52 protein-coding genes and 1 other RNA gene (1 of these 53 only partly in view) are annotated in these 57,671 nt (G+C 46.9%); 23 read left to right on the top strand and 30 right to left on the bottom strand.

Annotated elements, in window-relative coordinates:
* The 4 genes from zds to QUB25_RS10300 all read right to left on the bottom strand — a co-directional run.
* Positions 1 to 292 carry the 5' end (the start) of a 9,9'-di-cis-zeta-carotene desaturase gene (gene zds, locus QUB25_RS10315; RefSeq protein WP_333183232.1) on the bottom strand. The gene continues 1,145 nt to the left of window position 1, outside the view, so only the first 292 of its 1,437 coding nucleotides appear in the window; its start codon is at positions 290 to 292; its stop codon lies beyond the left edge, outside the window.
* A gap of 60 nt (positions 293 to 352) precedes the next feature.
* On the bottom strand, positions 353 to 724 hold the full coding sequence (locus QUB25_RS10310) for a type II toxin-antitoxin system PemK/MazF family toxin (RefSeq protein WP_333183153.1): 372 nt from the start codon (positions 722 to 724) through the stop codon (positions 353 to 355).
* Positions 714 to 968 carry a hypothetical protein gene (locus tag QUB25_RS10305; RefSeq protein ID WP_333183151.1) on the bottom strand — a complete coding sequence of 85 codons (255 nt, stop codon included), beginning with the start codon at positions 966 to 968 and terminating at the stop codon, positions 714 to 716. Before QUB25_RS10305 ends, QUB25_RS10310 begins: the two co-directional genes overlap by 11 nt.
* Positions 969 to 1,083: 115 nt before the next feature.
* Complete coding sequence (locus QUB25_RS10300) at positions 1,084 to 2,733, bottom strand: DUF6930 domain-containing protein (RefSeq protein WP_333183150.1); 1,650 nt, start codon at positions 2,731 to 2,733, stop codon at positions 1,084 to 1,086.
* 244 nt (positions 2,734 to 2,977) lie between these two features.
* Here QUB25_RS10300 and QUB25_RS10295 point away from each other — a divergent pair, with 244 nt between their 5' ends.
* From QUB25_RS10295 to QUB25_RS10285, 3 genes are all read left to right on the top strand, one after another.
* Positions 2,978 to 3,331: an iron-sulfur cluster assembly accessory protein gene (locus QUB25_RS10295; RefSeq protein WP_333075296.1), complete on the top strand. Its 354-nt coding sequence runs from the start codon at positions 2,978 to 2,980 to the stop codon at positions 3,329 to 3,331.
* Positions 3,332 to 3,418: 87 nt separating this feature from the next.
* The gene (locus tag QUB25_RS10290; protein WP_006632681.1) at positions 3,419 to 3,835 is read left to right on the top strand and encodes a tetratricopeptide repeat protein; all 417 of its coding nucleotides are present in this window, start codon (positions 3,419 to 3,421) and stop codon (positions 3,833 to 3,835) included.
* A 196-nt stretch (positions 3,836 to 4,031) separates the two neighbouring features.
* Positions 4,032 to 4,229, top strand: coding sequence for a hypothetical protein (locus tag QUB25_RS10285; protein ID WP_172187588.1), 198 nt, complete (start codon positions 4,032 to 4,034; stop codon positions 4,227 to 4,229).
* 172 nt (positions 4,230 to 4,401) lie between these two features.
* Here the strand turns inward: QUB25_RS10285 and QUB25_RS10280 are convergent, their stop codons facing one another.
* The gene (locus QUB25_RS10280; protein WP_333183149.1) at positions 4,402 to 6,033 is read right to left on the bottom strand and encodes a DUF3352 domain-containing protein; all 1,632 of its coding nucleotides are present in this window, start codon (positions 6,031 to 6,033) and stop codon (positions 4,402 to 4,404) included.
* Between the two features lie 147 nt (positions 6,034 to 6,180).
* Between QUB25_RS10280 and thyD the strand changes: the two genes are divergently transcribed.
* Both thyD and QUB25_RS10270 read left to right on the top strand, forming a co-directional pair.
* On the top strand, positions 6,181 to 7,107 hold the full coding sequence (thyD, locus tag QUB25_RS10275) for a thylakoid membrane protein ThyD (RefSeq protein ID WP_333183147.1): 927 nt from the start codon (positions 6,181 to 6,183) through the stop codon (positions 7,105 to 7,107).
* Positions 7,108 to 7,232: 125 nt separating this feature from the next.
* Positions 7,233 to 8,288 (top strand): nucleotidyl transferase AbiEii/AbiGii toxin family protein, encoded by a 1,056-nt coding sequence (locus tag QUB25_RS10270; protein WP_333183145.1) that lies wholly within the window; start codon positions 7,233 to 7,235, stop codon positions 8,286 to 8,288.
* A 111-nt stretch (positions 8,289 to 8,399) separates the two neighbouring features.
* Here the strand turns inward: QUB25_RS10270 and QUB25_RS10265 are convergent, their stop codons facing one another.
* The 3 genes from QUB25_RS10265 to QUB25_RS10255 form a co-directional block, all read right to left on the bottom strand.
* The gene (locus tag QUB25_RS10265; RefSeq protein WP_333183144.1) at positions 8,400 to 11,417 is read right to left on the bottom strand and encodes a leucine-rich repeat domain-containing protein; all 3,018 of its coding nucleotides are present in this window, start codon (positions 11,415 to 11,417) and stop codon (positions 8,400 to 8,402) included.
* 323 nt (positions 11,418 to 11,740) lie between these two features.
* Positions 11,741 to 12,682 (bottom strand): glutathione S-transferase C-terminal domain-containing protein, encoded by a 942-nt coding sequence (locus QUB25_RS10260; protein ID WP_333183231.1) that lies wholly within the window; start codon positions 12,680 to 12,682, stop codon positions 11,741 to 11,743.
* Positions 12,683 to 12,882: 200 nt separating this feature from the next.
* Entirely contained in the window at positions 12,883 to 13,785 is a 903-nt protein-coding gene (locus QUB25_RS10255; RefSeq protein ID WP_333183143.1) for a hypothetical protein, read from the bottom strand.
* Positions 13,786 to 14,118: 333 nt separating this feature from the next.
* Between QUB25_RS10255 and QUB25_RS10250 the strand changes: the two genes are divergently transcribed.
* The 5 genes from QUB25_RS10250 (at position 14,119) to QUB25_RS10230 (ending at position 18,136) form a co-directional block, all read left to right on the top strand.
* Complete coding sequence (locus tag QUB25_RS10250; RefSeq protein WP_333183141.1) at positions 14,119 to 15,066, top strand: class I SAM-dependent methyltransferase; 948 nt, start codon at positions 14,119 to 14,121, stop codon at positions 15,064 to 15,066.
* Positions 15,067 to 15,157: 91 nt separating this feature from the next.
* On the top strand, positions 15,158 to 16,174 hold the full coding sequence (locus QUB25_RS10245) for a DNA cytosine methyltransferase (protein ID WP_333183140.1): 1,017 nt from the start codon (positions 15,158 to 15,160) through the stop codon (positions 16,172 to 16,174).
* Positions 16,175 to 16,182: 8 nt separating this feature from the next.
* Positions 16,183 to 17,181 carry a hypothetical protein gene (locus QUB25_RS10240; protein ID WP_333183138.1) on the top strand — a complete coding sequence of 333 codons (999 nt, stop codon included), beginning with the start codon at positions 16,183 to 16,185 and terminating at the stop codon, positions 17,179 to 17,181.
* A gap of 233 nt (positions 17,182 to 17,414) precedes the next feature.
* Complete coding sequence (locus QUB25_RS10235) at positions 17,415 to 17,630, top strand: hypothetical protein (RefSeq protein ID WP_333183136.1); 216 nt, start codon at positions 17,415 to 17,417, stop codon at positions 17,628 to 17,630.
* Positions 17,631 to 17,812: 182 nt separating this feature from the next.
* Entirely contained in the window at positions 17,813 to 18,136 is a 324-nt protein-coding gene (locus QUB25_RS10230; RefSeq protein WP_333183135.1) for a hypothetical protein, read from the top strand.
* Between the two features lie 32 nt (positions 18,137 to 18,168).
* Here the strand turns inward: QUB25_RS10230 and QUB25_RS10225 are convergent, their stop codons facing one another.
* From QUB25_RS10225 to QUB25_RS10195, 7 genes are all read right to left on the bottom strand, one after another.
* Positions 18,169 to 19,521, bottom strand: a complete 1,353-nt coding sequence (locus QUB25_RS10225; RefSeq protein ID WP_333183133.1) for a cytochrome P450 — start codon at positions 19,519 to 19,521, stop codon at positions 18,169 to 18,171.
* Positions 19,522 to 19,629: 108 nt separating this feature from the next.
* Positions 19,630 to 20,499 carry a methylated-DNA--[protein]-cysteine S-methyltransferase gene (locus QUB25_RS10220; protein ID WP_333183131.1) on the bottom strand — a complete coding sequence of 290 codons (870 nt, stop codon included), beginning with the start codon at positions 20,497 to 20,499 and terminating at the stop codon, positions 19,630 to 19,632.
* Positions 20,500 to 20,758: 259 nt separating this feature from the next.
* The gene (locus QUB25_RS10215) at positions 20,759 to 21,265 is read right to left on the bottom strand and encodes a MogA/MoaB family molybdenum cofactor biosynthesis protein (protein WP_006632696.1); all 507 of its coding nucleotides are present in this window, start codon (positions 21,263 to 21,265) and stop codon (positions 20,759 to 20,761) included.
* 83 nt (positions 21,266 to 21,348) lie between these two features.
* Positions 21,349 to 21,684 carry a photosystem II reaction center protein Psb28 gene (gene psb28 / locus QUB25_RS10210; protein ID WP_333183130.1) on the bottom strand — a complete coding sequence of 112 codons (336 nt, stop codon included), beginning with the start codon at positions 21,682 to 21,684 and terminating at the stop codon, positions 21,349 to 21,351.
* A 209-nt stretch (positions 21,685 to 21,893) separates the two neighbouring features.
* Entirely contained in the window at positions 21,894 to 23,357 is a 1,464-nt protein-coding gene (locus tag QUB25_RS10205) for a DUF1565 domain-containing protein (protein ID WP_333061894.1), read from the bottom strand.
* Positions 23,358 to 23,683: 326 nt separating this feature from the next.
* The gene (locus tag QUB25_RS10200) at positions 23,684 to 25,411 is read right to left on the bottom strand and encodes a hypothetical protein (protein ID WP_333183128.1); all 1,728 of its coding nucleotides are present in this window, start codon (positions 25,409 to 25,411) and stop codon (positions 23,684 to 23,686) included.
* Positions 25,412 to 25,535: 124 nt separating this feature from the next.
* Positions 25,536 to 26,384 (bottom strand): SMP-30/gluconolactonase/LRE family protein, encoded by an 849-nt coding sequence (locus tag QUB25_RS10195; RefSeq protein WP_333183127.1) that lies wholly within the window; start codon positions 26,382 to 26,384, stop codon positions 25,536 to 25,538.
* 401 nt (positions 26,385 to 26,785) lie between these two features.
* Between QUB25_RS10195 and QUB25_RS10190 the strand changes: the two genes are divergently transcribed.
* From QUB25_RS10190 to QUB25_RS10165, 6 genes are all read left to right on the top strand, one after another.
* Positions 26,786 to 29,920, top strand: coding sequence for a BTAD domain-containing putative transcriptional regulator (locus QUB25_RS10190; RefSeq protein WP_333183125.1), 3,135 nt, complete (start codon positions 26,786 to 26,788; stop codon positions 29,918 to 29,920).
* A 187-nt stretch (positions 29,921 to 30,107) separates the two neighbouring features.
* Positions 30,108 to 31,316, top strand: a complete 1,209-nt coding sequence (locus QUB25_RS10185; RefSeq protein WP_333183123.1) for a flavin monoamine oxidase family protein — start codon at positions 30,108 to 30,110, stop codon at positions 31,314 to 31,316.
* Between the two features lie 243 nt (positions 31,317 to 31,559).
* Complete coding sequence (locus tag QUB25_RS10180) at positions 31,560 to 32,081, top strand: DUF4242 domain-containing protein (protein WP_333183121.1); 522 nt, start codon at positions 31,560 to 31,562, stop codon at positions 32,079 to 32,081.
* A gap of 149 nt (positions 32,082 to 32,230) precedes the next feature.
* Positions 32,231 to 32,965, top strand: a complete 735-nt coding sequence (locus QUB25_RS10175; protein WP_333183120.1) for a hypothetical protein — start codon at positions 32,231 to 32,233, stop codon at positions 32,963 to 32,965.
* 192 nt (positions 32,966 to 33,157) lie between these two features.
* Positions 33,158 to 33,877: a peptidylprolyl isomerase gene (locus tag QUB25_RS10170; RefSeq protein WP_333183118.1), complete on the top strand. Its 720-nt coding sequence runs from the start codon at positions 33,158 to 33,160 to the stop codon at positions 33,875 to 33,877.
* Positions 33,878 to 33,958: 81 nt separating this feature from the next.
* Positions 33,959 to 35,032 (top strand): class I SAM-dependent methyltransferase, encoded by a 1,074-nt coding sequence (locus tag QUB25_RS10165; RefSeq protein WP_333183117.1) that lies wholly within the window; start codon positions 33,959 to 33,961, stop codon positions 35,030 to 35,032.
* 339 nt (positions 35,033 to 35,371) lie between these two features.
* On the opposite strand, the gene QUB25_RS10160 is transcribed toward QUB25_RS10165, so the two are convergent.
* Positions 35,372 to 37,084, bottom strand: a complete 1,713-nt coding sequence (locus QUB25_RS10160) for a zinc metalloprotease HtpX (protein ID WP_333183115.1) — start codon at positions 37,082 to 37,084, stop codon at positions 35,372 to 35,374.
* A gap of 226 nt (positions 37,085 to 37,310) precedes the next feature.
* On the opposite strand from QUB25_RS10160, the gene QUB25_RS10155 reads away from it, so the two are divergent.
* The 3 genes from QUB25_RS10155 (at position 37,311) to folB (ending at position 40,654) form a co-directional block, all read left to right on the top strand.
* Positions 37,311 to 38,594: a glutamate-5-semialdehyde dehydrogenase gene (locus tag QUB25_RS10155; protein ID WP_333183113.1), complete on the top strand. Its 1,284-nt coding sequence runs from the start codon at positions 37,311 to 37,313 to the stop codon at positions 38,592 to 38,594.
* Between the two features lie 182 nt (positions 38,595 to 38,776).
* A complete protein-coding gene (locus tag QUB25_RS10150) occupies positions 38,777 to 40,144 on the top strand; it encodes a serine/threonine-protein kinase (protein WP_333183112.1) in 1,368 nt (455 codons plus the stop codon).
* Positions 40,145 to 40,297: 153 nt separating this feature from the next.
* Entirely contained in the window at positions 40,298 to 40,654 is a 357-nt protein-coding gene (folB, locus tag QUB25_RS10145; protein ID WP_006632705.1) for a dihydroneopterin aldolase, read from the top strand.
* Positions 40,655 to 40,759: 105 nt separating this feature from the next.
* Here the strand turns inward: folB and nuoK are convergent, their stop codons facing one another.
* From nuoK to QUB25_RS10085, 12 genes are all read right to left on the bottom strand, one after another.
* Positions 40,760 to 41,065, bottom strand: coding sequence for an NADH-quinone oxidoreductase subunit NuoK (nuoK, locus tag QUB25_RS10140; protein ID WP_228042566.1), 306 nt, complete (start codon positions 41,063 to 41,065; stop codon positions 40,760 to 40,762).
* Positions 41,066 to 41,144: 79 nt separating this feature from the next.
* Positions 41,145 to 41,768 (bottom strand): NADH-quinone oxidoreductase subunit J, encoded by a 624-nt coding sequence (locus QUB25_RS10135; RefSeq protein WP_333042048.1) that lies wholly within the window; start codon positions 41,766 to 41,768, stop codon positions 41,145 to 41,147.
* A 116-nt stretch (positions 41,769 to 41,884) separates the two neighbouring features.
* Positions 41,885 to 42,460 carry an NAD(P)H-quinone oxidoreductase subunit I gene (gene ndhI, locus QUB25_RS10130; RefSeq protein ID WP_333042046.1) on the bottom strand — a complete coding sequence of 192 codons (576 nt, stop codon included), beginning with the start codon at positions 42,458 to 42,460 and terminating at the stop codon, positions 41,885 to 41,887.
* A gap of 103 nt (positions 42,461 to 42,563) precedes the next feature.
* A complete protein-coding gene (gene nuoH / locus QUB25_RS10125; protein WP_333183110.1) occupies positions 42,564 to 43,682 on the bottom strand; it encodes an NADH-quinone oxidoreductase subunit NuoH in 1,119 nt (372 codons plus the stop codon).
* A gap of 365 nt (positions 43,683 to 44,047) precedes the next feature.
* Positions 44,048 to 44,438: a transfer-messenger RNA gene (ssrA, locus tag QUB25_RS10120) on the bottom strand.
* A gap of 231 nt (positions 44,439 to 44,669) precedes the next feature.
* Complete coding sequence (locus tag QUB25_RS10115) at positions 44,670 to 46,448, bottom strand: protein kinase domain-containing protein (RefSeq protein WP_333183109.1); 1,779 nt, start codon at positions 46,446 to 46,448, stop codon at positions 44,670 to 44,672.
* A gap of 61 nt (positions 46,449 to 46,509) precedes the next feature.
* Positions 46,510 to 46,746, bottom strand: a complete 237-nt coding sequence (locus tag QUB25_RS10110) for a type II toxin-antitoxin system Phd/YefM family antitoxin (protein WP_333183108.1) — start codon at positions 46,744 to 46,746, stop codon at positions 46,510 to 46,512.
* A gap of 94 nt (positions 46,747 to 46,840) precedes the next feature.
* Positions 46,841 to 47,284 (bottom strand): hypothetical protein, encoded by a 444-nt coding sequence (locus QUB25_RS10105; RefSeq protein WP_333183106.1) that lies wholly within the window; start codon positions 47,282 to 47,284, stop codon positions 46,841 to 46,843.
* Positions 47,285 to 47,421: 137 nt separating this feature from the next.
* Positions 47,422 to 47,949 carry a GNAT family N-acetyltransferase gene (locus QUB25_RS10100; RefSeq protein ID WP_333183104.1) on the bottom strand — a complete coding sequence of 176 codons (528 nt, stop codon included), beginning with the start codon at positions 47,947 to 47,949 and terminating at the stop codon, positions 47,422 to 47,424.
* Between the two features lie 42 nt (positions 47,950 to 47,991).
* Positions 47,992 to 49,914 (bottom strand): glycosyltransferase family 39 protein, encoded by a 1,923-nt coding sequence (locus QUB25_RS10095; RefSeq protein ID WP_333183102.1) that lies wholly within the window; start codon positions 49,912 to 49,914, stop codon positions 47,992 to 47,994.
* Between the two features lie 271 nt (positions 49,915 to 50,185).
* A complete protein-coding gene (locus QUB25_RS10090; RefSeq protein WP_333183101.1) occupies positions 50,186 to 50,764 on the bottom strand; it encodes a hypothetical protein in 579 nt (192 codons plus the stop codon).
* An 11-nt stretch (positions 50,765 to 50,775) separates the two neighbouring features.
* Complete coding sequence (locus QUB25_RS10085; RefSeq protein ID WP_333183099.1) at positions 50,776 to 51,078, bottom strand: hypothetical protein; 303 nt, start codon at positions 51,076 to 51,078, stop codon at positions 50,776 to 50,778.
* Positions 51,079 to 51,125: 47 nt separating this feature from the next.
* Here QUB25_RS10085 and QUB25_RS10080 point away from each other — a divergent pair, with 47 nt between their 5' ends.
* Both QUB25_RS10080 and QUB25_RS10075 read left to right on the top strand, forming a co-directional pair.
* Positions 51,126 to 51,458 (top strand): DUF565 domain-containing protein, encoded by a 333-nt coding sequence (locus tag QUB25_RS10080; RefSeq protein ID WP_333042031.1) that lies wholly within the window; start codon positions 51,126 to 51,128, stop codon positions 51,456 to 51,458.
* A gap of 311 nt (positions 51,459 to 51,769) precedes the next feature.
* Positions 51,770 to 52,930, top strand: a complete 1,161-nt coding sequence (locus tag QUB25_RS10075; protein ID WP_333183097.1) for a glycerate kinase — start codon at positions 51,770 to 51,772, stop codon at positions 52,928 to 52,930.
* A gap of 208 nt (positions 52,931 to 53,138) precedes the next feature.
* Here QUB25_RS10075 and QUB25_RS10070 read toward each other — a convergent pair whose 3' ends face one another.
* On the bottom strand, positions 53,139 to 53,507 hold the full coding sequence (locus QUB25_RS10070) for a hypothetical protein (protein ID WP_333183096.1): 369 nt from the start codon (positions 53,505 to 53,507) through the stop codon (positions 53,139 to 53,141).
* A 327-nt stretch (positions 53,508 to 53,834) separates the two neighbouring features.
* Between QUB25_RS10070 and QUB25_RS10065 the strand changes: the two genes are divergently transcribed.
* Complete coding sequence (locus tag QUB25_RS10065; protein ID WP_333042028.1) at positions 53,835 to 54,362, top strand: orange carotenoid protein N-terminal domain-containing protein; 528 nt, start codon at positions 53,835 to 53,837, stop codon at positions 54,360 to 54,362.
* A gap of 249 nt (positions 54,363 to 54,611) precedes the next feature.
* Here the strand turns inward: QUB25_RS10065 and QUB25_RS10060 are convergent, their stop codons facing one another.
* The gene (locus tag QUB25_RS10060; RefSeq protein ID WP_333183094.1) at positions 54,612 to 56,480 is read right to left on the bottom strand and encodes a PAS domain-containing sensor histidine kinase; all 1,869 of its coding nucleotides are present in this window, start codon (positions 56,478 to 56,480) and stop codon (positions 54,612 to 54,614) included.
* 398 nt (positions 56,481 to 56,878) lie between these two features.
* Between QUB25_RS10060 and QUB25_RS10055 the strand changes: the two genes are divergently transcribed.
* A complete protein-coding gene (locus QUB25_RS10055; RefSeq protein WP_333057024.1) occupies positions 56,879 to 57,598 on the top strand; it encodes a response regulator transcription factor in 720 nt (239 codons plus the stop codon).
* Positions 57,599 to 57,671 lie beyond the last annotated feature (73 nt).

Genomic DNA, 57,671 nt, shown 5'->3' with positions numbered 1-57,671 from the left:
AATCTAAAGAACCGGTTTCGCCGCCTCGATTGATAAAAGTGTGGACGTGTTCTTTGAGGAGCAAATCGTCAAATGCTCCCACTTTTTTCATCAGGGCAAATAAGTTATAATAACAGCCGAAGAAGACGTGCAAACCCATTTCAACGTGATTGCCGTCGGGATCTACCCAACTTCCGACTTTGCCGCCGACAAAGGGGCGGGATTCAAAAATTTCTACTTCGTGGCCGGCCTCCACTAAATCGACTGCTGTGGTCATTCCAGCCAGTCCCGCACCTGCGATCGCAACCCGCATTTTACCTATCCTTTCCAGTATTTTTACAGATTGTAACAAATTTTAGAATTTCCGAAACATTCAAAGTTCATAAATGCCGATCGACACTTGTATAGCCCTCTGAATTCTTGCCAAAGACACAGCACTAATTTGACCGTAAGGGCCTTGTTCTAGAAATGTCTGTCGCAAAGCAGAAACGTTTTCACATACAGCTAGAGAATCAGCTTGCAATCCTCCCTCACCCGCAGGAATCAAGACGCGAGTAGGATTTTCTACTCCTGCAAGGTTACTGGTGAAAGGAACAACAATGACAGAATCCGTAAACTCGTTGCGGATATCGGGAGAAACCACAACTACAGGTCTTTTTTTGGTATCTCCTAACTGACGCAAAGCTCTTGAAAGGTAAATCTCACCTTGGCGAGGATAAGTTTTTGCTGTTGAGTTAGAGTCCATCGCTGCTCCATGTTTCTTCTATCTGTTCCTCTACCAAATTAAACCATTCTTTTTCATCCTCAATATCTTCTTGGCTGCGGTTTTGATAAAATTTCCGCAACTTATCTTCGATTTGCTTAGCGTACCAGAGACGGAGAGCTTGTTCGATCGCCTCCGTCCAATTATCAGTAAGCTGGTCTATTTTATCAGCTAATTCAGCATCAAGGGCGACTAAAACTTCTCGCTTTTGAGTAGAATTTGACATAATCATTCTCCTTAATAATTTAAAAACTACGGTGCGCTGCGGCGCACCTTACAAATTACTTTTACTTCTTCTTTCTCACAACAGCCAACAGTCAACAGTCAACAGTCAACTAACTTTAAAACATCGGCATCAACTGAAGTGGTCCAATTCCCAAGTCTTTAGCAGACACCCAGCGCACCTCCAGCAAAGCAACCATATCCTTAAACTGAGGCTGACCGCGAGAAGCACCCATCAACCCTTTAGCAATAATCAAACCGCACCAACCGTTGGTTAATTTACAGCGGCGATCCCACTTCTTGCGAGCTTCCTGATGCACCGGATCGTCTTCATTAAACTCTCCAAACAAATACAGATCCCCATTTTTAGTTTGCAAAATACCCAAGTCGTATTGCTCATCCTGAAAAGGATTTTCGCCCGGATTAAAACCAATTGCCTTCACCCCTCCAGCTTCTTTCAAATCCTGAATCATAGTTTTTGCCTTCGGATGAGAAGTTTGGATCATCACCACCGGCAAACCATCTCCGGCGGTATTAATATCAATTTCTGCACCTTGGTGAAACTGCACACTTTCGCGCAGGAACTCTACCGTTTCCCAAGGTACGGCGCCGAGACTCAAAAATGAATTTTGCGGCACCAAATCGTCCCGCAGCAGTGGCTTTTCAAATTCATCATCATCGTCATCATCATCATCGTCATCACCGAGCATCTGTAATAATTCGTCTGACACCTCGGGCATCGTCGAAACTTTAACGGATACCTGTTGAATTTCTCCGTCAGGCTGCGGAACCGGGATGCGGTAGCGACTGCTAAGACTGGGAAAAGTGTCTGCTCCCAATTTCCGGCGACCGTTGCGGAAAAAGCGATGAAATGCTTCGAGAGCAACTAACATCGTGAGGGCTTCTTCTTCGTAAAGAATCGATCGCAATCCTTCTAAAGGATGTAGGTTGCCGAAATTTGGTTCAATTTCCGATGGAGGCAAATCGGCTAAATCAATTTCGTCCTCGTCGTCCTCATCAATATCTGCTGCACTTTCAAAGGTGAGAAACAAACAGTCTTGCCCTAAAAAAGCCTGTTCTAAATCTTCAAAAGATTCATCATTATTGACGACTCGTTCTCGAAACCGTTTCAAGGATTCTAGAGAACGGTACAGTAAAACTCCGTAATCCATCCTGCCTTGCCCCAATACGGAAACGTAGAGGCTGGCGACATCCCACTGATTGATTTCAATAGATATAATTTGGTGTTCGCTCAAAGTCCGCCACGGAGCATCTTGCCAAATTTGAGCAGCTTTTTCCATTAAAACTTCAGCATACTGAGGGGGCAACTCAGGAGGTCTGTTGATCGCGACCTCTTCCATGCCGCGAAATATTTCGTCAATTAAGGGCAATTCCGGCACGTAGTCAATGGAAATGCTTAAATCTTGAAGTACGCCCCGCAGATAAAATTGAATTTCTCGGTTTTTGACTACTATTTTTTGGGGCCGACCTGCAGGAGCCGGGCTTTGGGGATGTTCCATTGCCCGTAGCAGGGCCCGGACGATCGCCTCTGGGCCGGCATCTGGGCCTACCATGTCCATAGCCCTCACGACTCCCTCGGAGCCATCGACCCAGAGAATGCACTCGCCACCACCTTCTAGAATGTCATCGTCATCTATCATCAGGTGTGAGTCAGCATTAGATAAGGGTCGGCGATCGCCCTCCCACACGCTGGGAATTTGAGGTAAGTTTTGTAGCCGACGAAGAGTAGAGCGATTCAGCGCTGCCATAGAGTAAGCCCGTTGAGTGAAGCATTGTTGCGGTGCCGGTAGCCGGTCAACCGCTGCTTCTCAATCATAAACCCTATAGGGGGAGAGGGCATCAAGCTTGGGAACGAGGCCTCGCGGGAATTAAAAATTAGAAGCTAAAAATTCTGCCTTCAGCATCTAACCGAATGCCTTCTGGCGAATGCCTGTACAATGGAGCAATAAGATTAAACTCTTTGCATTAGACAGTCTCAGGAGTTCGGAAATTATGACTCAAGCCACTTCACAAAAGCGGGGAATTCAAATGACGGACTCTGCTATCCGTCAAGTTTTAGCCCTGAGAGAAAAACAAGGTAAAGACCTCTGCTTGCGGGTAGGGGTGCGCCAGGGCGGATGCTCTGGAATGTCCTACGTGATGGATTTCGCAGATCCCAGCACCGTGAAATCCGACGATGAAGTGTTCGACTACGACGGTTTTCAGGTAGTTTGCGATCGCAAGAGCATTCTTTATCTCTACGGTTTGGTTCTCGACTTCAGCGATGCTATGATCGGGGGCGGCTTTCAGTTTACTAACCCCAACGCAACTCAAACTTGCGGCTGTGGCAGTTCTTTTTCTACATAAATCGGAAAAGAGGGCCTGGGGCAGGAAGTTGTTAACTGCCCCATGCCCTTTTCCGTGCAACATCCCAAATCTAAAATCTAAAATCGAATGACCCCTGAAGAATTGTTTAAAGACGGTTTCGATCGCTACCAAGCTGGCGAAGCCCCGGCTAATCTGATCCCCGTGTTTAAAGAAGTGTGCGAAAAAGCTCCCAAAAATGGCAATGCCTGGGCTAGCCTCGCGTGGCTCTACCTGTTGGAAAATAAACCTGCACCGGCTCAAAAGGCAGCGAAAACAGCCGTTAAATTGAACCCTCACGACCCCCAAGCTCGCATCAACCTAGCAGTAGCGATCTTGGATCTCAAAGATAAAGGAGTGCGCCCCCACGTAGAAGTGGCTCAGCAATTAGTGATGGCTTCCGAAGAGTTGCTAGACGAAGTTAAAAAAAATTTTGAAGAAGGATTAAAGAGAAAACCCGACTGGAAGAGTCTCGCCCGCGTTAAACAGTGGCTTCTGGAGCCGTAACCGCGCAAACAAGTCGATGTGTGGGCGGGGATCGACGAAAGTGGCTTTGCGGTTTATTACGACATCGTAATAAATCAATAAATAACTTTATGGAAAACTCAGAAAGTCAGTGCTAGTATTTGAAGACTTAGACGATTGACAAACCCGCTCAGCGGTTTTCAGATTTTACTACGATAATACTAGGAGTTGTAAAAACATGAGCAATGACAGCCACGTTAACATCAAACCAGCAACCCGCAACCACAAAGGTTTCTTTATTCAGCCCGCTTCTTACAAGTTGATGAGCATCGATAAATCCGGCTGGGCCTTGATTTGCATGGACAAAGCAGTTTGTCACTACGTAGACCCGGATGATTTGCAATTGCCGAATAAATCAGGAATGTCTGAAGGTTAATTCTGAAGTTTTGAGAGACTTTAAGATGCTTTATTTGAGTAGCTGCCCTCCATTGAGGGCAGCATCTTTTTTTAGTCAGAAAAAAGTCCGGCAACAAAGCCGTGTACGGGATTTAACGGATAGAAAGAATTAAGGAAGAATTAGCGATTACAAATTAGCGATTACAAATTCCCTAATTGTTAGATTTGAAGGCAAAAAGCATCTCCAACTCAGCAGTTGTCGGTTGCGTAGAAGCTGTGGCTACGCTAACTCCTCGGAGAGAATTCAGCAATTCAGCGGCGGGGGGCGAAACTAAATTTGGCTGTACTGCGAGCAAATATTGGTTAGCCCAAGACATGGTTTTTTCCATATCTATGTAAAAGTAACCTTGGTTGGCCCGCGGTAAAGAAGTAGCGATCGCCTGAAAACTCGGACTACTGCTTAACGGTTGCGGTGGCGTCGAAGTAATCACATCAACTAAAGGCCCACCGAAAGCTACAAACACAGAATTTTCATTCAGCCAACCGTGCCCGAATAAAGTGCCTTGCTGGGGTATTTGCCACTCCGTAACTTCTTTGCCTTGAACTTGTCTGGGGGCGACACTGACTGTAGGATTGCTTTTGGCGATCGCATCGAGTTTTTTCAGAGTTGCTTCTGCAGCAGGGCGATCGCTGGTTTCAAAAATCATCGCCGCCCCCATCCCCAACTGAGACAAAATCCCTTGATTGGAACCGATCGCCCCGATCGCAAATTCCCCGTTCATCCAACCAAAAACCTCTCGATCCGCATCCAGATCCAACCGCTTAAAACTATCCCTCACCTGCTGAACTCCCCTGTCAACTTCCGGGCTATCTTTTGCCTCAGCGGTTGCTTGCGACCAAATTTTATCGATTCCCTTGCCGCCGACTAAAGCAATAGTTTCATCCGGAAATCTGGGCAACAATTTCGATGCAAATTGGGGCTTTTGCTGCACGAATTTAGGGTCTAACTGAGCAATAGTTTTTACCCTCAATCCCTCACTATCTGCTCCAATTCCCGCAACCAACGACTTGACTTGTTTGAACTGTGAAAACACTGTCCAAGGCAACTGGATATCGGCGGGCAAATTAGTTTTCAATTGCTCAATTGCAGCAGGATAGTCAGCAATATAAACAGTTGCGATCGGATTCTTGACACCAGCACTCTCTGCAAAAAACTTAGTGGTGCTCTGCTGCGTAGCGAGGGAGGGTTCTCCTTTAAAAGTATCGATCGCCAATTCCACAGGCTTTTTCAAAGGAGCCATCACTAATTGGTCGTTCAGCAAAGCCACACTGTAGCGCTTGCCAGTTGGCTCTGCAATCTCAAAGATTTTAACTCCTTTATACTCGCTTTCTTGAGTAGTTGCACCGGGCTGAGATTTTAATTTATTAGCAAAATTCCAAGCGCTAATTTTATTTTTCACGCTGACGACTACCAGCAGTTTTGGAGGCTCTGTATTCGTCACAGCATCAGGGGGCAGCAAAGCGACCATCACCCCCCCTAACCAAGGCTTTAAGTCCCTGTCAAAGTCGATTTGAGTGCCTGCCAAGCTTTGTTCTTGAAAGCCCTTCAAACCCTGACCGATCAACTTTTGAGCTCCTGGCGTGCCAAATCGCTGCAACTTTGACAACGCTTGGGGATTGGGGGAGATAAACGCGGCCATCATTGCTTCGTCGGGCACAACTTTGGCGCTGTCTTGAGGGTTGGATACTTGTTGGCTCAAACCCTGGAAGTAAAAGTAGACCGCAGCGCTACCTGCTGCGACGGTGGAGGCAGCAATTAGAAGCTTTGATTTTTTTGCTGGCATGGTTTGTGTTCCTCGCGTCCATATCAGTTTAATCAAAATACAGAAAGCTTGTGGGGAGGCGATCGGGCCGACGCTCTAGTTTTGTATAATTCAAAACAAGTTTGGACGATCGTCTAAACTGCTAGAACTGTGCATTATTGGTAAAAGATGAAAGTAGCGATCGCGGGAGCAACGGGATTTGTAGGTAGCCGGCTGGTGGAGAAGCTGCAAGCTGCGGGACATCAAGTGGTGGTTTTGAGCAGGGATGCGGCGAAGGCTGGCCGAGTTTTTCCCGCTTCAGCTTATCCGAATTTGGAAGTTGTCGCCTACACTCCGGCGGAGTCTGGTGATTGGCAAAAGTCGATCGCTGGCTGCGACGCTGTTGTCAATTTAGCAGGGGTTCCGATTGCTGAGGAAAGGTGGACGGAGGCGCGCCAGCAAGCAATTCTGGACAGTCGCAGACTGACGACGGCAAAATTGGTGGAGGCGATCGTCAATGCTAATCCTAGACCATCTGTGTTAGTGAGCGCATCGGCGATCGGCTATTACGGAACCAGCGAAACCGCTGAATTTGAGGAAACTAGCCCTGCGGGAAACGATTTTTTAGCAGCAGTGTGCAAAGACTGGGAAGCAGCCGCCCAACCTGCAAAAAATGCGGGAACGCGGCTAGCAATTTTGCGGCTGGGCATAGTTTTGGGAATGGGAGGCGCGTTGGCAAAAATGCTGCCACCTTTTAAACTATTTGCAGGCGGGCCGCTGGGTACTGGGAAACAGTGGTTTTCTTGGGTTCATCGCGAGGATGTGGTTGATTTAATTCTGTATGCTTTGCAAAATTCGCAAGTTCAAGGCGTTTTGAATGCGACAGCACCGAATCCGGTGCGGATGAATGAATTGTGTCAAACTTTAGGGGAAGTTTTAAAGCGGCCTTCTTGGTTGCCTGTGCCAGGTTTTGCATTAGAAATGCTGTTGGGAGACGGGGCAAAACTTGTTTTGGAAGGGCAGAAAGTGTTGCCTAAACAAACTTTAGCTAGTGGTTTTCAATATCAATATCCGACGCTGGAATTAGCACTCAAAGAGATTTTATCGGGAAGTTAGGAACCTACGGAATAGAACCCACCGAATATAATTCGGATGCTTCACAAACAAAGAAAATTCGTCGTTACCAGGCTCTGCCTGGTAACGCATTTCCAGAGGCTTGGTCTCGCTTTGGTCGAAAGCAGATGAACAATCAAGAAATAGCAACCGCATTTAAAGTTCCCGCAGAACTCCCATTTCTTCAAGCTATTTGCTGGCAAATTGCTGATGTCAAAAAATTGACTTTCAAGGAAATGCTATGCCGCTACGAATCCGGCTGGCAGTATTGGGGAGTTTTGGGAAAACCTAGCTCCGAGGAACTGGCTTTTATTCAAGCAATTAGCCAACAGCATCAATCTTGGTTAATAGCGGAACTGGGAAGCAGTTTCCTGCCAAACACTCCCGAAAATTGGGTAAGTTCTCAAGCAATGTTTAAACGCGAAATTCATCAAAAGATATTAACTGTACTCAGCCACTTGAATGTCGAATTTCTACAGGAATGTCGGGCGTATTTTGGCGGCGGAACGCTGGTAAGTATGGAACACGGAGAATATCGGTTGAGCCAGGATATTGACTTTATGTGTCCGATGGATGATGGCTACCGTCTTCTGCGCCGAAAAGTTGCCGAAGGAGGCTATGATGCGATTTTTGCCAGTCGCGATTCCCTTGGGGATAGCTTAGCTTCACGCATTGTTCTCCCGAACGATATTCAAGCAAACCAGTATGGGATAAGATTTCCTGTTATTGTTGACGGAACTACTATTAAATTCGAGATGGTTTGTGAAGGGCGAATTGAGTTTGGCGAACCGAGTTATCCAAATTGGTCGCCTGTTCCTTGCTTGAATCAAATTGATAGTATAGCAGAAAAGCTGTTGGCAAATGCGGATCGATGGCCGAGCGATCGGGTAAATTCTAGAGATTTAATCGACTTGGCTGTGCAAAGGTTAGCGACTCCGATTCCCCAAGAGGCGATCGAGAAAGCGGAAGCAGCTTATCAAGTTATGGAACCGCTCGATCGAGCGATTCAGTATTTCCAAGATCGTCCCGATTATCGGGAAAAATGCTATGAGGTTTTGAGTATCGCAGAGCCAAATAAAGTTATTGACGGTATCGATTTACTAGCTCAGGATTTAGGCCGGGAAATAACAGTCAGGACTTTTAGCGAGATTATTTCCTCATTCCCAGGCAGGCTTGAAGATTAGATGCTTAGATGCTGGATTTGGTATTGCTCTCCTTCCAGGCCGAGCATGGGAACTTGAGATTTCCTGTTTAAATTATCACACGATCGTAATAATGGTGTCAATATAAAAATATTAATACTCCTCTACAAACTGCTCGTGAACCCACAGAAATTCGCGGCGTTTGTTCTGGACCCGCACCAAGCCACCAAAACCAGGATCTTTTGCTTTTAGCAGGGCGTGTAATTCTCGCAAAATCGAGCCTTGGGCGCGGATGGCTGCTTCGCCCTGTTGCCAATCCGGGGCATCTCTATCCGTAGACAAATTAGTCGCTAAATCGCTTCCTTTCAAGGTAGACTCGATGCTTTTTTGTCCTAAATCGAGTTCCTCTTCAATGCCTTTGTAGGTTGCCTCATCTAGCATTAGCTTGGTTGCTGAGGCTGCGACAGGTAAGACTAGACTCAGAGTTCCGGTCAAGATTTTGAGATAGGGGGCGGCTTCGGTAAACCACTCGCGCGACACTTCCAATTCATAAACTCCCTTCTTTTTGTCGTTAGGATTTAAGGCGGGAAGCGGTTGACGAGAGTGTTCGCACCAGAGGGTAATTTGCAATTTTGTACTTATCCATTTTGGGCGATCGAAAAACTTGGGATCGACGGGCTTGAAACTGAACAGGCGCGGGCCATCTTTGGCTTCATCGGTGAGCATTTGCATCAGCGACGCAAATTCCTCATCGACTTTGCTGAGAATGATCCGCTGATCCTGAGACAGTGACTGAAAGCGTTCTTCACCTCGACGATCGACAATCGCTAAATCTTCGCGGATGATTTTTAGCTCGTCTTTGACTATATTTCGGAACTGCTGAATGCCGATTTCTTGGGATAGGGGGTGAGCAGTCGGCGCGTTATTCAGCAGACGATCGATGTTTTGCCATTCACCACAGCCTGAAATGGGACAGGGATACTCATGACGATTCTTCTTTTTGCTCTCAATTAGTTTCTCTACCTCAAATAGCCCGTTTCCAGGCGCATTCTTACCGCAAGGCGCAATGCAGGGAACCATCACATTACATCGCAATCCTTCCCAGAAATTCTCGACTAGCCATTTAATTTCTTCGGTGAGATAAGACAAAAACCGTTCTGGATAAGCTGCCCGCACGGTAATTTTTACATCAGTGTTAACATATTCCAGCAATGCCCGACCGTTGTAGTCGTTGTCAAGCATCAAACCCCGTTGCCAATGGATACTTTTTTCGTAATTGCAGCGCCCCAGTGAGTATTTGTGCAAGCGCACAATCAACTGGTAAAACAATCCTTCTGCTACTGCAAGTTGTCCTCGATCGTCCACAATCCGGCAGATTTGCACTTGCTGTCTGTCTCCCGCTTCCGGTTGCTCTCCCCAATTGGGCAATTCCGGGCGTGTATCGCGTACAAGTTGAGCAATCAAGCTGGTATTGCTGGGTTTAGCTGGGTCGAGCACCACCTGGTAGGACAAATCGAAGCGTTCCATCAGCTTGAGAAAGATGGGATGTAGTTCTTTTGGGTAGCCGTTTTCGCCTGGAAACGGGGGATTACTCCATAATTCGCCCAGATGCTCAAAATCTACTAAACCGTTGCGGCGGCGAGTCAATTCATCATCGAGTACGAAGCTGATTGCCTTTGCTAGCCAGTCGGGTTTGAGGATGACGATATCCCGCAGTATTGGATCGTAATGGTAATGGATGATATGCCCCAAGGTATGGGAAATGCGAAGGAAAAGTTCTGCTTGTTCTTTATCGATTCCCTGTTGAGCGCAGATGGCAAGGACATCATTGTAGGGGAGATAGGCTTTGTCGTTTGTCTGCAAGGTTTCCCGCACTCGCTGCCACTTGGCGGGAACAGAACGTCCCATTTCGGGAAGAGATGCGGCGACACTAGCAATCTTTTGTTTTAATTCTGCCAGCCCGGTGCAGGAGTTCTGAGGGTCAGGTTTGCTGTCTATATGGAAGAAGCCAAGCACCGTATCGCTGCCGAATCGATCGTGAATTTCCTGTGTGTCAATGTCGGGTTGTCGCTGTCCGGGGCCGCCGTGGGTGGCGACTACTAGCACCTTGGCATCCGGTGCGCGATGCTTAATCAAGGTAATCCACTCTTTGACAAAACCTTGCTGGGGGCCTTCCCGCGGCTTCCACACTACCAGATACACCGCCGGAGCACTGAAAAACAACTGGTGCGTCGATCGATAAACGGGTTGACCGCCAAAATCCCAACCATTGAGTGATATCTCTGTGCCACTGTCGGGATGGGTGACAATAACTGGCTTAATTTCAATGCCGTGAGTGGTGGGACGACTTTCTAGCCATTCATCCTCGCGCAATGCGCCCAACAGACAACTCTTGCCCACCTCACCTTCACCGATCAAAATCAGTTTGGCTTCATTCAGGGTGATTTGTGCTTGTGCTTTTGCCCACAGGTATTGCAAGACGGCTTCAGTGCCTTGCTCATAGGCAGCAGCGAGGTCAGGATTCAGAGGGTTGTTTTTGAGGTCAAGCTGTTGCAACTGAGTGAGGGATGCGATCGCCTCTGGTAGTTCCGTCAGTTGGTTGTTGTCGAGGTAAAGGTGTTGCAACTGGGTGAGGGAGGCGATCGCCTCTGGCAATTCCGTCAGTTGGTTTTCGGAGAGGTCAACCCGTTGCAATTGGGTGAGGGATGCGATCGCCTCTGGTAGTTCCGTCAGTTGGTTGTTGTGGAGGTCAAGGTGTTGCAACTGGGTGAGGGATGTGATCGACTCTGGCAGTGACCTCAGTTGGTTGTTGTGGAGGTAAAGCTGTTGCAACCTGGTGAGGGATGCGATCGACTCTGGCAGTGACCTCAGTTGGTTGTTGTGGAGGTAAAGCTGTCGCAACCTGGTGAGGGATGCGATCGACTCTGGCAGTGACCTCAGTTGGTTGTCGTCGAGGTAAAGCCGTTGCAACTGGGTGAGGGAGGCGATCGACTCTGGCAGTGACCTCAGTTGGTTTTCGCAGAGGTTAAGCTGTTGCAACTGGGTGAGGGATGTGATCGACTCTGGCAGTGACCTCAGTTTCATTTCCCTAAGATCGAGTGTTATTGCTCCCTCTTGCTGCGCCTGTTCAATGCGCTGCCGTGCTTCCCGATCGCCCTCATTTCCTAACATTGCCAATTCCTTGTTTGGATTTTTGTATATAAGTACGATCGCCTTTTGAGATGACTCGGGCGATCGCCAGACATGATTTAAATTTGAATATTGATTAAGCTCACTTCAAAATAACATCAATATTTTGTTGATCGTGAGGTTTGAGTAAAGGAGAGAATGGAGGGTTTGTTAGAGGGTTAAGGCGAGGCAGAGCCTCTGGATATGCGTTACCAGGCAGAGCCTGGGAACGAGCTAAACCCGGTTTTTGATTCCCTGCGCGATCACCCAAGCATCCTAGAAACCGGGTTTCTGCGATTATTCTGGCATCTTCACGCCCGATTTTGTTAAGAAACCCGGTTTCTGAGCCCGGCGCGATCGTGAGCTTTGAGCAAACTCGCCGGATCGGGCCCAGCGGGGATAATGCAGCCGGGATTCAGCGGGAACAAATTGCCGTAATAATCGCGCTTCACAGCCTCCAAATCGCAAGTGCCAGCAACTCCCGGTAACTGGTACAAATCGCGCAGATAAGCTCCCAAATGCTCGTAATCTTGAATGCGGCGCACATTGCATTTGAACAAGCTGTAGTAAACTGCATCAAAACGGAATAGAGTAGTAAAAAGCCGCACGTCTGCTAAAGTCACCCGATCGCCACAAAGGTAACGACTCCTCAAGAGCGATCGATCGATTTCGTCTAAAACAGCAAACAATTCACTGCAAGCCGAGTCATAAGCAGCTTGAGATTGGGCGAAACCGCAGCGATAAACGCCGTTATTCACCGATTGGTAAATCTTCTCATTCCACTCGTCAATTTGCGATCGCAAATCCAGAGGATAAATATCCATTTGAGGATTGCTAGCAAACTCGTTAAACTCCGAGTTTAGCATCACAATAATTTCCGAACTCTCGTTATTGACGATCGTCTTTTTCGAGTCATCCCAAAGCACCGGCACTGTACACCGCCCCTGATAGCCCGGTAAAGCCAACTGGTAAAGTTCCGGCATCGTGTTGCAGCCAAAAGTCTCTGACTCCAGCACCCACATTCCCCCTTCAGAGGGATAGACAATCGACACCGAGATCGCATCTTCCAGCCCTTTGAGCGCCCTCGTCACCAGAGTGCGGTGCGCCCAAGGGCATCCCGTACCCACGAAGAGGCGATACCGTCCTGCAGCGGGCTCGTGAGGGTTGTCTGGTGCAGTGCTGACAAAGTTGCGGAAACTGCTGGTGGGGCGAATGTATGCTCCGGTGCGATCGGGCGGCGCTAGTTTTGACATCATTAATTGCCACATTGATGTCCAGACAAATTTGCCGAGCTTGACTGTTACGGATGAAGGAAGCGATTTGTTTTTCACAATGCGATTAAAAGAGGTTTGCTAAACATAATTTGCTTATTTTAACTCAAGTTTGTTCCCTCGTTCCCAGGCTCTGCCTGGGAACGCATATCCAGAGGCTCTGCCTCGCTGTTTTCCCTAGCCTGGGAACGACTTTTCTAGTATCTGCCAGAGGCTATTTCAGCATAAGCTCGATCGATCAATCGGCGAGCAACCGTCTGAATTCCAGTATGTTCGTAATAATTGGTAGTCATGTCTAAAAACGCAGCCACATAATCCAATTTGTCATCGGTAACATCAACGTATTGCTTGAGATGGCCTAAAACTATGGCGGGAGTTAAGCCGCGAGACTGTACTAAATTGTTCATCCAACCTTGCGCTGAGGCGAAAGTTGCTGTCACAAATCCGAACTTTTGTGAATTATTTGCGCCCGGAATTAGGTTGCTGATATTTTGGAATGTTGAGTTTTGCTGCAAGGTTGAAGGATTCAATCCGCCTATGGTATTTTGTGCTACTCTAATAAAGTCCGGGCCAAGGGGAATTAAACCGTCAGCACACACTAAAGCAGCCATCCGCATCACAGATTCGCCTTTGTAATGGGATAAATAATTACCAAAGCTTCCCACATTGTCAAGGGAAATATTGTTAAGTTTGCAGAAGGCAATTAGCTCGATCGCCACTTTGACGCACAAGTCGATCGTTTGAGTGGTGTCAGCTTTGGGAGTGAGGCGGTTGAGAAAGGAAAGAAACCCGATGTTTTCGCCAATTTTATTCGCCATAGCCGTTGCACCTAACGCACTGTCGGCGCTGTCTGCTAACTGGTAAAGCCTGACCACGCCTTGATAGGGTTCGTTGGGGTTGGCGTAAAGCTCGATCGCGCGATCGCGAATTTTCCCAACTAATTTGCGCTTTGTTTCCCCTGTCACCGCTTCAATAGTATTATCAAAACCCGTGAGATTATTCCACTCCCCCGGAACCACAAAATCCAGAGATTTGAGCATCATCACAGTGACGCCACCAGACGGCAAATTGTCAACCAATTCCACAATAGATTTGCTCATCACAAACTCCTGAATAGCCCGATTTAAAGTGTTCTTCCAAATACTCCAACTTCGGAAAATCCGATTCCAGATTCCTGCTGAATTCCCCAGAACGAAGTAGGTAAGCGCAAATAAATATTACACGACCCGATCGAGTTTTGCAATCCTTTGATCTTTTCTCTCTTCTCGCTCCTCTGCGTTCTCTGCGCCCTCTGCGGTTCATTAAAAAAAAGTCTTTTCCACAAAACATTTGCATTTAATTCGTCAGCACCAAGTTAAGTTTCATTATAGTGACCGACTCAAAATCGCCCAAACGTGTTAAAATAGATGGCGCAAAATAGAAAAAAATAAAATATGACTGTTGCAGTTAACACAACTCCGGGATTAGCCTCGCGTTTAGTAAATGGCGTACTTTCCATCAAGCCTTTGGCTAATCTAGCCAAGCACCAAGCGCGGGAAATGATGATAAAAAGAGCCGAAAAAATCGGAGTGCATTGGCGACAAGAATCCCAAGCACTTTTAGCTCGAAATTGGGAGGCAGAATTGCTCAGCGTCCAAAATCCCGATCTTGTTTACCCGAAATATTATCTAACTTCATTTCACGCTTACGAACAAGGTAATATGAGCTGGGAAGCTGCTACAGAAGTTGAAGTTGCCGCCCGTACAGTTCACGCGGGAATTTGGCCTGAAGCAGGTGCCGAAGGCGATGCTAAACTTCGCGCCAGCTATCACGAAGTCATCAAATCTCAGATTGCTTCTTCGCCGCAAGATATTGTTGATTTGGGATGCAGTGTGGGAATGAGTACCTTTGCCCTTGGGGAGGTTTACCCGGAAGCGAAGATGACTGGGGTGGAGTTGTCGCCTTATTTCTTAGCCGTTGCTAAATACCGTTCTCAACAGCGAGAAGCTGAATGTTTAAATCAAAAATCTCCGACTTGGGTTCATGCTGCTGCTGAATCTACTGGTTTGCCTGCGGCGGCTTTTGATTTAGTTTCTATTTGTTTAGTTTGTCACGAATTGCCGCAGAAAGCTACTAGAGAAATATTCCGGGAAGCGAGGCGTTTGCTACGTGTTGGCGGACATTTGACAATTATGGATATGAATCCTCAGTCGGAAGTTTATGCCAAAATGCCTCCTTATATTTTGACTTTGCTCAAGAGTACAGAGCCTTATTTGGATCAGTATTTTGGGTTGGATATTGAGGAAGCTTTAATAGATTCTGGTTTTGCACGGCCGACAATTACTTGCAATACAGTCCGACACCGCACTATTGTTGCGGAGGCAATAAATAGTCAGGTATAATGTTTAAAAAAGGTTGGCGGTCGATGATGCTTAAAAAATGTATTAGACCGCAACAACGGTATAATCATCAGGACTTCTGATAACTAAAAGTATGTTAAGCGACGTAAGAGTGAGTAAGCCGAGCTTCGATGATGTCTTATCTTTGGATGGTTCGCAACAAGTGCAAAGAACGTTTTGCATGAAGCCAGAGCCAGCAACAGTTGTTTCTCTTTTTTCTGGTTGTGGCGGTATGGATTTAGGTCTATCTGGTGGCTTTAGATTTCTGGCAAAATGGTACAAACCACTCCCTGTAGATATTGTATGGGCGAACGATATCAACGAGTTTGCTTGCAGAACATACAAGCATAATCTTGGCAAAGAAATAGTTTGCGGTGACATTTGGGATTTGATGGATACTATGCCAAAGTATGCCGATGTAGTTGTTGGTGGCTTTCCTTGTCAAGACATATCCGTCAATGGTAAACGGGCTGGTATTGATGGTAGTAGAAGTGGACTTTATAAAGCAATGGTCGAGGCAGTAAAAAGGCTCAAACCAAAAATATTTGTAGCCGAAAATGTGAAAGGACTGCTGATGCAAAATAACAAAGCATCCTTAGAAAAAGTGATATCAGATTTTTCAAGCATTGGCTATGAGGTAGATTACAGACTATATCATGCAGCAGACTTTGGAGTTCCCCAAACTAGAGATCGAGTTTTCATTGTGGGCACACAGCCAGGAGTTAATTTTGAACCTCCAAGCCCAATTCTTTCAAAAGCCGAGCATATTACATCTGAACAAGCGATCGCCGATCTAGAGCAAATGCCAGAAGATGAATCAATTAACCATATTTGGAGCAAAGCAAACCGAAGCCCCGAGCAAGGGAGCAGATGCTTGAAAGCCGACAGACCGGGCTACACAATACGGGCAGAATGTCACGGGAATATACACTTTCACTATAATCAGCCTAGGAGAATTTCCATGCGGGAGGCGGCACGCATCCAGTCTTTTCCTGACAAGTTTATTTTTCAGTCTAAGCTTCGAGAAACAGAGCGACAGATCGGTAATGCTGTTCCACCCGTATTATCTTGGCATATTGGCAAAGCTGTGATTGCTGCACTAAATAACTAAAGAAGTAAATGAATATTGATGAATTTGAAGCTATTGTATCAGAAGTTGTAGAGCGACTAAATCAAACAATCAGAATAAGCGGCAAGTTCACATCTTCAAAACAATTTGAGGACGCAGTTAGAAATGTGCTTGCGTCGATGGGGTTAACCATTAACTATGAACCTCATCCTCATGTCTTCCCTGATATATCGCTGGGCGAGTTTGGCATAGAGGTTAAATTCACAACGAATGATACATGGAGAAGCATCGCGAACAGTATATTTGAAGGTATGCGCGATCTATCTGTTGAGCATATTTATTTGATTTTCGGAAAAATGGGAGGGGAGGCGGAAGTTAGATGGGGGAAGTACGATGACTGTGTTATCCATGTCAGAACCTCCCATGTTCCAAGGTTCGAGGTTGAAATGACTGCGGAAGAGAGCCTATTTGAGCAAATGGGTACTACCTATGAATCATTCTCTAAAGCTTCAGACGAACAAAAAATGACCTATGTAAGGGCTTACGCAAGAAAACGTCTTAAGCCAGGGGAACGACTGTGGTGGCTTGAGGAGGAAGAAGAACAAGAACACTCTTTACCTCTCCAAGTCAGGATCTATATGAACCTCGATCAGAATGAGAAGCGTCAACTTCGTGCTGAGGCAGCTATACTATGCCCCCAAATAGTTAAGCCTTCGCGTGCTAAAGATAAATACTCCGATGCTGTAAGTTATATGCTCACTTATAGAGGGGTTCTCTGTCCGCAGGCTCGTGACCTATTTACGGCTGGTAGCGTTGCACTAAGAACAGACGGATCTAGGGGCGGAAATTATCTTCAGAGAGCACTTGCTGATATAGAAAGTGAAATGCGAATTGCTGCTGCAACTCTTGAAGACTCTCTGTTTGAGGAATATTGGGGAAGAATCGTGCCCATCGAAGAAAGAATTTCTATGTGGCTGGCTATGGCTGATAAGTATGCAAAGGATTGGATTCCTTCTGAAGTGCTATTTTTGGACAAACTTTCTGACTGAGATGCTGCTTATTAAACGAACATTCTATTGAAAAGAAATTATTAGCACAGATACTCTGACACAAAATTAGCTGAGTATTAACCAAAATGGATTCGTCATAAATTTAGCCTGACAGAATATCAAATTAACGTTGCCATATTTTAGAGCATATCCCAGGTTTATGAAGTACATTAGCAGCTATATTATGTGGTGTCTATTTGTAGGGTGCGTCGGTCTTCAATATTAAATAGAACTTGCAGATTATAGATGGCGACGCACCTTACTTGCTAGAATATTGTGTGTACCATATATACATAGAATATGCTGTACATCGATCGCCAACAAAGATAAACAATACAGAGCGATCGGTGTATAACACGCCGTTGCAGCCGACCAAGTTGAGTGTTACGATTCAAGAGATAATTTACGTTGACAAAGTTCCTGATTTCTACAATCGGAGTCTCAAGTAGGGCTGCATAATCGGGTTGAGAAGGGTATTTAGCCCTTCCCTCCCACACAACCAGGCGTGCGGGTCCGCACCGGGCGGTTCATAATTGCGATGCTACCGGATTGCATATTAGGCAGCCGTAGGAGCTATTAACAGCGCCACTCGTTACACATTCTGATAGAACCCTACAACAAGGACATTATTATGAACTCGACCGCCCCCTCTCAAAACGTCATCGATTGTTTGCAGGTTATCTTGGATGCCACTGCATCGAAAAATTACGAGCTTTTTACCACAGTGGGCGATGCAGGCTACAAAGCGAACATTACACAACAAATGTTTGACGATGTTAGCGAGCAGCTCGCTTCACGCCTGCAAAAGGGATATTCAATTACTTATTTTGGTGAGATAAAACAAGGTAATTCTCCGATTTATTTGTGGAAGCTGAGTTTTGAAGATGGTGGAGATGAATTTGTGGCACACATGACGATGAATGGAGACAAAGTTGCTGGGATTTTCATCGAATAACATATCTTGCTTGACACGGCGTTTCACTGAATCTAACGCCGATCGCCCACAACCGTTAATCGAAACCGATCGGGCGGCACAAAGGTGATTCCCCGGCGGGCCGGACGAATGGGCCGATCGAGATTCGATACAAACTCACGGGAAGACAGCACCGTTGCTAAAACAAGTTTCATTTCAAACATCGATAACGCCATTCCGATGCAGCTTCGACTCCCCCCTCCAAACGGTAAAAATTCAGAGGCGGAAAACTTGCGATCTAAAAAGCGATCGGGATTGAATTGAGCGGGATTTTCGTAGGTTTCAGGGCGACGGTGCGCCAAATAGACACAGGGGATTAAAATCGTTCCCGGTTGATATGTATAGCCTTCGAGTTCGATCGTCCGTTTCACCTTGCGCGGCTGCGAAATTAAGGCAATTGGATAAACCCGCAGCGCTTCCTTGCAGACTGCTGTTAAGTAGGGCGACTGCGAAAGCGCGATCGGATCGGGATTTTCGCCGAGTTCATCCAATTCCTGCCGCAATCTAGCGAGACATTCGGGAAACTGATGCAGCCAGTAAAACGCCCAAGTCAACGCCGATCCAGTCGTTTCATGTCCCAACAACAACAGCGTCATCAACTGATCGCGCAATTCTCGATCGCCGATGGATTCGCCGCTGTCGTCGCGGGCCATCATCAACACCGACAGAATATCCGTGCGAGACGAATCGAGAGAATGCGATCGCCTCTCGGCAATTTCCGCATAAATCAGCGAGTCAATCTGCGCCATCTGCTGCAAAAACTGCCCCCACGGGCTCCAAGGCCCTAAATTTTGCTGCAACGGTTCAAAGAAAAATTGCATGGAGTACAGTTCAGAGGTAATCGCCTCTAAAAGGTTGCTGAGCAATTGTTTCAGGCGTTCGTAGCGCTCTCCCGGCACTAATCCAAACACGACTTGCAAGATTACTTGCAGCGAAATTTCTGACATTTCTTCGCGGACTGCGATCGCATCTGCGGCTTTCCAGTCGATCGTCTGCTTTTTCGTCAAATCAACAATCAAATGCCCTTGACTGTGCAACTGTTCCCGATGCAGGGCGGGCATTAATAGCTGTCGCTGTCGCAGATGTCGCGGCCCTTCATTCATAATGAGGGATTCATTTCCCACCAGCGGCCGAAATACGTTGGTCACTTTGCCAAACTCAAAGGCATCGGCTAACGTCGTAAACACCGCCTGAATCGCTTCTGGACGGCCCAGAAACACCACGGGGGGCGAAGCGGGCCCCAACACGCGGGCGGTAAATGTATCGCCGTATTTGGCAGAGTAGCGATCGAAAAATGCGATCGGGTCAGCTACCAGCGAAAGCGTTTGGAACAAAGCAGGAGAACGAGATCCGGTAGGCAGCGTCATTGAAAAACTGGCGATAGATACACAATCTTTCTAGTGTATATCGATCGACCTTGCACCCTGAAATTTATCTGCGATCGATTGCGAAGGCAAGTAGCAAAAATAGTAATGCTATCGGGAGTGATCGCAGATTGTACGGCTAGCTTCCCAACCTAACATGACTGTTTTACGCTCTACTCCCCAGCCATAGCCACCAAGTTCTCCAGATTCTCGAATGACTCGGTGACATGGAATTAGATAGCCGATCGGATTGTTACCGATCGCATTTCCTACAGCTCTAGCAGCAGTTGGGCGTGCTACCATTTGAGCTATCGTCTGATAGGTGGCGATCGCACCAAATGGCAATTTCAAAAGTGCTCGCCAAACTTGAATCTGAAAGTTAGTGCCTTTTACCAAGAGCGTTAGTGGTTTTTGCTCGCTGAAAGTTTCTGAATTGAAAATCAGGTCGCGCAATGATTGAGTGGCTTGCTCATCACGAATGATTTCAGCGTTTTTCCATGCCAATCGCAATCTTTGTGCGGCGGTTTGTTCGTCTGTTGTATCCAAGAAATAAAGATTACAAATACCGCGGGTAGTTGTAGCAATTAGAGATGTGCCAAACGGGGTATCATGAATGCCATAGCGAATTTGCAAACCTGCTCCGCCTGCTTTGAACTCCCCTGGTGACATTGCTTCTAAGTTCACAAATAAATCGTGCAATCGTCCGGGACTCGATAGTCTCACGTCCAATGTTAGGTCGAGAAGGCTTTTAGTCTGAGTGATTTTTGACTTTGCATATTCAACTGTCAGATATTGCAAAAACCGCTTGGGGCTAATGCCGGCCCATTGAGTAAATAGGCGTTGAAAATGATATTCACTAAGTCCTATGTGTTTGGCCACAGTTGCCAGATTGGGCTGGTTTAGGTGGTGTTGTCGCATAAAGGCGATCGCCCGAGCAATCCGGTGATAATCTTCGCTAGCATAGACACTCGCATTCTGCATCGAAATCATCTAGTCTAAATCGAGGGAATTTTGATGTTTCCTTACTTTAGCCATAGAGCAGGCTCAAAGCCACCCGTTTCTTGCGGTGAATGCACTCAGTCAATTTTAGATTTTAGATTTTAGGTTGAAGAAAGCGACCTTACTGCTAAACCCGGCGGCTTGCGATGAGGATTCAAAGCTTTTTTCTCGCTCCACGGATGCCTCGGGCGACTTGTAACCAAATTTCTTGATTGTCAGTCCATTAACCGAACTTTCGCTCTCACCCTCCCCGCAACTGCGTCACCAAGTGAACTAATTCAGGTAAAATTAGCTTTTCCACAGCTAGTTTTACACCATTGCTAGAGCCCGGAAGAGAAAAGACTAACTTGCCTTGATACACCCCTGCAACTGCGCGAGAGGCGATCGCCCTCGAACCAATTTCTTGATAGCTCAAAAACCGAAATATTTCACCAAATCCTGGTAAAATCCTGTCTAGCAAACTCTCCATCACATCATAAGTCGTATCTCGGGGAGCGATGCCCGTGCCGCCGTTAAAAATGATTGCATCCACATCTTCACGCTGGGAAAAAGCCTGCATTTGCAATACAATTTTGGCCGCATCATCTTTAACAACAGTGTAAGCTACCACAGAGTGACCCGCATCTTTTAGCAGCTTCTTAGTTAACAAGCCACTATTGTCTGTTTCCGCCGAGCGGGTGTCGCTAACAGTAATGATAGCGCAGTTTACGGTTATTTTAGATAAGTCGGGGTGAGGAATTTGCGTCATAGTTTCTTCTTCTAAGCAATCGGCAACCGGCAACCGGCGATCGGCTAACTACCAATTACCAATTACCAATTACCAACTACCCATTATGCCTTGCTAAATCCTAAGCCGTTTGATTCCGAGTAGCGTTCCATAAAACGCATAAATCGATCCCATTCTGCGGGACTTCTCATTAGATAAAGAGCTTCCAAACCTGCAGGCTGACCGTTGATGAACTTAGCCTTAACCTCGCGAGTGAGGAGTTCGCCTTCTTCGTCGATCATGTACATTCCAGTAATGTCTTCGGTACTGGTGTTGCTGAGAGCTTTGGGATTTTCAAAGATAAACGTGGCAGTGCCTTGAGCTCCCGTTTTAGAACGGGTTAGGCGCACTTCGGGCACAGCATCTTCGTCTATACCCCGAGAGAATTGAATTTTAGCCATAATTTGACAGTCGAACCTTAAGGATTGCTTAATTTCTTAATGTTTAATCATAAAACGATTCGGGTACTCGCAAATCAAGACTTGGGAGAGTGGCAGTGGGTGAGAGTGGGTGAAAGTGAGTGAGAGTGAGGCAATTGGAGACAAGGGCGAGGGGATATGGGTTGGTTCTTTGTACCCCAAGTTCTTCTCTCCCTTGTCTTCCAATTCCCTTAGACGATGTAAGGAGAGTTAATAGGATCGGCCCGCTTTGTGGCTACCAGGGTTTGGTAGATGAGGGCGGATATCTCGCCGCGGGTGATGTCGTGGGCGGGGGAAATCTTTTCGCGCGCGGGGTAGTTGACCACGATTTTGCGCTCTGTGGCGGTTGCTATCTCGTCGGTGGCAAAACTGGGAATCTGAGCTCGATCGACATAAACGCTCAAAGAATTGGGGTTGCCCCCCGCCAACTGCAAGCCGTTTACCAAAGAAACGATCGCCTGAACTCTAGTCAAATTCTGCTCCGGGCGAAACGTGCTGTCTGGATATCCAGCCAAAAAGCCAGCTCGATTAGCTTGGTCGATCGCTCCCTTGGCCCAAAAATCCGCCGCCACATCCTTAAAAACCGTCGCCTCACGGCGCGGCACCAATTCAAACGCCTTCGCCAGCATAGCCGCATACTGAGCTCTAGTTACAATCTCGTAAGGCTGAAAAGTGCCGTTGGGAAACCCGCTAACAATATTCATCTTTGCCAAGCGATCGATAAAATCCTTGGCCCAATGCGTGGTGATGTCACTAAACTGTAGCTTGCCAGGAGTCGGAGTTGGCGTCACATTGCCCAAATCAAATAAACCTTTCACCCGCGAAGAATTGAGCTGATTTCCCACCGCAGAAATCTTAACCCCAGTCGCGTTTTGCAAGTCTAATTCACCGTTATTTTGAAAAATATTGCCGCCCCAATCTTGAGCAGTACCAATATCTGGCAGCGACTTCCCCACCGCAGTCAAACCGTCTTCGGTATTTTTTTCAATGCGATTCTTACGCAAAATCGGCTGAGATTCCCCCGCTAAAACGATACCGGATCGATTTTCCAAAATTTGGTTATTAGCAATCAAAGGAGCCGACTGAGCTTGCAGAGAAATGCCGAAACCCGTCTTTTGAAAAATATTGCGCCGTATTGCTCCTTTAGCAGTTCCCGCCGTAATTACGCCAGCGGCTGAGTTTTCCACAAATATGTTGTCGAGAATCGCAGGATTAGCAGTGCCCGTGGCAAAAACGCCTTCGCCCTTACAAAGTGTGAAAGTGCAGTTAGCCACAGTCGGAGAAGTTGACTCAATCCAGACTCCCGTGCCGCGACTATCGAGATTAGTAACAGTTACTCCGCGCAATTCCGAATTAGTTGCTAGCAGTATCGTGATATTTTGACCCGCAGCGGTGGGACTGACAAATTTGCCGCTGCCTTGAATCAGAATGCCTCTACCTTTGTTAGCTTCATTGCCAATAACTTTTACTCCAGAGGGAATTTCCAAGGGGAATTTTTCGCCACTAGCAGCGCTGTAAATTCCCGGTGCTAACTCAATAGTGCTTCCCGATGCAGCGCGGGCGATGATCGCGCGGGCTATAGTTTTGAATGGGGCTGATTGGCTGCCGGCTGCGGAATCGCTGCCTGTTTGCGGGTTGACGTAAAGTGTTGTCATGTTTTTGCCCAAGAGATAATTGGCGATCGAGCTTTTGTGCAATTTTCATTGTCTGCGAACTTGACCCCGGATCTATATTCACCTTTGATTGCGGAGATTATTTAATTGCCCGATATCCGCAACATCACTCATCAGGAGTGGCAACCGCAAGGGGATTGGCACTACAAATCGCTAAACTATTAATTCTTTGGTCAGAAACCGGGTTTCTTGCCTCCGGTTTAACCTAAAAATCAAGATTTTTAGTCAATAAAGTCGATTTTTTTCTCGTTCTCAGTTCGGGGATGTTATGGCATTTTTTTCTGGGTGTGAGCCGTCCTAATTCCAGTTTATTTCACAATACAAGACGCATCCAAAACCACGACAATTTCATTTTGAAAAACAGCACAGCTTGTGATTGCTGAAGCTAAGGCGGGAATTTTCCCTTGTTCTAGAGAAAGCCTCGCCTCCGGTGTAGAATCAAATTGATTTAGCCAGCCATCATCCTTTATATACTGAAGAGTCAAAGCATTGCGATCGAGCATCCAAAAATTAACTCCATAGCTAGTAATGAAACTTTGCAATACAGCTCTATCGGGAGTGTATTGAGCGCGAATTAAATCGTTAAGTCGCTGTTGATATTTGCTGTAGTAGCCTTTCTGATAAGGCACTGCATATTCCTTGGCCACCAGAACCGAACGCTGACTAAATGTTGGCAAATGATCCGTATCGGTCGCGATCGAAGCAATCAGGATATCTTTAGGTTGTTGCTTAAAAAATTTGTACAAACTCGGCATTTTACCTTCTACATATCCGACTGTAGGAAATTTTTTGGCAAAGCAGGGATAAAGCACGACTGCGACAGCGATGGTCGCTGTCGTAATTAGTGCAACTAGGTTTTTTACATCAAATCTTGTTGCGCTTGTTGCTGCCCAATGACCGACTCCATCGATAATTAAAGTGAGGGCGATCGCCGTTATCAACACAACAATAAATCGCAAGCTGTAGGCAGTATAGCGACCTGGTTGATACAGCTTAAAAATGGTAGCATGAGCCGCAAAAAACATCGCCGAGGATGCTAAAAAGAGCTGAAGCAAAAGCCAGATTTTGCTTTGAATCTGATTGGCTAAGGGAAAAGCCGATCGCAAAAATAGCAGCAGCGGAAATAACAGCCCGACACAGTGAGTTACAGGCGTAAACAGCGACTTGGGAAACATCCCGCTGCCCCGCCCTGTCAACCAGTAATCTTTGGGGTTTGGATGAAAAAAAGGATTTCTGCCGTCTGCTGCAAATTCGACCATTGGCTTCGCTTCTGCTGCGGTATAAGTTGGGCCAAATTCAGAGTTATCTAAGGCATAGGGCAGCATTACTAGAAAAATAACTCCCAAACCTGTAGTGCAAAATAGGTAATTAGTTCGATCGCCCGACAAGCGCAAACCGCCGTTTTTCCAGGCTAGCAGGCGCAAAACTAAAATTCCGGCAGCAACCAAGGCGTAAGGAGGATAGAATAGTCCGATAAGTGCGATCGCTCCCAAACAAGGCAGCAACGAACTGCGCGACAAATAATATAAAAAACCGAGAAATATCGGATATATAAAAGCTCTTGGCGTTGTGGAAGCCAAATCATCAGTCATCCACATATGCTGATTTAACAGCAAAGATGCAATAAATCCAGTCATCGGCACTGGCAGCATTTCTAGACACAGGCCAAAACAGTAATAAGTCGAGATTAACGCGAGAAATAGCGGCAATATTTTGTGAAAAAATAGCGGATGAATGCCAAATGTTGCGGCTAATTTGTAGAGCGTGCTGTATCCTGCGGGGGCGACTGATTGAAAGTAATTAGCAATGAAATCGTTGGGGAATAATTCAGGATCGACAAACCGCATCATCCAGAAAACGTGCTGCCTCGCATCGTCTTGCACTATATACTCGGCCCTGAAGGCTTGCTTGAGTCCTAAAAAACCATAAAGTGCAGCAAATGTCAAGCTCAAAGTCAACCAAAATATTGTGTGCGATCGGGATTTGCGATCGACTGTAGCAGTTAGAAATTTGTGCAACCGAGCTATTAATACCATTAGAGATTTGAGATTCGAGATTAAAGAATCGGGAATGACTGATTCTCAAACCTACGATTATATCATGTCCGGTCAATTACCCCTAATAAAAACCGCTTTACTTTCAAGTTCGCCCGATTTTAGATCATTTTCCAGCCCGCACACCCGCAATTTTAAGGCGAATCCGATACAGACTTGTATTTGCCGTAATATAAAGCGTTTTGCGATCGCTTTCTCCCCAAGCCAAATTAGTCGCCGTCTCAGGTACAGAAATCCTCCCCAAAAGCTTGCCATCGGGCGATAAAATCCACACTCCCCCCGGCCCGGTGCTGTAAACATTCCCCTCTAAATCAACTTTTAAACCGTCGGGAACTCCGCCTTTAGTGGCGGCATCTTTTAACTCCGCAAAAAGCCGCTGGTTGGTAACAGTTCCGTCCGGTTTTACATCAAAAACAGCAATGTATCCCGCTTCCGAATTGTTAACATAAAGCTTTTGCTCGTCTGGTGAAAAGGCAATGCCATTTGGCAGCACCAAATCCTTAACCAGCAGAGTTAATTTCCCGTCGGGTGCCAGCCTGTAAACACCGTAAAAACCCAATTCTTCCTGGTCTTTACTAACACCGTAGGACGGATCTGTAAAATAAATGCTACCGTCGGATTTAACAACCAAATCGTTCGGACTGTTGAGCCTTTTTCCCTCGTATCTATCCGCCAATGTGATAACTTTGCCGTCTTTTTCAGTGCGCGATACGCGGCGATTTTCGTGTTCGGCAGTAATTAAGCGGTTTTCTTTGTCTAAAGTATTCCCGTTGGCTTTTCCCGAAGGGCGGCGAAATACCTCAACTTGCTGGTTTGAGGTAAATTTATAGATAATATTGGCGGGAATATCGCTGAACAGCAAAAAGCCGTCTGGATGCCAAATCGGGCCTTCTATAAATTGGAAATCCCCAGCTAGTTTTTCTAATTTCGCGCTGTCATCGAGAATACGTTGCATGGTATTTTTTTTGTCCTGGCTTTCCGTTTGGGCGGTCAAGTTGGTCAAATCAGATGTTAACTGGTTGGACAAATTGCTGTCCTTGAAAGGTTTTAACAGATGATTTTTGAAAAGCGTGTTGCTGAATGCTAGAGTCAAAACTATAAACAAGAGGCTGAAGGTAGCAATTTTGGCGATCATGTTTGCCTTGTTAATTGCATTGAGTGAGAGTCGTAGTAAAAGCGATCATACCGTACCTATATTACATTTATATTAAGAATACCAAATTGTGGCTTCCAACATACTGCCGCGCGGATAACATAGTATAGCAATGTCATTTCAATTAGCGATCGCCACCTGCTGACATTCCTGAACTTAACACGCCGGAGCATGGATTAAAATCACAAATAATATCTAGCTATATGCTTTCTACCTTAGATATCAAACTACTAGGCGGATTCTGCCTTTCCTGTGCAGACAAGCCCATTGTCGGTGTCACCGCAGAGCGCCCGCAAGCTTTGTTGGCTTACCTGGTACTGCACCGCGATATCCCGCAAACCCGTCAGCGGCTTGCCTTTCAATTCTGGGCAGATTCAACGGAGGCCCAAGCTCGCACCAACTTGCGCCGGGAACTGCATCACCTGCGTCAGGGACTCCCCGAGGCCGATCGCTACCTGCTGGCGGATGCCAAAACCCTGCAATGGAATCCCCATGCGCCTTTCGTGCTGGATGTGGCTGAGTTTGAACGGGCATTCGCCGCAGCAGAAGCAGCGGAACGAGCCGCAGATGTTAACGGTGCCAGAACAGCCTGGGAGCAAGCGATCGCACTTTACGGCGGTGATTTGCTGCCGAGTTGTGAGGATGAGTGGATTTTTCCAGAGCGCGAACACCTGCGACAGAAATTGCTTCATGCGCTCGAATCTCTGACTCGCCTGTCGGAAGCTCAGGGTGATTATCGGGCTGCAATCCGCTCTGCACAGCGCTTACTGGAGATCGATCCGTTGCACGAAACCAGCTACGCAGCTTTGATGCGATCGCACCATTTGAACGGCGATCGCGCCAATGCACTGCAAGTCTACCACCGCTGCATGACTTTGCTGCGCGAGGAACTAGGAGTAGACCCCAGTGCGAGCACTCGCAAGCTCTACGAGCAACTGTTGCTGGAAGACGCAGCGCCCGACATTCAACCATCCTCTCAGTCCGCCGGGCCGCCCCAAACGGCTTTGTTTCCCTCGCCTTTGGCTTTGTCGCCTCTAGTGGGGCGCGATCGCGAATGGGCATCGATTCAACAGTGGGCAAACCCCATACTGCTTGGGAAATGCGGCGCGATCGCTCACGCTGAGGCATCGCCAGTGCTCTTGCTCGCGGGCGAACCCGGAATCGGCAAAACTCGCTTGCTGGAGGAGCTGCGATCGACGGCACAGGCGGTACAAGTGCTGTGGGGACGCGGATTTGCGGCAGAGATGGTGCGACCCTACGGCATCTGGATCGATGCGCTGCGATCGCTCGCGATGCCCTCCACAGGCAACATTCCGCCGGAGCTAGGTTTCTTGCTCCCAGAACTCGGTCAACCAGCGCCAGCCTCGCCCGATATGCCTTTGGCACCCTTGCGCGAACGCAGTCATCTATTTGATGCAGTGGTGCAACTGCTGGCTGAATGTGCCGATCGAACTCCGGTGCTGGTAATTTTAGATGACATTCAGTGGATCGATGAAGCTTCATCGGCATTGCTGCACTACGCCATCCGCTTGCTGAGTCATAAGCCGGTTTTATTCGCCTGCACCGGGCGTTCCAGGGAACTAGAGGAGAATTTAGCCATCTGGCGGGTGGTGCAGGCCCTGAGACGAGAGCGACGGCTGCTCAGCCTGGAATTGCATCCTTTGGATCGAGAACAAACGGCTGAACTGATTCGCAGTGTTCCAACCCTCGATCAGACAAATTTGTCTTTAGAAGTTGTGAATCGTGTATTTATTGACAGTGGGGGAAATCCCCTGTTTGCGCTGGAGGTTGCCCGCGCGCTGGGCCAGGATCACTCGACTCACGGGCAGGATTTGGAAGCTTTGATCCGCGATCGTCTCCACCAATTAGATGACATGGCTCGCGAATTTTTGCCTTGGGCGGCAGCATTGGGGCGGAGCTTCAAACCGACAGCGGTGGCTCATGTGGCAGACTATCCGCTGCCCAAATTGCTGATGGCGATCGAACAGCTCGAACAACAAACCATTATCCGTCCCAGCGCCTCTATCGGTGACGAAATCGGCTATGACTTTGCTCACGATATTGTGCGTCAGGCTGTCTACCGGCAGTTGTCACAACCGCGCCGCCATTTGATCCATTTGCAAATTGCCCATAAATTGAATCAACTCTCCACACCAGACGGCGCCTGGGCTGGCGATATTGCCCGTCACGCGGCCCTCGGGGGCGATCGCGGATTGGCCGCGTCTAGCGCCTTGTCGGCAGCAGAACGTTGCTTGAAATTGTTTGCCTACGCGGAAGCATCAGAATTGGCTCAGCTTGGGATCGATCAGTGTCAAGGACTTGACGATCGCACTCGCATTCAATTGCATTTAAAATTGCTGCGGGTTAGCGCGATCGCAGGCGTTACGGGCGATCGCGTTTCTCAACTCGACAGCGAGGTGCACCGCTTAATCGATGAAGCCAATGCTCTAGGTTTAGAAGAAGCAGAAGCCACGGGACTTGAGGCATTGGTGATCTTGCATTTCGATCGCAGCAATTTCGCCAACGTTCACCAACACTCGCTGCGGGCAGCAGAGGTAAGTCGGGCATCGAGTCCAGCTACTGCCGTGCGATTGCTGGTATATAGCGGGTCTTGCTTGGCGGAAATTGGACGGGAAATGACGCGGGCAGAAGCATTGTTGCTGGAGGCGCAGTCCCTGGCGGGGAGAGTTGGCGCTAAAAACATCGGAATTGCCCAAGGGTTGGGGGCTGTACAGCGCCATCACGGGAACTATGCGGAAGCGCGAACTCTGTTGCAACAGGCGTGGCAATTGGCTGCGGCCCAGCAGGATCGCTGGTGCGAGTTTTATAACCTCAGCTATTTGGCGATGACGGAAATGGAAGCGGGCGATCCGGCTGCGGCCTTGCCTTATTGTCAGGAAATGGCGATCGTATCCGCCAAAATCCAAGGCGAAGGCAGTGAAGGGGCGGTGGCTAATGCGCTTTTAGCTTTAGCAAACTATCAGCTTCAGCAAATTGGAGCCGATGCTGGTTTGGAGCGGGCGATCGCGACTTTGCAGCAGGTGGATGCCAAACGGATGCTGTCTTACGTGCTGATTGGGGCGGCTCAAGTCGATTTAGAGTGCGATCGACTCATTTTGGCAACAGCCCGCGCTGAAGCTGCTTTAGAAGCTGCTCAGACGGTCGATCATCCCAGCGAGATTGCTCTGGCTTGGGCAATTTTGATTCAGGGTGCTTTAGCTTTGGGCGATCGAGAAGGGGCGACTGCGCGGTTTGAATCGCTGCGAGATCGCATCTATCGTCCTGCGCTGAGTTTCCGCGCTTGCACCGAGGTCGATCGGGCGCTCGAACAGATTTAGTCATTAGTTATTAGTTGTAGCGAACTGCAATTAGGGATGGTGTTCATCACAGGGAACTTTACTTTACTTCATATCGCTCATCTAATTTTTTAAACTCTTCCGCTTGTTTGCTAATTGTTTCATATTCCGCTTTTTTGCTAAGTTAGGCAAAACCTTTAGTATTACTGTAATTATTTGCTAGACCGCTATGTTTAAAATGAATCGCCGTCAATTTCTATTAAGTAGCGCTGTAACGTTTGGTGCGGCAATAGCCCATGCTCAAGTTAAAGCCCAAAACTCTCGAACTCCAGGAGCATTAGAGAAAGGACTATCCTCTCAGAAAGTGATCGTCGTCGGAGCGGGGTTGTCTGGTTTGGTTGCCGCTTACGAGTTAGCAGCAGTAGGTCATACAGTAACGGTTTTAGAAGCCCGTGAGCGAGTAGGAGGGAGAGTTTTGACCTTGCGAGGCAATTTTAGTGATAATCATTTTGTAGAAGCAGGAGCAGCAAGAATTCCATCCGATCACAATTTAACACTTGGCTATGCTCAACATTTTGGTTTGACTCTGAAGCGTTTTTTACCACCGGATGGGCTTTACATTTCCGTGAAAAATGGGCAACGTCTTCTGATTCCTGCTGATGATTTAGCTAAAATTATACCGGGCGGAGACCTATCAAAAGTTGCTAAAATTGCTCAAGGTTCAGATAGATTACCACAAGCATTTGCTACGGCTCTAGTTGATAAAATTCATCTAGGATCTGCGGTTACTCGCATTGAACAAACTTCTTCAGGGGTTCAAGTCTTGTGCCAATCAGGACAGCACTACACTGGAGACTGTGTAGTATGTACTGTTCCCTTGCCAGTCTTGGGACAGATCAACTTTCAGCCTCCACTATCACCTCAAAAACAGCTTGCTATCGCTGGGGGTTATAATTATCGCGCAGCGACACGAATGTTTGTTGAATTCTCCGAAAGATTCTGGGAAAAAGAAGGATTGAATGGTTGGGGGTTGTTTGACGATCGTCCTGAAGAACTGTGGCAACCAAGTTGGGATTTTCCTGGAAAAACAGGTATTTTGGAAGCTTATCTGAAAGGGGAAAATGCCATTGCTATGGATGCCCTCGCCCCAGAACAACAATTGCCTCAATTACTACAGCGATGGGAAAAGATTCTCCCTGGTATCAGTGCTTATCAGGGCAAGATGACCAGTTATTCTTGGGCTAAAGACCCTTGGTCGAGGTCAGGTTGGGCATACCCGACTGAAGAGCAAGAAAAAAAGTTTTTTGATGAACTTGGAAAGTCGGAAGGTAAAGTCTATTTTGCTGGAGAACACACTTCTACTACGAGGGGATGGATGCAGGGCGCATTAGCATCTGGATTGAGGACTGCTCAAGAGATCCATCAGGCAAGAACTTAATTTTCTGATATTTTTGTGCGATCGCACTATCATTTACAAATTGGCTGAGAACGAGCGTAGAGCAGACTTTACCCACGTTTATGCTAGGGGGATGACAACTCGCTCACTTTGTCCACTGCGAGGCGCTGAAAAAATTCGGGTGAGAGTGAGGAAAATCATCAATCGCTACAATTAGTCATGAGTCATTAGTTAACAGTCAACAGTTAACAGTCAACAGTCATTACTAATTAAGAGGAAGTAATTATGTCTCTTATCAAAGTTGAAACCGTTGCCGATCGACCGATAACCGCAGAAATGTTAGCTGATACGCGAGTTTTGGATTGTCTTGGGGCAAGAAATGGCACGTGGCGCTACTCTTTACTATCAGCCGATCGCCATCGCATGATTTGCACTTTTGAGGCACCAGATGCAGAGTCTGTGCGACAAGCTTATCGCCAAGCTGATGTTGGGTTTAGCAAGGTTTGGACAGCCCAAGTTATTGAACCTGAAGGTGTACCACCTGTATGGAACGAACCAATCCTCAAGCTGTTGGAGGGAAGCTATCCGAATGGCTTTACCGATGAAGAGTGGAACGAAGCCCTGCGATTAATTTTACCGTGCTATCAGGAACGAGGTATTGAATGGGTGGGTTCCTATGCGTCGCAGGATAAAACTCGTGTCCTGTGGGAACTGAACGCGCCCGATGCGGAAGTGATTCGAGAAGCCCACGGTAAAGCTGGAATTCCCTTCGATCGCGTTTGGTCTGCGGAAGTTCTGAGACCTTGAATTCGTGCCTCGGATCGCTTGGATGCTTTGGGAACGGTTCGAGAACGCTTTCGGAACGCTTTCGGAACGATCGCCTCGTTAGATTGATATCAAGTTAAGCAAACAACCAGCAAATTAACTAATCCCTTTACACTTTAAGGAGAAACAAAATGGCTGAATTTAACCTTGGTACCTTAATCAGCAATGCTAATCCCGTAGGCAAGCGTGAATTCGTGGGCAACGGCGATATTAAAGATACCTACAGTTTTCGTCTGGAGAACGATAACAATATCAACATCGCCCTGACGAATATGAGCGCTAATGCCGATGTTCGATTGTTCCGAGACTTCAACGGCAATGGTATACGCGATACCAACGATTCACAGATTTCAGCATCAACTCGTTTTGGCAACCAACCTGACTCAATTAACGTGTCATCTGGCCTTACCAACGTTGATGCAGGCAGCTACCTAATTGAAGTCGATCGAGTTGGTACTGTTAATACCGAATACGATTTGAGAGTATCAACCAATGCCATTAGCAAACCCAGCAATCTAGTCACAGCGGAGACAGAGGTGGGAACCCTGACTGCTTCCCGCACCTTCAACGAAGCGATCGTTAACTCTGATACCTCTGATAGCTACCATTTTGCTGTCAACTCAAGCCGCAATTTCCGCTTTAATCTCAGTGGTTTAAATAGCACTAGCGATATGGATATACGGCTGATTAACGATCGAAATAACGATTCAGTGGTCGATGCAAGTGAAGTGATTGTAAGTTCAACTGCCACTGGCAACCGATCTGAGTCAATTACTCAGTTCTTGACTCCAGGTAGCACCTACTATCTCCAAGTCTATCAACACAGTGGCGGTAGCAGCTACAACTTGAATATGGCTCCTGTGTAGCAGCTAAAGTGTGTTTTTAAACCGGGAGATCCCCCCTAACCCCCCTTAAGAAGGGGGAAGAGCATTCAAAGTCCCCCTTTCTAAGGGGGATTTAGGGGGATCTGAATCTCAGAGGTCGAAGTCAAAATTCGTGTTCTTCCTTCTTTCCGTTACATCCCGTACATTGCTCGTTGCCGAACTTCCTTCTGCTATATGAACGCAGTTTTACAAATAGGAAATCGCACAATTAATGGGGAGGGAATTATCCCTCGACTTGCCAGCTACCAAATGCTGCCCCAATTATGTCGCGAGAGCATCATTGATGAAGCGATCGCCCCCATCGATTGCACCCCTGAAGAAATCACAAATGTCCGCCAGCAGTTCTACGAACAAAATCAACTGCTGGACGAAACCACACAACAGATTTGGCTAAAACAGCACGGGATGAGTCGGGAATTTTTAGAGACTGTTTTCATTCCGCGGCTGCTCAAAATTGAGAAATTCAAACACCAAAATTGGCATCACAAACTAGAGTCCTATTTTCTGCAGCGCAAGCGATCGCTAGATCGAGTCATCTATTCTTTGATTCGGGTTAAAGACGCAGAAATGGCGCGAGAACTGTATTTTCGGATTCAAGAAAAAGAGCAATCCTTTGCCGAACTGGCGCGCGAGTATTCCCAAGGCCCAGAAGCTCAAGTCAATGGAATCGTTGGCCCGGCCGAACTCTGCACTATCCACCCGAATTTGGCGCATCTGTTGGCGATAAGCCGGCCCGGTCAGCTTTGGCATCCTATCGCTGTAGAAGGATGGCTGGCGATCGTCAGATTAGAAACATTGATTCCGGCTCAGTTCGATTTAGCGATGCGTCAACGTTTGCTCCGCGAATTGTTTGAAACTTGGGTGCAAGAACAAATAGGTGAAATGTTGAATTGACGGGCAGGAATCTGACGCTCGTACCCCTGGCAACATCCAATCTTCCAAATAGAAACTTTTGAATACCATCACTGTTAAATTATGATGACACAAACATTCGATCAAACCAAAGCAGAAGCATTCGCCGGACGGATGCTGGACATTCTCAACAGTGGCGCACTCTCCGTCATGATTTCGATCGGGCATCGCACCGAACTGTTTGACACAATGGCAGAATTGCCGCCCTCTACCAGTCAACAAATTGCCGATGCTGCCGGATTGAACGAACGCTACGTGAGGGAATGGCTCGGTGCAATGGTAACGGGTCGCTTAGTGGATTATAATTCGATCGACAAAACCTACACTTTGCCGACAGAATCTGCAGCATTCCTGACACGGGCTGCGGCTTCTGACAACATTGCCCCCTTTGCTCAATTCATTCCGGTGTTGGCATCGGTGGAAGATCGGATTATTGATTGTTTCTACAAAGGCGGCGGTGTACCCTACTCAGAATTCAAACGTTTTCATGCCGTGATGGCAGAAGATAGCGGTCAAACCGTGGTATCTGCTCTATTTGACCACATTCTGCCGCTAATTCCCGGGCTTACCGAAGCGTTGGAAAAGGGTATTGAGGTGCTAGATGTCGGCTGCGGTAGCGGGCGAGCACTCAACAAGCTGGCTGAAGCCTTTCCGAATAGCCGATTCACAGGCTATGATTTTTCGGGAGAAGCCATCGCCACTGCCAACACCGAAGCGCAATTGCGGAAGTTGCATAATATCCAGTTTGAGGTGAAGGATGCCGCGACATTGGAGGAGTGCGATCGCTACAATTTGATAACCACATTCGATGCCATTCACGATCAAGCCCGACCAGATGTTGTGCTGCAAAACATCTACAATGCGCTGCGATCCGATGGCGTTTACCTGATGCAAGATATCCGCGGCACCACGGATGTAGGCGGTAACATGGAACATCCCATTGGACCCTTGATGTACACCATTTCTTGTATGCACTGCATGACTGTTTCTTTAGCCTACGGCGGCATGGGATTGGGCGCGATGTGGGGTCAAGAAAAAGCGCTGCAAATGTTGAGCGAAGCTGGGTTTAGCAGCGTTGAAATCAGGCAACTCGCCCATGATTTCCAGAACAACTATTATATCATCAACAAGAGCTAAAATTATGTGCCAACTTTGTGCTGTAAGCCAACAATTGCAGAAGAAAAAACAGCCTAATTCTGGGTTGTTAGATACCAGCCAATTTTCGGTATTCATCGACCTGAAGCAATTGTCTTCCACACCGGAATTCAAATCAGCTAAACCACCTAATAATCCTCAGTCATCAGTTAAGCCCCTGGTTTAACACTCAGGGATTCTAATCAGGAAGAGGTTAATCTCTCAACTGCTTATGTTGGCACGAATGCTTTCCTGCTTAACCCTGACTTAAGGCGAATAAAGTCTTTACTATGAACCTGTTGGTAGTAAGGACTTTATTCGTTTCAACTTTTAAGCAGGAAATTATATAAATAGCGAGACAATACCGATCGCGATCGCCGCTATACCCATCACAACAGACCAGAAGCGGTGATAACTCTTAACCGTAGTACCGCTATCGCTTTCAAGCTGAATCAAATCCATCCAAGGTGCAACACCCCGGCGGAACCAACCCAAAGCGCTAACATCCATTCCAATCAAACTTTTAACCCGTTTCATGCCAAACAAAAAATTACCAATTGGCCCAAAACGAGAAGCATAGCGCAGATAAATCATTCCCGTTCTGTCTTGCAGTTTCAAATCAGAGCCGAAGGTATAACCGGCATCGCCGCGACCAATTAATTCCCCTTGCAGTTGCGCCGGTTGACCTCGCAAAGGACTTGCATAAGGGTCAGACATTAAGGTTAAAACATCCAAGTGTTCTGCTTCTTCGTAATTGGGGAACATCACCAAAGTCTTGAGCAAAATTCCCGCACCCAAACCGATTAAAGGACAAGCAACCATCATCATCGGGTTTACAGCATACAGGGAAATGCCGATCGCAAAACCCACCGCTAAGCCCAGAGTTTCTGCACTGTACAGCAGCAAATCGAACACAAAATTGCCGTACAATCTCCGCTTGCTCAAATCGTTGCCTTCGCCGACAATCCGGCCCATGTCAAACTCAATATCCAAGCCTAATTGTTCGGCATAAGTGCTCAAAGCGCGCACTCGTTTACCAGTCAGCGGGTGAGTAGAGTTCAACTCCATCCACCAACCCCAGGGATTAAACATATCCCACAAAAACACTCGCCCAATTTTTTCGGGTTCTGAAGTAATCCTGTAAGCAGTGCCGGTAGAGGTGGCAGCTTTGGCATCGTAAATGCCTAAAGCGCGAGTTCCTTCTAATAAGCGGCTGGGTTCGGTGGCTCTTTGTCCTTCTTCCAAAATACCGTAAGCAATTTTTACCAAAGCGCGAGACAAAGCGTTGGGATTTCCGGTTGTTTCGGCTGCAAAATGGTCGGCAAAATATTCTCGCGTCCGGGACAAATACAGCAATAAATAAGTGCCAGCGATGTAAAATAAATAAGCAACAGCAGCTACAGTACCGGCCGCATCTTTAGCTTTGTCGCCACCACTTCGACCCATCCTTTGAGCTGTTGTGTAAATTAAATAAGTAATCTGCACCAAAGTCGAAGCTAAAGTCATTACTGCAAAGTCCCAGTGGACGATGTGACCGAGTTCGTGGGCGTAAACAGTGGCAATTTCCTCGTCGTCTAAATAGGTAAAAAGACCTTGACTGACGACTAAGCGAGCGCTGTTTGGAAAGGAACCGTAAGTAAAAGCAGTAGGGTTTTGGTCGTCGATAATTCCTAAACGCGGCTGCTGGAGTTTTTTCTGCTTGCAAACCTTCTTAATAACTTTCGCTGTTTCGGGACTTAGGCTTTCTATTTCTGCTAGGGAAACCCAGCGAGTATGGTAGAGCCAATTTTGGGTTAAGTCCATCAAGTAAGGCGATAGGAAAAAAGTAGCAAGGTTAAAAATTAGAGTGATCGGAAGTGCGATCGCCAATCCGGCGACTGGATCGGGACTGTTGAGAATTAAAACTGATGCTAAAGATAGCGCTAGCACCATACCAAACAGCAGGCTGATGGTGACGCCGGAAGCTAAAACTAAATTTCCGCCTGTTTTCTGTATCAGTTTAACGCCGGCTTTGGCGGCTCGCCCTGCCTTGCGTAAAGGGGCGTGAGATGACATAATACTCTCCAAAGGTTATTGACAAATGGAAATGACCGTGGGATTTTATCTATACTTGACTGTTTTAACCTGTTAATGCGGATTGCTGTAAGGGGTCTCAACAAAAATATAGAATTTCCTCTAGAATTGTTAAGACTGAAAACCGCCCCGAAATTTATTTGTGCGGATTCAATTCACAACTCAAAATTCAAAACCCAACACTCAAAACTATTTAAAATTTACTGCCATGTCTATTATTGAAATTGCCCAAAAAACGCGCGTATCTGCTAGAAAATTGGCAGTTTTGTCCGCTGATGCCAAAAATCAAGCTATTGAGGCTATAGCTAAAGCTTTAGAAGCTGCTGCGCCGGATGTTGTGGCGGCGAATGCGGCTGACTGCAAGGCGGCTGAGGTGGATGGAATTGCGAAACCGCTGTACGATCGCCTAAAGTTGGATGAGAGCAAGTTGAAAAGTGCGATCGCGGGCGTGCGCGACGTTGCGAAACTACCAGATCCCGTAGGTTCCGTGCAAATCCACCGTGAATTGGATACAGGATTAATTCTGAAGCGCATCACCTGTCCTTTGGGCGTTTTAGGCATTATTTTTGAAGCGCGCCCCGAAGCTTTAATTCAGATAGTATCCTTGGCAATCAAATCAGGAAATGGCGTCATTCTCAAAGGCGGCAAAGAAGCAGTCCGTTCCTGCGAAATCTTGACAAAAGTGATACATCAAGCATTAGCAGAAACTCCTGTTAATCCAGAAGTCGTGCAGTTGCTCACCACGCGGGAAGAAACAATAGAACTGCTCAAAATGGATGAATATGTAGATTTGATTATTCCCCGAGGTTCTAATTCCTTCGTGCGTTTTGTGCAAGAAAGTACGCGAATTCCTGTGTTGGGACACGCCGACGGAATTTGTCATTTGTACGCAGACAAAGCGGCGGATATTCAGAAAGCAGTAGAGATTTCTGTGGATGCAAAAACTCAGTATCCAGCAGCCTGCAATGCCATTGAAACCTTGTTAGTCCACAGTGCGATCGCCCCCAAATTCCTGCCCGCAGTTGCCGCAGCTTTGCAGCAGAAAAAAGTTGACTTGCGGGGAGACGAAAAAACTCGCGCCATCCTAGAAAATATTGCCGAAGCAAATGAAGCGGATTGGTCTACAGAATACAGCGATTTGATTTTGTCAATCAAAATAGTAGATTCTGTGGAAGAGGCAATTAACCATATCAATACTTACGGTTCCAGACACACAGATGTCATTGTTACCGAAGACAGCGAAGCCGCCGAAACTTTTTTAAATGGAGTCGATGCGGCCGGAGTTTATCACAATTGTTCTACTCGATTTGCCGACGGTTTCCGCTACGGCTTCGGTGCAGAAGTGGGGATTAGCACGCAGCAAATGCCACCTCGCGGGCCTGTCGGTTTAGAGGGGTTGATTACCTATAAGTATCGAGTTGTTGGAGATGGCCATGTTGCCGCGAGTTATGTAGGGAAAGATGCTAAGGAATTTACGCATCGAGATTTGTAAATCCTCGATAGCCGATCAAACCCGACAATAAAAAAGCCTGTAAATACTGAATCTTAAGCAAAGTGTCTCTTCTCCTTCATCCATCCCAAAAAAAAGCGATCGCCCTGAGCTTCAAACAAACTTAGCTACAATAAGCTATACTGTGCTCGGCGACTCCCCAACTCGAACAATTTCCGTTGTTTATGTCTAACTCCTCCCTCCTCGCCCCTGGTTCGACTCTCGAAAAACGCTACCGCATTCTCCGCGAATTAGGCCGCGGTGGCTTCGGCCGCACTTACCTCGCCGAAGACATCAACCGCTACAACGAATCTTGCGTACTCAAAGAGTTTTCTCCGGTGGTTCACAGCCCGAAAGCGGCCGAATTGTTCGATCGCGAAGCGAGTATGCTTTACCACCTCCAACACCCGCAAATTCCCAGGTTTCGAGAACTCCTGCGAACGGATTTGGGCGGGAATCCATCTTTATTTTTAGTACAAGATTATATCAAGGGTCAAACCTATGAAGAAATATTGATATCGCGCCAGCAGCAAGGTAAAAATTTTACCGAAGCCGAAGTTACTCAACTGCTATTTCAGCTTTTACCAATTTTAGAATACATCCACTCAAAAAATTTAATTCACCGCGATATTTCCCCGGATAATATTATTCAGCATGATGCTGACAAACTACCCTTTTTAATTGATTTCGGTTCTGTCAAACAAATCGCAGCCAATGCCGTACTTCAGTTTAACGGACAATCGGATACGGCGATCGGCAAACAGGGCTATTCGCCGGCCGAACAAATGCGACTGGGGAAAGTTTCTGCTGCTAGCGATTTGTATGCTTTAGCCGTCACGGCTTTGGTACTGCTAAGCGGCAAAAAGCCTCAAAAATTGTACGATATCACTAATAAAACTTGGGATTGGCGATCGCACGTCAGTGTCAGCCCAAATTTAGCCAGCGTATTGGATCGGATGTTAGCAGAACAACCGGGCGATCGCTACCAATCCGCAAAAGAAGTCCGCGAAGCACTCAAAGATCCAAAACTATCTCACATTGGCAGTATAATTTCCCAAATGGTGACAATGAACTTTGTCGGCCGCCCTTTCAAAAACGCCACTCAAACTGCTACCAGCAATCATACTCCTGTTAACCCAAACCCTCAAATTGTTAAAAACAACAAGATTTTCCAGTTAATACCTTGGAAAACCCTAGGGAGTTTAAGCGTGGTTTTATTGCCGGGAATGTTAGCTTTTAGTGTAGTCAAATCTGGTTTGACGTTGCCCAAATTGCCGGAGTTACCTAAATTTTCTTCACGCCAGCAACCTCCCGATACGTCCTTAGAGGAAGCCGAAATAATTCGTCAAGAAAAGATTGGTAAACGGCGCAAAAATCTCAACATCAATCAAGATATATTCTATCAAAAAGTGGATGAATTATATTACAATAAATATCCAGAATTACAAGGGCGCAGCTTGACAGAAAAGCCAGAAGATGCTGAAATTAGGCGGAAATGGTATGAAGTTGCTGAGGATTTACTCGACAAGTTGGAGAAAGGAGGAGAGTTATAAAATCTAAGATAGAATAAGAGTGATTGAACCGCAGAGGGCGCAAAGAGCACAGAGGAAGAAGGAAAAGGGCAAAAAAAGAGAGGGAAGAGAAAGAGAACTTTATCTGGTTTAATACAAATTGGTATAGGCAACGCACTTTTAGTTTATTGCAAAATGGATTCTATTCAACTTACAGGAATTCGCTGTTACGGATATACGGGCTATCTGCCGGAAGAGCAAGTTTTGGGGCAGTGGTTTGAAGTGGATGTTACTCTATGGCTGGATTTATCGCAAGCTGGAAAAAGTGATGATATTCAACATACTCTTGATTACCGCAGCGCCATTACTCTGATTCAAAAGCTAGTCAAAGACTCGAAGTTTTTATTAATCGAACGCCTAGCAGATACTATTGCTCAAGCGCTTTTAGAACTACCGTTAGTCGAAAAAGTTAAACTACAACTCTCGAAACCTGCTGCCCCCATCCCTGATTTCGGGGGAAGAATTACTCTAGAAATTACTAGAAGTCATTAGTCATTAGTTCTTAGTTCTTAGTCCTTAGTCCTTAGTCATCAGTCTTTAATCTGCATTAGTTTGTTGCTAATGACTGATGACTATTGACTGATGACTATTGATGAATTACCACTTCAGCAAGTTAAATTCTTCCATGTCTACGGTATTGCGGTTGCGATAAATCGCCAAAACAATTGCCAAACCTACGGCAGCCTCAGCCGCCGCTACCGTAACTACAAACACGGTAAATACTTGGCCCTTAATTTGTACAGGGTCGAGATAATTCGAGAAACCCATCAAATTGAGATTGACAGCATTCAGCATCAACTCGATCGACATCAACACGCGCACTGCATTTCTGCTGGTAATCAAACCGTAAATACCAATACAGAAAAGAGCGGCGGCTAATAACAGGAAATACTGGAGTTGCAGTTGCATAAATTTTGCGATTTTGTCTCAATCTAAAGTTACTACAAAACTAACACTATGGTGCGCTAAGCGCACCATAATATTACTTAGATTCTGGCGAAGACACATCTCCGGCAGAAACTAATTCGCGAGGTCTTTCCGGTAAACTCAAAGCAGGTGTTTCGGATAGCTTCTTTGACAGTTCATCCGGGAAGAAATCGCGGCGCGCCAACACAATTGCTCCCACCATTGCCATCAACAAAAACACTGATGCTAACTCGAAAGGCAGCAAAAAGTCGGTGAAGAAATGTTTGGCGATAGTGACGATCGAACTTTCGGCAGGTGCTCCCGTCGTCGCGACAATAGCCCAAGGAGTAGACACCACCATCGTACCCAAAAGCGCAAACAAGCCTACGCAAACTACTGCTGTTGCTATTTGACGTACCCAAGCGTTGGGAATTGTGCGGAAATCTTCGCGCTTGTTTACCAACATAATCGCAAACAAAATCAAGACGTTAACAGCGCCAACATAAATCAATACCTGCGCTGCTGCTACAAAGTCGGCATTCAGCAACAAGTACAAGCCGGCAATGCTAGTAAATACGCCGCACAGCAAAAATGCTGAGTAAACGATATTTGAGAACAGCACTACTCCTAGTGCTCCTGCAATCATCATTACCGACAGTATTCCAAATGAAACAATTTGAACCCCTTCAGCTAGATTCACAATTTTTTATCCTCAATTATTAGTTTTCTATTGTTCGTTTTTACTCATTAGTTAGCAGTCATTAATAATTGGTTATTTCACTAATGACTGATGACTGCTGACTAATGACTAATTACTTACTTTTCGATAATTTCCTCTGGACGCAGACCGGCGCGGCGATCGGTGTAGGAAACTTCATGAGGGTCGATCGCACCTTTCGGCAAATAAGCGAATTCCCGCATCGGTGTCACCATCGGATCGTCTGTAACCTTGTAAGGTAAACGTCCGAGGGCCACGTTGTCAAAATTCAATTCGTGACGTTCGTAGGTGGCCAACTCATACTCTTCTGTCATCGACAAACAATTAGTCGGACAATATTCTACGCAGTTGCCGCAGAAGATACACACTCCGAAATCGATACTGTAGTGCTTGAGTTGCTTCTTCTTAGTTTCTTTGTTAAATTCCCAATCTACTACAGGTAAGTTGATCGGACACACCCGAACACATACTTCGCAGGAGATGCACTTGTCAAATTCAAAGTGAATTCGACCCCGGAAACGTTCCGAAGGAATTAGTTTCTCGTAAGGATACTGCACCGTAATCGGCCGCCGTCTCATGTGGTCAAAAGTAACAGATAGCCCTTGACCGATATACTTAGCAGCTTGAAGAGTCTCTTTGGCGTATTCGCCTACTTGATTGAGGAATTTTAGCATGGTGTTCTCTCTCTGTACTTGAGTTTTTGGTGATTGATAATTAATAATAGGTAATTGGTTAACAGCTATTTTTGTTTAGCTGTTGCCCTTTACCTATTATTAATTAACCGCCAAAAGCAAAGGGAAAGGCAAGTTTCAAAGCTGCGGTCAATAGCAAATTAACTAGAGCAACGGGAAGTAAAAACTTCCATCCCAAATCTAGCAATTGGTCGATCCGAACTCGCGGCAGAGTCCAGCGGAGCAGAACTGCCAGAAACAGGAAAAAGTAGGCTTTCAACATGGTCATCGTAATGCCCAGCAAGCCGGTAATTACCTGCAACCAAGGAGTCGTCTCGCTCACTCCCAGGGCATTTGTCAGCACTTCGACAGGAATCGGGCATTCCCAGCCGCCGAGGTACAAAACTGCTACTAGCAGGCAAGAAAGGACGAGGTTAACGTAGGAAGCGATATAGTACAAAGCAAATTTCATGCCTGTGTACTCAGTCTGATATCCTGCTACCAATTCTTCTTCTGCTTCCGGGAGGTCAAAGGGCAAGCGTTCGCATTCTGCTAGTGCTGCAATCCAGAAAATCAGGAAACCTGCGGGTTGCCGCCAGATATTCCAGCCGACAATGCCGTAGCCGGCTTGCTGGTGTACGATGTCGATCGTACTGAGGCTATTGGACATCATCACGACTGCCAATACTGCCAAAGCTAGGGGAATTTCGTAGCTGAGGGATTGAGCCGCGGCTCTGAGTCCTCCGAGGAGGGCGTATTTGTTGTTTGAAGCATAGCCGGACATCAGCAAGCCGATCGGCTGAATGCTAGACAGGGCAATCCACAGAAATATCGCTGTCCCCATATCGGCGATCAGCATATGCTCTCCGAAGGGCACGATTAAGTAGGAGAGAAAAACTGGAATCACCACAATTACCGGGCCTAGGGTAAATAGTAGCGCGTCAGCTTTTGCCGGTACAATGTCTTCTTTGAATACCAACTTCAGACCGTCAGCAACGGGTGCTAAAACTCCCAGAGGGCCGATGAATTCCGGGCCTACCCGCTGTTGAGCGGCGGCGGAAATTTTCCGTTCCAGCCAGACGCTAGTGAGTACCCCGAAAACGGCAGCGACAATCATCAGCAACATCGGCAGGGGTAGCCAAAGCACTTGGGCGATGTCCGCTGGTAAGCCCAAATTCATCAGGGCTTCTACAAAACTTCCTTGTAAGTCAATTCCTGGGTTCATTTTTCCAGCTTTTGAGCGCTCAGCATATAATTTTTCACCCGTCCTTTGTAGGAGTAGGCTTAGAAATCGGGGTCTTTGTAAAGATTTTTAATGCTTTACCGCCTAATAGTATATCGCCCGACAGGCTCCAAGAACGCACAGACTGGGTGAAGTTCTAATTATATGAGCCTGCAGCGTAGCTAATGGATGGGTAATTTATGTATTTTTACTTAGCCGATCGAGCTGATCGATTTTAGATTTTAGATTTTAGGTTTTAGATTGAACATTGAATGCCAAACAAAAGGGCCCAGAGTTAACTCTGGGCCCTTTTAATGCTGTAAAGTGGCTTTCAAATGGCTTAAACCATTGATTTTACGTCACTTTGTTTATGGAACTGGGCAGAATCGAACTGCCGTCCAAAGCGGGTATTTACCTTCCGATCGTTCACAGGTTTATCCCCTCTAATCCTCGGGGCGGGAACCATCTTTATCCCAAATGGGGGGATTTTCTAGTGATTGCTTTCCTAGCTAGCCGACTAGAAACGTTTAGCTAGGGCATCCGTTGGGGGTTGTTATGCTACCTTTAACGGAGTGAGGTGGCATACACTCTAAACCGAGCTCAAGAAGTTTTTAGGCTACAGCTACGGCTTTGCGAGCGAAAGGAACGATGTTGTTCGCATTTACTATTTTTTTTGAGCCGATATTAACGAGAGTAGACTCCCTCTCGACCTGCATCACGGAGCAGCTTTCGCCACCCTGTCGAAACCATTACAGCCCCTCGTGTGTTCTTTTATGATAGACAATATTTCGTGTTGCGTCAAGTCAACCGATTTTAGATTTTGGATTTTGGATTTTGGCACAAAGCTGAGTCGGGAATATTTACATCTTGCACCATTTTCTTGAACAGGCTTTCCGGCCTGTTCCACAAGAGTTGAGTTTTCCTGTGGGGTGGGCCCCAGAACCCGCCCAGGTTTATTGACAAGGGTGCAAAATGTCAGCGCTGCCAAGTTTAATGCAAATTTTCGTCCCAGACGCCGATGTAAATCCGATCGCGCTCGTTGCGTTCGATCATCCCTTCGAGCGAACCCTTCCTAAACGTAAACCGATTACTCCGGCGCTGCTGCACGTCGCCCAAGCCTTGCAAAATCTCCCGGCTGGCGCCGCCCACCATCCCGTTCAAGGCGGTTCGCACCACCAAATCGTCCACGGACTGGGCAAAAGAACCCTCTGTTTGTACTAGCTGGCCCGAATCGCGATCGTAAATGTAGCCGAGAGTAATCCGATTGGGCAATATTTCGTAAAGTGCGGTGCGAGTATTTGGCCAATAGCCCCGCGCTTGAGAGTCAGTCGGTTCTCCCAATTCGGATAAAATCTGACTTTCCGCCGTACCAACGGCATACCCAGGGATGGTGGGAGTCTTCTGATAACTGGTTCCCGGTTGTTCGCTGGGTGCGGGCGATCGATCTGGCGGCAACTCTTTGTCAACAAGTTTTTCCGTTGGTGTGGGTTCGGCAGCCTCCGGAGAAGGCGCTGGTGTTGGCGCTGGGGCTGGTGTTGGAGTTTCAGCAGCAGGTGCTGGAGTTTCAACAGAAGGCGCTGGAGTTTCAACAGCAGGCGCTGGTGTTTCAGCAGCGGGCGGCGGAGTTTCTCTGCGAGTCGGCGCTGGCGTTGATGTCGGCGCGGGAATTGGTGCGGGGCGTGAGCGCGCGTCTGGATCAGCAGGGGCCGAAGTGCGATCGTCCTGGGCCACCGGTGCGGGTTCCGAAGACGGCCGGCTGAGGAAAACCCTAGCAATCCCGACCAAACCTGCAACAATAAGTGCGATCGCCACGAACCCCAAAATCCACCAAACCTTGCGGTTGCCTCCCCCAGAAGACACCACAGCAGGCGCTGTTCTGGAACCCGCAGGCGACTGAGGCCCGTGTCCCGGAATCACCGCCACCGTCGGCCCGGTGCTCGGCGACGCTGCACCAGGAGGCTGCCCGTGCAGCAGCGACAGCCACTCATCGACGGTAGCAGGGCGATTTTGAGCTTCAACCGTCATCCCCCGCATCACCGCAGAGCTGACAGCCGCACTTAGCTCAGGCCGCAAGTCGCGGGGTGATGGCATCGGTTGGCTGGTGCGTAAAATTGCAGCCACCGGCACCTGTGCTGTCAGCAGAGTATAAAGCGTCGCCGCCATACCGTAAACATCTGTGGCGGGCGTATATTTTCCTTGAGCAAAATACTGTTCTGGCGGCGCGTAGCCGTCGGACACCATATTAGTGTGACTTTGGGTTGCACCGGGAGTAAACTCGCGGGCAATGCCAAAGTCAATCAGCACGACTTCCTGAGTACCTTGGCGCAAAAGAATGTTTTGCGGCTTGACATCTCGGTGCAGCAAACCCTTTTGATGAACAACTTTTAAAGCAGCGCCAATTTGAGTGATGTAGAGAATTGCAAGATTTTCTGGCAGCGGATTATTTGAACCGACTACATCGCCCAAATTCTGACCGGCTATGTAGTCCATCACCATGTAAGGCTGCCCGTCTTCCACAAAGAAATCGCTGACGCGGACAATATTCGGATGAACGCAGGAAGCCAACCGCCTCGCTTCGTCTTGAAACTTGCGATCGAACTCAGCAAAATTGGGTTGCTGCCGCAGAGATTCGTTGAGCGTTTTAATGACTACAGGCTGTCCTAAATAGCGGTGATTTGCCCTGAAGGTTATTCCAAAGCCGCCTCTTCCCAATTCTTGTTCGAGGGTGTACTTTCCACCCTGTAAAGTTTTGCCGATTAGCGCATCCATAGGTTCAGCCGATCGCGTACCAGATAATATGGCTGATTATTGCACGTATGGTCGGCTCTCCTCACCAGTCCAAAGAGCGATCGCAATCCTGGATCTGCGTTGCCATTCCTTCCCGAATTGATTCCTGCATCCCCGGCACTGAGAGAAGATACAGTGTTTCCTGAACATCTGCGGAGTCTGATTCAGATAATAACACTGCATTGCTAGTCTGTCCTGTGATCGCGATCGGTTGATGCGACTGACTCATGGGAGCGATCGGTTGATACGACTGCTTTTGAGGTTCATTGATTGGAATCATAGTCTTCCACCTGTCTAAATACACTAAAGCAGCTTTTATGTTTTATACGAGCTTTAAACGGATGTTAGTACGTCGAAATATTGATTAAGCATTTCTATTTCAGCAGCGGTGGTTCTTTGTTATTCAAAATAGCCCACGCAGCAGTAATTTGCCATTCATAGGCGGCTCGCGAATCGTTTCCAGATGCTGTTAAGGCGCATTGTGTTGCATCATATGCACTACTGCCTGCTGCCTCAGCAGGTGTAAGAAAATATGATGGATAATCGAAATATCTCATACCTCCATCTATATAATCGCAGGCAACCCCCATTGAAGCCTTTTCTGCATTTTCCTGTGTCGGCTGCTCGATCCATTTATTGGCTAAAGAGATGAAGTAGCGTTCTCCATTATCTTGGTCTTCGCGTGGTAACTGTTTTGAGACGTAGTATATAGTTTGTCTCACAACTGCCTGCTTAAAGCTGAGTTGCTGCTTTTCCCTCATTACTTTGCCTAATCCTTCCAAGACTAACGAGGAGAGTTTGTTGAGAATTGAAACCATTGTAGGCTCCGAGCTTCGGGTTTTAGGTAGTGACTAGATTATAGCTTTTATTCAATCTGCCAGATTTAATGCTCCAACCGAGAACCTTCAAATTACCGCCAAAACCAGTGACTTAAACAGCCAAACCGCGTTACGGTTCAAGTCGGATGATATTCATCCCTGCTTATTTGCCATCGCCATATCTTGCCTTCTTCAGGATCGTCCACCTCTGCAATGAACTTCATTCCCACTTTTTGCAACACGCTATTCGAGGCATTTTTTTCAGCTAAAGTGTGAGCGATGACTGCTTTCACGTCCTCGTGAGCGAAAGCATAATCGATCATTCCCTGTGCCACCTCAGTTGCAAATCCGCGATTCCAATATTCGCAAGCAATTTCATAACCTATCTCTATAGTCCCCGACTCATCAGGTGAGCCTGTGAAACCTCCATTGCCGACAAGCACTTGATTTTTTGGATGAATAAAGAAGTAGCTGTGCCAGTCAGTTGGAGGCGGATTGGATTCGGAAGATTCGTCAGCAGGGAGGGAAAATGCTTCCGGGAAAAGAGGCCAGCTATCAGGCACTATGACATTTAAAATTGCTGCAAGCTCGCTTTTACTTCGTAAGAAAGCTTCTATGTGAATCCTTTCGACGGCAAGTAGTTGAAGATTCTTAGTTTTAATCATTTTTCTACCTTGTTTAACAAGTATGAGTTCACACTATAGGCACTATCGAAACGCTTGTCTCGGAACCCTGGCGAGTTGGTAAGCGCCCCGACTGTCCAACAATTGATATTGATTTGGCTGCAATCCTAATTGCACAAATTTCTCTGGATATCCCAGCAACAAAATGGAGGGAGAAGTTGGGTTTTTAGATTGCTTAATGTAGTCGATCGCCTTTGTGACAGCTCGGTAGTAAGTCACCGGCTCTTGGGTATAAAAAACCAGACTTGGTTTCCAGAAACCAACCATAATAAACTCTTCCCCTGGCAGTTTTTGTTGAACTGCAACCTGTGCTAACTGTCTCAGAGGTAACTGGCGGTTGATATCGACCACTTTGTAGGCGGGAGTAAGACCAAAGATGATAAATGCTACTAACCCGATGAGGTTAGCAACCAAAATCCAGCGCTGTTGCCGCTTCCACAGTAAAAGTGCGATCGCGACTGCTGTAATTATCCAAATCGTACCGCCTACCATCAGCAATCCCGACTCCTGAATTGCTTGGGGAAAATTGGGCATTGCCGGGTCATCTCCCAGCCAGTTGTAGCTGTAGAAAGTGGCTCCGGCTACAATTAATAAAAATATCACATTAAAAATGTATGTAGCTAATAGTCCTCGCGGTAAAGAATTAGGTTTTTTTTCTAACTTTATCCGCCTGTTTTCAGGTTCGTTGCCTGCAATAATATCGCTCCACAGCAGCGTTACCAAAATCGCAGCGGCGGGGATTAAAGGCAATACATAACTCGGCAATTTGGTCACGGCGATCGTGAAAAAGCCAAAAATGCAGCCGAACCAAAATAGGGCAAATAAACTCAACTGAGCCGATCGCGGTTGACGACGCCAGTAACTGCGCTGCCAAAAACGGGTGCGGGCGATCGCCACGGGCAAATAAATCGACCAAGGTGCAAAACCAACTAGCACTACAAAAAAGTAAAAATACCAAGGCGCCGAGTGCTTGTTGACTACTCCAGTAAAACGCTGGAAATTGTGATAGCCAAAAAAGCTGTCAATATAAGTTTGACCGTTGGCTAAAATAACCAAAATGTACCAAGGCAGGGCGATCGCCAGAATAATCAAGATTCCCGACACCGGACGCATTTCGCGCCAAAGTTGCCGAAAATTTCCCAAATAAAGCCCGAAGCTGCCAACAATCAGCGCTGGCACGACAATTCCCACAGGCCCCTTAGCCAGAATTGCTAAGGCAATTAGTACGTAAAAAGTCAGATACCACTTATTAGGAAATCTGGAAGCGGAAACGGGGGAAAATTCTGTTTTTTCTCTCTGTTCTTCGAGGGTGTAACCGAGAAAAAATGCCAGGAGTGCCGAACACATACAGGCGACTAATAGCATATCTGAAACGCCAGTCCGTCCCCAGGCAATAGTTTGGGGATTTAAAGCTATTAGGGCCGCACCAATCCAAGGAGTAGAAAAAAAGAGGGAAAGACGGCTATTTTTGAGTTTTGAGTTTTGATTCTCTGTTTCTTCTTCCTTCTTCCTTCTTCCTTCTTCCTTCGATAAGGTATAAAATCCGAGGCAAGTCAGACCGATCGCGCACAAAGCCGAGGGAAGACGCACAGCCCATTCGTTAACGCCCAGAGTGCGGTAAGCCACCGCCATCAGCCAGTAAATCAACGGCGGCTTGTCAAACCTGGTTTCGCCGTTGAAATAAGGAGTGATGAAATCCCCTGTCACCGTCATTTGACGGGCGGCTTCGGCAAACAACGGTTCGGTTTCGTCAACTAAACCGATGTTGCCGAGATTCCACAAGAAACCTACCCAGGCGATCGCGAACAGCCACAACAGCGACAGCAGCAAAGGTGCGATCCTCTTCGAGGGCTTCGCTAACCGGCGATTCCTAAACTCTGACAAATTTTTAATAACTTCCTTCACCCAAACTTCCTGCGATTTTAGATTTAAAATTTTAGCTCGCATAGAGAGTCTACCGAAAGATTCGCATTCTCGAAACTCCCAATTCGATCGAATCCGGTTAAATAGAGATGTTGCACCCTTCTCCACAAGGCTTTCATGGGCGGGCTCTCCTACCCACCCCACAAGAAAATTCACTCTTTGTGGAACAGGCCGGAAAGCCTGTTCTTTATAATGATGCCGCTATGTGAGCTTAACTCGCATAGTGGCATCGTTCTCAATAAAACCGGATCGACCGGGTTTATTGACCAAAATCTCAGCACCAGCAGCTAAGCGTTCACGGCTGCAAAATTAATTGCCATTCTCGGGCTGTGCTGTTCCAAGCGGGCGAGGCTGTCTCCCCGGCGACGTAAGGCCCCCAGTAGTGGCGAGAACCATCCTGAGCAAAAACCACTAAAATGTCTCCCCGTTGGACTTGTAACTTGCCCTCCGGCAGCGATAGCATCAGTCCCTTGTCGCCACCTTCTCCGGGCGCAAAATCCCAGTGCGCGGGTTTGCCGTAGGATTCCTTGGCTTGCCGTTTCGACAGCAGGGCCACTCGCACTGGGTGTTCGCTGCGGTTGCTGACGCGCAGACTGCCGGCGGCTTTAGTATTTGCAGGGATTGAGGAAAGCAATTCCTCCTCTGACTCTGGGGGAGTTGGTGTTGAGTCGGGCTTGGGCTCGCTGGCGGTGTCTGCAGAAGCTGTCGCGACTGGGGAAACGGGGGGTATTGGGGGGTGTGCGGTGGCTTGTGAGGGCCAATCCCTGGACTGATTGGAACCGTGGGAGATAGTGATTTCAAAACGTCCTAGAAACATTCCTGTAATTAGGACGATCGACACTCCAATTACGATCTGGTAAATTTTAAGATTCATAGATTTTAGGCTTAAAGGATAGACTGCACCCGCAATGAGTCTTCACTATTTTTAATGTAAAACCAGGGGCTGCTGTGCCACAAGATACAGTTACACTTAATTACTTGACCGTTCTCGGCTATAACTCGCCGATCGCTCAATACCATCTTAGATGTTAAATTTGAGATTTTAGATGGCGACATACTGACTCCGGTAAGAATTTGCAGTTGGTCGGGAGAGGCATTTGTTGACTCATCGGTATAGCTTTTAATACCAGTTGAAAAAAAGAATACCACTATAGGCCCGTACTCCCAACCCCAATATTCATCAGTCATTCCGCATCTCAAATCTCAAATCTCAAATCTCAAATCGTATAACTTTTATGCAGAATACCCGAATTAACAGATTAATTGATGTTCTGGGCGATCGCTTCCGAGGCTGGCTGAGCAATCCTTGGCGGCGGATTTCGCTCCTGCTAATTAGCCTGCTGTTCGGCACTTTTTTGGGAACCGCTATTTCGACGATCGCCGGACAATCGGCAGATTGGGATATTATCGCAGCCGGGCTGTTGGTGTTGTTGACCGAGTTGGTGAACTGGCTGGTTTACGGTGGCCCGCGGTCTGTCGCCCGTTCTTTGTGGGTGGAGATGCTCAATGCTCTGAAAATTGGTCTGACTTACAATTTATTTGTGGAGGCTTTCAAACTCGGCTCGTGAAAAATGCTCAAATATTTGTCCGTTGTAGATAGTATTTATATAAACCTACGCTTAAAAAAATTGAATTTGTAGTGCCGAGTTTAGTGTCAGTCGATTTGAGATTTTAGACTTCGGTGTCAGCCCTCAGTCGAAGGAGTTTAGATTTGAGATGTATTCCACAGATGAATTGGGGATTTTGAACTAGGGTCTAAATTTGGGAGCTCTCCACGACAGGAGTTGCGGTTTGTCTCCGTTTTGGGTGGGGTCAAATATTTGTCAATTGCAGATAATATTTGTACAAAACCCGCCCCCGCATAGAGAGTTTTTAGGATATGGATCGATCGACTGTAACCCCTGTTGAAATTTTACATCGGTGGCAAGCCGGCGATCGCCCGATCGCTCCCGACTTCGATCAACTGGCTTTTTGGGAACTTGCCGATGATGTGCGCTCCTCTTCGAGGGCTTCGCTAACGCGCGCTTTTGGCATTACTCCCGACAATGTAGCCGATGTTGTCCGCTGCAAAACCGATTTATTCTTTACTCTTCTTGACGAACTGCATACTTTCCCGCTAAAGTCAACTGTTTTCCTCGAAACTTTGTGGAATCTGTGGCTGCCGCTGGCCATGCAATTATCGACGGCAAAACAAAGTTTAAACCGTCCTTTAATTCAAGGAATTTTAGGAGTGCAAGGAACGGGAAAAACTACTTTATGCCAAGTTTTGAGGCTGATTCTGGGAAAATTGGGATATTCTACTGTCAGCTTTTCTTTAGACGATCTTTACAAGACTTATGCCGATCGCCAACAACTCCAAAAAGCAGACCCGCGTTTAATTTGGCGCGGCCCTCCCGGCACTCACGATATTGACTTGGGAATCGCAGTTTTAGACAAGTTGCGCGGTTCTCTAACTCACAATTTAGCAGCAGTTGACAATCCCAAATCTGATGCCATCAAACCGGATTTAATTAATAAAAATATAGAAATTCCCAGGTTTGACAAATCTGCCTATGGAGGTGCAGGAGATAGAAGTCAACCCGAAATTATTTCCGGTGCGGATATTGTACTTTTTGAAGGTTGGTTTGTCGGTGTGAAGCCGGTGGTTGATGCCAAATTAAACGAGTTTTTGGCGGCTGCACCGTTTCCGATTTCCACAGAAAGCGACTGTCAGTTTGCGCGCGATATGAATGCGAAGTTGCACGACTATTTGCCGCTGTGGAACCGATTAGATCGGTTGATGGTTTTGTATCCCCAAGATTATCGCCTTTCTCAAGTGTGGCGCAATCAGGCGGAACGGGAAATGATGGCGGCGGGGAAGCCGGGAATGTCAGAAGCTGAAATTAATCGGTTTGTTGAATATTTCTGGAAAGCGCTGCATCCAGAGTTATTTATTAAGTCGATGCTGGAGGGCGATCGCGTTGATTTAGTAATTGAAATTTTGGGCGATCGCACTGTCGGCAAAATTTGTCGGGCGATCGACTTAAAATTAAACCTTTAAGGACACAACAAAGTTGTGTCCCTACTCTATTGCAGCCTTTAAGGACACAACAAAGTTGTGTCCCTACTGTATGGCAGCTTATCGTGCACTCACTTGACAATTCAGAACTTATGCAAAACGTGATTTGACGCGGGAATTATAGGGGTAAGGCGGGGAATCAGCACCCTACAATACAGAGGTTTTGCATCGAGGATCGAGAATTTCTAAATTAACTGCCAGGAGTACCAAGATCGATCGCTTTCTGCATCAAATCGTCGGTAACTTCGCCCGGTGTACCTGCAGGCGTAATGTCCTGAGCCATCGAACGAAAATCAGCGGGATTACCGCTTGTATCTGTCGGCTTTGCCATATTATCTTGAGCAGCGGGAATAGGAAATTTAGGTGCAGTTGCAGCGGCGGCAGCTTGAGCGCCGGCACCCGTGCGATCGATGTCACTAACGCTGAATTCTTTTGAAGCTTCGTAGTCTGCTGATACATTAACGGTCGGCAACTTTTGTTCTCCAGCTTCCGCGCTTTCAGTGATCTGCTGAGCGTCAAAGTTTTCAATGTTATTGACTTCTGTATTGATTTCAGACATAGCCGACTCCTTGCTAGTTTTATTTAACAATTCACTGTATCAATTATTACTTTAGTTCCCGGCTTTTTCATCTACCCGCAGATGTATCGTTGGCTTCTATCTTAAGGATGATTTATTCTAGGGTGGTCTGTTAACATTACACCACTTTCCGAAAAAAATGCAGCTTTAGGCAAGCTCCCAACCCATACATACTAAGCCATTCCCCATTGTTTAATCTAAAAACTAAAATCTAAAAACTAAAATCGTATTACCTCTCGGGGATGGTGACTTGTACTTACAAATCTTGATATTTGTATATTCTGGAAGCATTTTTAAGGAATTTTGTTTATGAACTCACCCGCCGCCACCAATCCTCACTCTCTCTCCAACGACACTAAAAACATCGTTCAGACAATCAACGGGTTGGGTACAGATGAAAAACTGGCGCTGCTCTACTTTGTTTATGAAAAAATGGGAGATTCAATTACACCAGCCGCTCCCGCCGCCGCCGAGCCAGAATTAGCTCCCATGCTGCTGGATGATTTTTACAAGCTTTCCCATGACCAACAACTGAATATAATGCGCGGTATTGTTAACCGCGACGACACGCCCTATTCCCACGCTTACGGAGCTTTAACTGCTAACAATCAGTTGGTAGTTTGGTATGCTTGGGCTATTGGTATGGGGGAAACAATTGTCGATATCCCCGAAGGATATGAGGCAACTGAGGCTGTCAATGGCGTGTTAGGTCAAATTGAAGGTCTTGAGTTTGAACAGCAAATTACAGTGCTGCGCGACGTAGCTAATAATATGGGCTACACCGATGTTAAACCAATTGCTACTCAGGCGGAAGTAGGGAAAACTTCTAGTCTGTAGATAAGAGTCTGGTGTTGCAACCTATCCTACACAAACTCTCCTCCTAGCAGAGAGAGACTCAAGAATAAAGGAATTACCCAAAACCTCTATATGTAGGGTGCGCCGAGGTGCACCCTACCGCTATAATTACTAGGTAAAACCTTTTTTTGCTCTTACTCATATTTATTCTTTCGTCTCTTAGAGAGGGGCGAAAGTTTTTGTATGAGCAGTTAAAATCGGCTCTTCTGAGAAATATAAAAAGGTTTTCAGTCAGCCAGTGAGTGTTTTAGGGTAAACTTTTCGCGGGAATTCCATCCGAAATATCGAACCTTTTTTGAGTTGACTTTCGGCAGTAATTGTACCGTCGATCATCTTGACTAAAGAAGCACAAAGAGCTAGTCCTAAACCGGTGCCTGGATAGTAGCGAGTTGTGGTTTGGTCGCCTTGGTGAAACTTGTCGAAAATGTGGGGAAGATACTTTTCACAGATGCCGATTCCTGTATCCCGAACGGTGATAATTAACCGATCGCAATTTAATTCCCGCACCTCAATGTAAATGCTCCCCTCATGCGTGAATTTAACCGCGTTGGAAACGAGATTCACCAAAATTTGCCGCAGGCGCAACTTGTCATTAACTATCAACTGCTCCTGCAAACAGACGCTGACTGCCATTGCCACGTTCTTATCGGTGGCTTGATTTCCGAATTCCCGGGCGACATCCATTACTAAATGCCCTAAATGAAATTTTTCAATTTTTAATTCAGTGCGGCCACTCTCGATTTTGGAGAGGTCGAGGATATCGTTAATTAGCAGTAGCAGATTTTTGCCGTTATGTAAAATGCGCCCCACCATTTCTGTTTGCTGGGGGGTCAGCAGTTGTTTGTGCTGGCGCAGCAGCAATTGGGAAAAGCCGATAATCGAATTCATGGGAGTTCGCAATTCGTGGGACATAATGCCCAAAAATTGCGATTTTAACTTCGCTGCTTCTAGCAGTTGCAATTTTTGCTGTTGAATGCGTCGCCCCTGCTTTTCCAGTTCTTCTTGCTGGCGAATTAGCAGCTCGTTTTGCAAGTCTAAAAGCTGTTCCTGCTTTTTTAATTTTTCGATCGCCAGCGCGTTGTTAATCGCGATCGCAGCTTGTTTTCCCATCACCGCCAGCAGTTGCTGAGTATGCCTGTCAATCGCCCTGCTGTCTTTGCCGTTGCCGATGGCCAACACACCCAAACGCCCGCTTGGCGCCGACTCGATCGCCGCAGCACAGGCCGCCGCCGGCAGCAAGCCGTCGCTCGACTCCGACCGCAACAGTACAGACTCTCCCGTCGCAAATGCTTTCCACAGCAGCTTGTTTTGCACGTGCGGGGTTGTGCCCTCACCAAAGTTTTCTGTGCCCCCGACAGCGCTGACTTTCAGGCCGCTGCAATCGTACTCCAGGAGAGCAACTAGGCAAAATTCCGCTCCTGCGATCGCCTCTACAGTCGCATCCGCAATGCCTTGCAACAACTGGCACAAGCTACCCGCGCGCTGGCTTAACAGATTTGTAAATCGATCAATCGCGTGCAACTCGTGTTCCGCGTCCCATACCGTCCGGCCTTCACACCAATTTTTTGCTGTAAAATTGTTTTTCGAGGGCACTTGAGCGGGCAAAAATTCTGGTTCTGCTTGGGGTGCGGCTGGAGTTTTTTGGATGGCGTCGATTTCGGTGTAGGTTCCCGCCCACTCCAAAACTTCCTGACTGTCTAGATTAGCGGGCGTTCCTCTGGCCAGGTTCCAGCGGTAAATGCCCTCTCGCGTCCGCAGACGAAATATAATTTCGTAACTTGGCGGCGAGAACTTAGAAGTGTTCGATCTCGCCAATAGACGAGGACGGTCTTCTGGGTGGACCTGCGCCAGATAGCCGAAACCCAAAGCTGCTGCTGCTGGTACGCCGGTGTACTCCTCCCAGCGCTGACAGAAATAAGTCGCCCAGCCGTCGGCATTTGTTTTCCAAACTATGTGAGGAATTGCCGACCACAGGCGATTCTCCTGAGTTTTGCAATCGCCAACTTGCGGTTGGGGGGAGGTTATTTCAGATACTTTGTCTAAGATTTCAGAGTCGGAAAACTCCAACGCAAAAGACTTATTGCCGTCATACTGAGTCATAACAGGTTATATAAATAAGCATTGGACTTGAGCCCTAACACCGGCTAAAGACTCGTGCTGCTAGCTTTATTGATTTTGACGAGCCAACTGCATCAAAATTTTTTATACTTTAAATTTATCTGGGTAGTGATATCTTTACCTCTATCAACGGGCGGACACTGAGATAATTCAGTTAAAATGTTGACACATTGAGAGCTTACCTGTCCCGAGGAAGGCTCGTGCAGGCATCGCCGCAAAATAACTTAAAAATTAACTTGCATTCTTGGCGGCTGCATGAGTATGCTTAAAAATGATGTGCAGCCTGTAAAACCATAAATCAGGACACATTCTCAAATTTACTCAGTTTAGCTGAGTCAGTTGACGATATTTTAAAAGTTTAGCGGGCTATTGGAAGAAAGATGAGTAAAATTCGCGTTGCTTTGGTAGAAGACCATGACCTGACAAGAGTCGGCATTCGCACAGCTTTACAACAGCGTGACACTATAGAAGTTGTCGGCGATGCAGCTAACGCTACAGAGGGATTGAAACTGCTTCAGTCTTCAAAACCTGACGTGGCAATTGTAGATATTGGGTTGCCGGATTTTGATGGCATTGAACTTACACAAAAGTTCAAAAAATCGGTAGCGGAGTCCGATCCCGATACAAAAATTTTGATTCTGACTTTTCAGGACAATGAAGAAGAAGTTCTGGCAGCTTTTGCGGCTGGAGCTGACTCTTACTGCATGAAAGATATTAGCTTCGATCAGTTATTAGATGTAGTAAAAGTAACTCACGAAGGTAATTCTTGGATCGATCCGGCGATCGCCCGTATCGTCCTGAAACAAGCTCGTACTCAGGAACCTGCGCCGGAAGAACCGAAGGCTGAGGGCAAAAGAGTCACAATTAAGGCTGCTGAACCTGAGTTTAGTCACATCATTGAGACTTACCCTTTAACGGAACGGGAATTAGAGGTTTTGGAACTGATCGTGCAGGGTTACAGCAATGCTGCAATCGCCGAAAAGCTCTACATTACTGTCGGTACAGTCAAGACTCACGTCCGCAATATTTTGAACAAGTTGTGTGCTGATGACCGCACTCAGGCTGCCGTTCTCGCCCTGCGTTCTGGCTTGGTTGGATGAAGCCTTATCATCAGGCAAAATCAAGTTAAAAGTAGGGTGCGCTAGGCGCACCTTACGACCACTGATTTAGGGT

This window comes from Microcoleus sp. B3-D7, assembly GCF_036705305.1.
Taxonomy (GTDB): Bacteria; Cyanobacteriota; Cyanobacteriia; order Cyanobacteriales; family Microcoleaceae; genus Microcoleus.
Note: the sequence above shows the minus strand (reverse complement) of the source record. Positions and strands in the feature narration are given on the sequence as shown.

Coding starts and splice junctions, on each gene's coding strand:
- QUB25_RS10070 (WP_333183096.1), bottom strand. CDS start 53,507: ATGTCTGAAATCAATACAGAAGTCAATAACATTGAAAACTTTGACGCT.
- QUB25_RS10205 (WP_333061894.1), bottom strand. CDS start 23,357: ATGACAACACTTTACGTCAACCCGCAAACAGGCAGCGATTCCGCAGCC.
- QUB25_RS10065 (WP_333042028.1), top strand. CDS start 53,835: ATGAACTCACCCGCCGCCACCAATCCTCACTCTCTCTCCAACGACACT.
- QUB25_RS10200 (WP_333183128.1), bottom strand. CDS start 25,411: ATGGTATTAATAGCTCGGTTGCACAAATTTCTAACTGCTACAGTCGAT.
- QUB25_RS10285 (WP_172187588.1), top strand. CDS start 4,032: ATGAGCAATGACAGCCACGTTAACATCAAACCAGCAACCCGCAACCAC.
- QUB25_RS10150 (WP_333183112.1), top strand. CDS start 38,777: ATGTCTAACTCCTCCCTCCTCGCCCCTGGTTCGACTCTCGAAAAACGC.
- QUB25_RS10290 (WP_006632681.1), top strand. CDS start 3,419: ATGACCCCTGAAGAATTGTTTAAAGACGGTTTCGATCGCTACCAAGCT.
- QUB25_RS10215 (WP_006632696.1), bottom strand. CDS start 21,265: ATGACGCAAATTCCTCACCCCGACTTATCTAAAATAACCGTAAACTGC.
- QUB25_RS10280 (WP_333183149.1), bottom strand. CDS start 6,033: ATGCCAGCAAAAAAATCAAAGCTTCTAATTGCTGCCTCCACCGTCGCA.
- QUB25_RS10225 (WP_333183133.1), bottom strand. CDS start 19,521: ATGACGCTGCCTACCGGATCTCGTTCTCCTGCTTTGTTCCAAACGCTT.
- QUB25_RS10220 (WP_333183131.1), bottom strand. CDS start 20,499: ATGCAGAATGCGAGTGTCTATGCTAGCGAAGATTATCACCGGATTGCT.
- QUB25_RS10165 (WP_333183117.1), top strand. CDS start 33,959: ATGATGACACAAACATTCGATCAAACCAAAGCAGAAGCATTCGCCGGA.
- QUB25_RS10095 (WP_333183102.1), bottom strand. CDS start 49,914: ATGCGAGCTAAAATTTTAAATCTAAAATCGCAGGAAGTTTGGGTGAAG.
- QUB25_RS10110 (WP_333183108.1), bottom strand. CDS start 46,746: ATGATTCCAATCAATGAACCTCAAAAGCAGTCGTATCAACCGATCGCT.
- QUB25_RS10300 (WP_333183150.1), bottom strand. CDS start 2,733: ATGGCAGCGCTGAATCGCTCTACTCTTCGTCGGCTACAAAACTTACCT.
- QUB25_RS10255 (WP_333183143.1), bottom strand. CDS start 13,785: ATGAGCAAATCTATTGTGGAATTGGTTGACAATTTGCCGTCTGGTGGC.
- QUB25_RS10085 (WP_333183099.1), bottom strand. CDS start 51,078: ATGACTGATGAATATTGGGGTTGGGAGTACGGGCCTATAGTGGTATTC.
- folB (WP_006632705.1), top strand. CDS start 40,298: ATGGATTCTATTCAACTTACAGGAATTCGCTGTTACGGATATACGGGC.
- QUB25_RS10190 (WP_333183125.1), top strand. CDS start 26,786: ATGCTTTCTACCTTAGATATCAAACTACTAGGCGGATTCTGCCTTTCC.
- QUB25_RS10195 (WP_333183127.1), bottom strand. CDS start 26,384: ATGCAACGTATTCTCGATGACAGCGCGAAATTAGAAAAACTAGCTGGG.
- thyD (WP_333183147.1), top strand. CDS start 6,181: ATGAAAGTAGCGATCGCGGGAGCAACGGGATTTGTAGGTAGCCGGCTG.
- QUB25_RS10250 (WP_333183141.1), top strand. CDS start 14,119: ATGACTGTTGCAGTTAACACAACTCCGGGATTAGCCTCGCGTTTAGTA.
- nuoH (WP_333183110.1), bottom strand. CDS start 43,682: ATGAACCCAGGAATTGACTTACAAGGAAGTTTTGTAGAAGCCCTGATG.
- QUB25_RS10240 (WP_333183138.1), top strand. CDS start 16,183: ATGAATATTGATGAATTTGAAGCTATTGTATCAGAAGTTGTAGAGCGA.
- QUB25_RS10105 (WP_333183106.1), bottom strand. CDS start 47,284: ATGGTTTCAATTCTCAACAAACTCTCCTCGTTAGTCTTGGAAGGATTA.
- QUB25_RS10270 (WP_333183145.1), top strand. CDS start 7,233: ATGAACAATCAAGAAATAGCAACCGCATTTAAAGTTCCCGCAGAACTC.
- QUB25_RS10055 (WP_333057024.1), top strand. CDS start 56,879: ATGAGTAAAATTCGCGTTGCTTTGGTAGAAGACCATGACCTGACAAGA.
- QUB25_RS10175 (WP_333183120.1), top strand. CDS start 32,231: ATGGCTGAATTTAACCTTGGTACCTTAATCAGCAATGCTAATCCCGTA.
- QUB25_RS10265 (WP_333183144.1), bottom strand. CDS start 11,417: ATGTTAGGAAATGAGGGCGATCGGGAAGCACGGCAGCGCATTGAACAG.
- QUB25_RS10295 (WP_333075296.1), top strand. CDS start 2,978: ATGACTCAAGCCACTTCACAAAAGCGGGGAATTCAAATGACGGACTCT.
- QUB25_RS10170 (WP_333183118.1), top strand. CDS start 33,158: ATGAACGCAGTTTTACAAATAGGAAATCGCACAATTAATGGGGAGGGA.
- QUB25_RS10100 (WP_333183104.1), bottom strand. CDS start 47,949: ATGATTAAAACTAAGAATCTTCAACTACTTGCCGTCGAAAGGATTCAC.
- QUB25_RS10310 (WP_333183153.1), bottom strand. CDS start 724: ATGGACTCTAACTCAACAGCAAAAACTTATCCTCGCCAAGGTGAGATT.
- QUB25_RS10075 (WP_333183097.1), top strand. CDS start 51,770: ATGGATCGATCGACTGTAACCCCTGTTGAAATTTTACATCGGTGGCAA.
- QUB25_RS10160 (WP_333183115.1), bottom strand. CDS start 37,084: ATGTCATCTCACGCCCCTTTACGCAAGGCAGGGCGAGCCGCCAAAGCC.
- QUB25_RS10080 (WP_333042031.1), top strand. CDS start 51,126: ATGCAGAATACCCGAATTAACAGATTAATTGATGTTCTGGGCGATCGC.
- QUB25_RS10230 (WP_333183135.1), top strand. CDS start 17,813: ATGAACTCGACCGCCCCCTCTCAAAACGTCATCGATTGTTTGCAGGTT.
- ndhI (WP_333042046.1), bottom strand. CDS start 42,460: ATGCTAAAATTCCTCAATCAAGTAGGCGAATACGCCAAAGAGACTCTT.
- psb28 (WP_333183130.1), bottom strand. CDS start 21,684: ATGGCTAAAATTCAATTCTCTCGGGGTATAGACGAAGATGCTGTGCCC.
- QUB25_RS10115 (WP_333183109.1), bottom strand. CDS start 46,448: ATGGATGCGCTAATCGGCAAAACTTTACAGGGTGGAAAGTACACCCTC.
- QUB25_RS10180 (WP_333183121.1), top strand. CDS start 31,560: ATGTCTCTTATCAAAGTTGAAACCGTTGCCGATCGACCGATAACCGCA.
- QUB25_RS10245 (WP_333183140.1), top strand. CDS start 15,158: ATGTTAAGCGACGTAAGAGTGAGTAAGCCGAGCTTCGATGATGTCTTA.
- QUB25_RS10155 (WP_333183113.1), top strand. CDS start 37,311: ATGTCTATTATTGAAATTGCCCAAAAAACGCGCGTATCTGCTAGAAAA.
- QUB25_RS10090 (WP_333183101.1), bottom strand. CDS start 50,764: ATGAATCTTAAAATTTACCAGATCGTAATTGGAGTGTCGATCGTCCTA.
- QUB25_RS10185 (WP_333183123.1), top strand. CDS start 30,108: ATGTTTAAAATGAATCGCCGTCAATTTCTATTAAGTAGCGCTGTAACG.
- QUB25_RS10060 (WP_333183094.1), bottom strand. CDS start 56,480: ATGACTCAGTATGACGGCAATAAGTCTTTTGCGTTGGAGTTTTCCGAC.
- QUB25_RS10260 (WP_333183231.1), bottom strand. CDS start 12,682: ATGTGGCAATTAATGATGTCAAAACTAGCGCCGCCCGATCGCACCGGA.
- QUB25_RS10305 (WP_333183151.1), bottom strand. CDS start 968: ATGTCAAATTCTACTCAAAAGCGAGAAGTTTTAGTCGCCCTTGATGCT.